The 47,814-nt window shown below is 70.9% G+C and carries 41 protein-coding genes; 29 read left to right on the top strand and 12 right to left on the bottom strand.

Annotated features, from left to right (window positions below; translation table 11 throughout):
* The 22 genes from JGS22_RS15025 to JGS22_RS27395 form a co-directional block, all read left to right on the top strand.
* Positions 1-1,392: putative type IV secretion/conjugal transfer ATPase (locus tag JGS22_RS15025; RefSeq protein ID WP_236073155.1), on the top strand; the 1,392-nt coding region annotated here is incomplete at its 5' end.
* Between the two features lie 109 nt (positions 1,393-1,501).
* Positions 1,502-1,921, top strand: a complete 420-nt coding sequence (locus JGS22_RS15020; RefSeq protein ID WP_211041556.1) for a hypothetical protein — start codon at positions 1,502-1,504, stop codon at positions 1,919-1,921.
* Positions 1,890-2,456: a hypothetical protein gene (locus JGS22_RS15015; RefSeq protein WP_211041557.1), complete on the top strand. Its 567-nt coding sequence runs from the start codon at positions 1,890-1,892 to the stop codon at positions 2,454-2,456. The genes JGS22_RS15020 and JGS22_RS15015 overlap by 32 nt, the downstream gene beginning before the upstream one ends.
* Positions 2,457-2,644: 188 nt before the next feature.
* Positions 2,645-2,854 (top strand): hypothetical protein, encoded by a 210-nt coding sequence (locus JGS22_RS15010; protein WP_211041558.1) that lies wholly within the window; start codon positions 2,645-2,647, stop codon positions 2,852-2,854.
* A gap of 205 nt (positions 2,855-3,059) precedes the next feature.
* Positions 3,060-3,434, top strand: a complete 375-nt coding sequence (locus tag JGS22_RS15005) for a hypothetical protein (protein WP_211041559.1) — start codon at positions 3,060-3,062, stop codon at positions 3,432-3,434.
* Positions 3,435-3,545: 111 nt separating this feature from the next.
* Positions 3,546-4,811, top strand: coding sequence for an MFS transporter (locus JGS22_RS15000; protein WP_211041560.1), 1,266 nt, complete (start codon positions 3,546-3,548; stop codon positions 4,809-4,811).
* Between the two features lie 37 nt (positions 4,812-4,848).
* Positions 4,849-5,067 (top strand): hypothetical protein, encoded by a 219-nt coding sequence (locus JGS22_RS14995; protein WP_211041571.1) that lies wholly within the window; start codon positions 4,849-4,851, stop codon positions 5,065-5,067.
* A gap of 190 nt (positions 5,068-5,257) precedes the next feature.
* Positions 5,258-6,391 (top strand): AAA family ATPase, encoded by a 1,134-nt coding sequence (locus tag JGS22_RS14990; protein ID WP_211041572.1) that lies wholly within the window; start codon positions 5,258-5,260, stop codon positions 6,389-6,391.
* Positions 6,388-8,181 (top strand): vWA domain-containing protein, encoded by a 1,794-nt coding sequence (locus JGS22_RS14985; RefSeq protein ID WP_211041561.1) that lies wholly within the window; start codon positions 6,388-6,390, stop codon positions 8,179-8,181. The genes JGS22_RS14990 and JGS22_RS14985 overlap by 4 nt, the downstream gene beginning before the upstream one ends.
* A 30-nt stretch (positions 8,182-8,211) precedes the next feature.
* A complete protein-coding gene (locus JGS22_RS14980) occupies positions 8,212-8,709 on the top strand; it encodes a hypothetical protein (protein WP_211041562.1) in 498 nt (165 codons plus the stop codon).
* Positions 8,710-8,800: 91 nt separating this feature from the next.
* Complete coding sequence (locus tag JGS22_RS14975) at positions 8,801-9,235, top strand: hypothetical protein (RefSeq protein ID WP_211041563.1); 435 nt, start codon at positions 8,801-8,803, stop codon at positions 9,233-9,235.
* Between the two features lie 448 nt (positions 9,236-9,683).
* Positions 9,684-10,073, top strand: coding sequence for a hypothetical protein (locus JGS22_RS14970; RefSeq protein ID WP_216814999.1), 390 nt, complete (start codon positions 9,684-9,686; stop codon positions 10,071-10,073).
* Positions 10,074-10,433: 360 nt separating this feature from the next.
* Positions 10,434-10,817 carry a hypothetical protein gene (locus tag JGS22_RS14965; RefSeq protein ID WP_211041565.1) on the top strand — a complete coding sequence of 128 codons (384 nt, stop codon included), beginning with the start codon at positions 10,434-10,436 and terminating at the stop codon, positions 10,815-10,817.
* Positions 10,814-11,590, top strand: a complete 777-nt coding sequence (locus JGS22_RS14960; RefSeq protein WP_211041566.1) for an SPDY domain-containing protein — start codon at positions 10,814-10,816, stop codon at positions 11,588-11,590. Before JGS22_RS14965 ends, JGS22_RS14960 begins: the two co-directional genes overlap by 4 nt.
* The gene (locus JGS22_RS14955) at positions 11,587-12,399 is read left to right on the top strand and encodes a DUF317 domain-containing protein (RefSeq protein WP_211041567.1); all 813 of its coding nucleotides are present in this window, start codon (positions 11,587-11,589) and stop codon (positions 12,397-12,399) included. Before JGS22_RS14960 ends, JGS22_RS14955 begins: the two co-directional genes overlap by 4 nt.
* A 270-nt stretch (positions 12,400-12,669) precedes the next feature.
* Positions 12,670-14,463: a type IV secretory system conjugative DNA transfer family protein gene (locus JGS22_RS14950; protein WP_211041568.1), complete on the top strand. Its 1,794-nt coding sequence runs from the start codon at positions 12,670-12,672 to the stop codon at positions 14,461-14,463.
* A 2-nt stretch (positions 14,464-14,465) separates the two neighbouring features.
* Positions 14,466-15,335, top strand: coding sequence for a hypothetical protein (locus JGS22_RS14945; RefSeq protein ID WP_211041569.1), 870 nt, complete (start codon positions 14,466-14,468; stop codon positions 15,333-15,335).
* A 334-nt stretch (positions 15,336-15,669) separates the two neighbouring features.
* The gene (locus JGS22_RS14940; RefSeq protein WP_216814998.1) at positions 15,670-16,224 is read left to right on the top strand and encodes a hypothetical protein; all 555 of its coding nucleotides are present in this window, start codon (positions 15,670-15,672) and stop codon (positions 16,222-16,224) included.
* A 234-nt stretch (positions 16,225-16,458) separates the two neighbouring features.
* Positions 16,459-17,319, top strand: a complete 861-nt coding sequence (locus JGS22_RS14935; protein WP_211042477.1) for an adenine nucleotide alpha hydrolase family protein — start codon at positions 16,459-16,461, stop codon at positions 17,317-17,319.
* Positions 17,316-18,515, top strand: coding sequence for a DNA cytosine methyltransferase (locus tag JGS22_RS14930; RefSeq protein WP_211042476.1), 1,200 nt, complete (start codon positions 17,316-17,318; stop codon positions 18,513-18,515). The genes JGS22_RS14935 and JGS22_RS14930 overlap by 4 nt, the downstream gene beginning before the upstream one ends.
* Entirely contained in the window at positions 18,515-19,699 is a 1,185-nt protein-coding gene (locus tag JGS22_RS14925; RefSeq protein WP_211042475.1) for a DnaB-like helicase N-terminal domain-containing protein, read from the top strand. The genes JGS22_RS14930 and JGS22_RS14925 overlap by 1 nt, the downstream gene beginning before the upstream one ends.
* Before the next feature lie 31 nt (positions 19,700-19,730).
* Positions 19,731-20,270: an NUDIX domain-containing protein gene (locus JGS22_RS27395; RefSeq protein WP_211042474.1), complete on the top strand. Its 540-nt coding sequence runs from the start codon at positions 19,731-19,733 to the stop codon at positions 20,268-20,270.
* A 731-nt stretch (positions 20,271-21,001) separates the two neighbouring features.
* Here JGS22_RS27395 and JGS22_RS14915 read toward each other — a convergent pair.
* Entirely contained in the window at positions 21,002-21,499 is a 498-nt protein-coding gene (locus JGS22_RS14915) for a hypothetical protein (RefSeq protein WP_505011420.1), read from the bottom strand.
* Positions 21,500-21,517: 18 nt separating this feature from the next.
* Here JGS22_RS14915 and JGS22_RS27600 point away from each other — a divergent pair, with 18 nt between their 5' ends.
* Positions 21,518-21,907: a hypothetical protein gene (locus tag JGS22_RS27600; protein ID WP_505011419.1), complete on the top strand. Its 390-nt coding sequence runs from the start codon at positions 21,518-21,520 to the stop codon at positions 21,905-21,907.
* A 281-nt stretch (positions 21,908-22,188) separates the two neighbouring features.
* Here the strand turns inward: JGS22_RS27600 and JGS22_RS14910 are convergent, their stop codons facing one another.
* The 5 genes from JGS22_RS14910 to JGS22_RS14890 form a co-directional block, all read right to left on the bottom strand.
* On the bottom strand, positions 22,189-22,581 hold the full coding sequence (locus tag JGS22_RS14910; RefSeq protein ID WP_211042472.1) for a COG3415 family protein: 393 nt from the start codon (positions 22,579-22,581) through the stop codon (positions 22,189-22,191).
* A 597-nt stretch (positions 22,582-23,178) separates the two neighbouring features.
* Positions 23,179-24,063: a transporter gene (locus JGS22_RS14905; protein ID WP_211042471.1), complete on the bottom strand. Its 885-nt coding sequence runs from the start codon at positions 24,061-24,063 to the stop codon at positions 23,179-23,181.
* Between the two features lie 200 nt (positions 24,064-24,263).
* A complete protein-coding gene (locus JGS22_RS14900) occupies positions 24,264-25,352 on the bottom strand; it encodes an IS630 family transposase (RefSeq protein WP_211043833.1) in 1,089 nt (362 codons plus the stop codon).
* 633 nt (positions 25,353-25,985) lie between these two features.
* Entirely contained in the window at positions 25,986-27,353 is a 1,368-nt protein-coding gene (gene mgtE, locus JGS22_RS14895; protein ID WP_211041334.1) for a magnesium transporter, read from the bottom strand.
* Positions 27,354-27,767: 414 nt separating this feature from the next.
* A complete protein-coding gene (locus JGS22_RS14890) occupies positions 27,768-29,492 on the bottom strand; it encodes a vWA domain-containing protein (protein WP_211041335.1) in 1,725 nt (574 codons plus the stop codon).
* A gap of 264 nt (positions 29,493-29,756) precedes the next feature.
* On the opposite strand from JGS22_RS14890, the gene JGS22_RS14885 reads away from it, so the two are divergent.
* The 3 genes from JGS22_RS14885 (at position 29,757) to JGS22_RS14875 (ending at position 33,796) form a co-directional block, all read left to right on the top strand.
* A complete protein-coding gene (locus JGS22_RS14885; protein WP_211041336.1) occupies positions 29,757-30,497 on the top strand; it encodes a hypothetical protein in 741 nt (246 codons plus the stop codon).
* Positions 30,494-31,360 (top strand): class I SAM-dependent methyltransferase, encoded by an 867-nt coding sequence (locus JGS22_RS14880; RefSeq protein ID WP_372454249.1) that lies wholly within the window; start codon positions 30,494-30,496, stop codon positions 31,358-31,360. Before JGS22_RS14885 ends, JGS22_RS14880 begins: the two co-directional genes overlap by 4 nt.
* Before the next feature lie 93 nt (positions 31,361-31,453).
* Entirely contained in the window at positions 31,454-33,796 is a 2,343-nt protein-coding gene (locus JGS22_RS14875; protein ID WP_308405678.1) for a TIR domain-containing protein, read from the top strand.
* A 70-nt stretch (positions 33,797-33,866) separates the two neighbouring features.
* On the opposite strand, the gene JGS22_RS14870 is transcribed toward JGS22_RS14875, so the two are convergent.
* A complete protein-coding gene (locus JGS22_RS14870) occupies positions 33,867-35,048 on the bottom strand; it encodes a winged helix DNA-binding domain-containing protein (RefSeq protein ID WP_211041337.1) in 1,182 nt (393 codons plus the stop codon).
* Between the two features lie 179 nt (positions 35,049-35,227).
* Positions 35,228-37,999 (bottom strand): serine/threonine-protein kinase, encoded by a 2,772-nt coding sequence (locus JGS22_RS14865; RefSeq protein WP_216814996.1) that lies wholly within the window; start codon positions 37,997-37,999, stop codon positions 35,228-35,230.
* A gap of 412 nt (positions 38,000-38,411) precedes the next feature.
* Here JGS22_RS14865 and JGS22_RS14860 point away from each other — a divergent pair, with 412 nt between their 5' ends.
* Entirely contained in the window at positions 38,412-39,071 is a 660-nt protein-coding gene (locus tag JGS22_RS14860; protein ID WP_211041339.1) for a hypothetical protein, read from the top strand.
* A gap of 587 nt (positions 39,072-39,658) precedes the next feature.
* On the opposite strand, the gene JGS22_RS14855 is transcribed toward JGS22_RS14860, so the two are convergent.
* Entirely contained in the window at positions 39,659-41,386 is a 1,728-nt protein-coding gene (locus JGS22_RS14855; RefSeq protein WP_211041340.1) for a bifunctional 3'-5' exonuclease/DNA polymerase, read from the bottom strand.
* Positions 41,387-41,774: 388 nt separating this feature from the next.
* Positions 41,775-42,113, bottom strand: a complete 339-nt coding sequence (locus tag JGS22_RS14850; protein ID WP_211041341.1) for a YciI family protein — start codon at positions 42,111-42,113, stop codon at positions 41,775-41,777.
* A 220-nt stretch (positions 42,114-42,333) separates the two neighbouring features.
* On the opposite strand from JGS22_RS14850, the gene JGS22_RS14845 reads away from it, so the two are divergent.
* Together JGS22_RS14845 and JGS22_RS14840 are read left to right on the top strand one after the other, a co-directional pair.
* The gene (locus JGS22_RS14845) at positions 42,334-42,957 is read left to right on the top strand and encodes a DUF4291 domain-containing protein (RefSeq protein ID WP_308405677.1); all 624 of its coding nucleotides are present in this window, start codon (positions 42,334-42,336) and stop codon (positions 42,955-42,957) included.
* A gap of 859 nt (positions 42,958-43,816) precedes the next feature.
* Positions 43,817-44,302 (top strand): SMP-30/gluconolactonase/LRE family protein, encoded by a 486-nt coding sequence (locus JGS22_RS14840; RefSeq protein WP_211043382.1) that lies wholly within the window; start codon positions 43,817-43,819, stop codon positions 44,300-44,302.
* Positions 44,303-44,460: 158 nt separating this feature from the next.
* On the opposite strand, the gene JGS22_RS14835 is transcribed toward JGS22_RS14840, so the two are convergent.
* Both JGS22_RS14835 and JGS22_RS14830 read right to left on the bottom strand, forming a co-directional pair.
* The gene (locus JGS22_RS14835) at positions 44,461-44,688 is read right to left on the bottom strand and encodes a DUF2087 domain-containing protein (RefSeq protein WP_236073960.1); all 228 of its coding nucleotides are present in this window, start codon (positions 44,686-44,688) and stop codon (positions 44,461-44,463) included.
* Positions 44,689-45,095: 407 nt separating this feature from the next.
* Positions 45,096-47,814 (bottom strand): protein kinase domain-containing protein (locus JGS22_RS14830; RefSeq protein ID WP_216814995.1); only part of this gene is annotated, 2,719 nt, incomplete at its 5' end.

Here is a 47,814-nt window from a genome sequence, read left to right as displayed (position 1 = left end):
GCAGGACGCCCCGGCCCTGCCTCCGGCCGCGGCTGCCGTCTCACCCTTCCCGCCCACCGCATGACCACCGCCGTCGCAAGCGGCGCCTTCCCCTTCCTCGCCGAAGGCGGACTCGGTGCCGAGGGCCTCTACATCGGCCGCGACGTCCACGCCGAAGCCAGCTTCTGCTTCGACCCGTTCGCTCTCTACGGCCGTATCGAGGGCTTCACCAACCCGAACATCCTGCTCGCCGGAGTGATCGGACAGGGCAAGAGCGCGCTGGCCAAATCCTTCGCTCTGCGCTCGATCGCCTTCGGCTACCGCGTCTACGTGCCGTGCGACCCGAAAGCCGAATGGACACCGGTAGCAGAAGCTCTCGGCGGCAAGTCCATAGCTCTCGGCCCCGGTCTGCCGGGCCGCCTCAACCCCCTGGACGCAGCCCCGCGCCCGGCGAGCGTGCCCGAAGCCGACTGGGCGGGTGAGATCCGCAAACGCCGCCTGCTCCTGCTGAGCTCCCTTGCCCGCACCGTACTGGGCCGAGACCTGGTCCCCATGGAGCACACCGCGCTGGACGTCGCACTCGACGCCGTTGTCGCCCGCACCGCGGACAGCCGCACCCCGCTCCTCGGCGAGGTTGCTGCCGCACTCGCCAGCCCGCACACGCTCGACGAAGGGACAACGTCGGGCCACCTCGGCGACGCCGCCCGCGACTTGGCCCACGCCATGCGCCGCCTAGTCCACGGCGACCTCGCCGGTCTCTTCGACGCCCCCTCCACCGTGAGGTTCGACCCGACCGCCCCGATCCTCACCATCGACCTCTCCCGCCTCAGCAGCAGCGGCGACGACACCGCCCTCGTCCTCGCCATGACCTGCGCAAGCGCTTGGATGGAATCAGCCCTCTCCGACCCGGACGGCGGCCGACGCTGGGTTGTGTATGACGAGGCATGGCGCCTAATGACCCACATCGGGCTGCTGCAGCGGATGCAGGCCCAGTGGAAGCTGTCCCGGGGGCTCGGCATCGCCAACCTCGTGGTGCTCCACCGCCTATCCGACCTGCTCACCGCCGGAGACGCCGGATCGCAGGGCCGGGCCCTGGCCGAAGGGCTCCTCGCCGACTGCAGCACCCGCATCATCTACCGCCAGGAGACCGACCAACTCGCCGCCGCAGCAGCCCTGCTCGGCCTGACCTCCATCGAGATGGACGCCGTCGCGCACCTCAACCGTGGCCGCGGCCTGTGGAAGGTGGCCGGCAGGAGCTTCGTCGTCCAGCACCTCCTCCACCGTGACGAGCTAACCCTGTTCGACACCGACGCCCGCATGCACAAGACCGACAACATTGCTGCGGCCACCGGTGAAGACCCGACCAACCCGTCCTTCACACCCCAAAGCCGGGAACCAGCCGGAGGCACATGACCTTCGCCCCTCCAACCAACTGCGAGATGACGTGCCCTCAAGCCCGCCCGACTCTAGGCGCACCCCGACTCCGCCGGACGCGGCCCATCCAGCGACCCTTCAATCCGCAGTGCTGCACCTGAACGACCGGATGTCCGGTGCCGGCACCTACGCCGAGGCTGCCGAAGCCGCCGAGGAAGTCCTCCACAGCGAGCACGGCCTGCTGGAGCGCCTGCGTTGCTTCTTCGAAGCCGCAGCCGAACAAGCCACCGCAGACGAGGACGTCGAAGGATGGCACCTGGCTGACCGCTTCACCGAGGCGGCCTCCTCGCTCGGCGACCTTGCCGCGGACCTAACCGACGCCGCCGAGGAACTGCGCGCGCTCGGCCCGCCGACGTCCCGGCCCAGCCGAGCACACACGGCCAGCCGACAGCACCTCCACCAGCGTCGCCACGAGCCTCCCTGCCCGGGGCCACCGCAACAGGACCCCACACCGTCGCTAGCGAACCAGGAGAGCCGTGTCCACGCGCCCCACACGCACCACCCATGACAAGTCGTCCCCCGAGCACGTACGACTACGGTTGGAGACGCTTTCCCTCAAGCTACGCGAGACCTCTGCCAACCTCGACCTTGCCAAAAGCGACGGCAGCAGGTTGCCCTCCCGCATTCCCGGCCAGCGACTGCTCTCACACACACTGACCGCCCAGGCCCTCTCCCTGCGCACGACGCGGCTGGCCGCCGAAGTCCGCACGCTCGTAGGCGAGAACCCGTCAGCACTGGAGTCCGCTGCGCTGTCTTCGATGCTGTCATCCACGACCGAGACGGCTCAAGCAGTGGTCGCCTTCGCCCAGGCCGCAGGCGTGGCAGTGAGCACGCCCGGCACGATCGAGCTCGAGTCGGCAGAGCATCGCCAGATGCTCACCAAGCACGCAACTGGCCGGCGCGACCTCTGGCGCGCCGCGGTGGACATCGCCGCAGCGAGTCGATGCCTCGTGGAGCACCCCGACGCTCAACGGTTCCCCGCCTCCATGCCAGTCCTGGCACCTCCCAACTCCGCGCAGCACAGCAGGAAGCCGCGGCCGTAGTGCCACCGGCGCCGAGCCCCCTCAACTGCCCAGATTTCTCAGGCACGTTCTGGCGTCACACCGCTAACAGCCCCACGCCGCGCGCCCGTCTCTGCAGCGATTTCGGCAACTGCAGGCCCCCTACCTGCCCGGGCCATCCTCACCAGCCCGGGCACGCTGAACTGTTCGCCCCACGAAAGGAATTCACCTTGACCCATTCCAACGACCCTGACTACCGGCAGCAAGAAGAGAACCACGACCGCCTGATGGCCGAGATCGCCCGGCACGAGGCGATCGAACAGGAACGACTCGCCTCCTACGAGAACGACACGCTGGATCAAGACGGTCCGGCGGTCGCCCCTCAACGCCCCACGCTGCCTCGTCCTTCACACCCGTACCGCTCTCCGCGTCGCCGCTGACAGCGCCGTTCCCGCCGACACCCAGTGGGGGCTCGGGTTCGACTACTTCTGCCACCTGCGCTGGCTGGCAGAACGACTTCTCACGGTCGCCGAAGACCTCTCTCCTGCCGATCCTCGGCTCGCACACCAACGATTTCCCGACCTGGTCGAGCGCCTGGCCGACCTGAGCCGGCTGACCGCCCACGCAACAGCCACCACGGTCCACGTGAGCACTGCCGAGGCCACCGTCACCGACCAGACGCGCCACCCCACCCGCGTCATGGTCGCCGCGACGTCCTACGCCGTCGCGGCGCTTACCCAGGCCACCGCATGCCTCGGCGAAGCCGTCGCCGTGGCAGGCCCGCTCCACCAGCAAACCGAGTCCCAATCTTCCCCGAGCTTGGGCCACGATCATCCTGTTTCCGACGGCCTCGCCACCATCGAGCGCACCGTCGCCACAGCGCGTCAGACGCTCCAGCACGCCTCGCAGGTGGTGCTGCACCGCTACGCCCAGCAGCTCATCGCCGCCCCTCCCCCCACCCTCAGCAGGTCTACGGCGCTGCAACCTCCGCGCCACGCACCTGAGCGCCGCACGCGCTGACTCCACCCTCTAACCCTGGAGTTCTCCCTGTCCTCGACCACCGCACCACGGCACCGCTTCCGGTAGCCCGGGCCCAACGGCACCGCTGACCTCTTCCGCTCCAGAAAGGCCGTGTTTTCCCTGACCGCCCCCGCGCCGAGCCCGCGCATCACCTTCCGCGCGGTGCTGAGCAGCCCGCACGTGACCCGGTGCCTCGGCGGCACCCTCGTCGGTAGGCTCCCCAACGGCATGGCGCCCGTCGCGATCGTGCTGTGGACCGTCTCGGCCGACGGCGATCTGGCCTTCGCCGGTCTGCTCGCAGCGCTCTACGGGCTCTGCTCCAGCCTCTCCCAGCCGGCCAAGGGCATGCTCTTGGACCGGCTGGGACAGCGCGCCGTGCATGTGCCGGCTGGGCTGCTCAACTCCAGCCTTTTGGTAGCCCTTCCGGCCGGCGGCCTGCACAACGGAACGACCGCGGTCCTACTTGTCATCGCCGCCGGGCTCTGCACTCCGCCGCTGGAGGCCGGGCTCCGCGCGCTGTGGCCCACACTTCTAGCTGATCCCCGGATGCGACATGCCGCCCTCGCGCTGGACACCGGCAGCCAAGGGCTGCTGTACATCGTCGGCCCTCTCCTGGCCGCTGCGCTTGCCTCTGTCCATAGCCCGCAGGCCGCACTCGGCGCGACCGCCGTTCTGGGGTCGGTCGGCACTCTCATCGTGGCGAGCGCCACGCCGTCCCGCCGCTGGAAAGCTACTCCGGTGGCCGTTGCCGCAGGATTTCGGCGGCGGCTGGCCAGCGTGCACCTGGTGGGGCTCTTCGTCGCCCTTGCCGGTGTCGGCTTCGCCATCGGCGCGCTCAACGTCCTGGCGGTGGCGCTGGCCGAACAGCACCAGATGAGCCTGCTGTCCGGCATCGTCCCCGCCGCCTACTCCAGCGGCAGCATCGTCGGCGGACTCCTGTACGGGCGCAGGGTCTGGCCAGGACGCCCCAGCCGCCACCTCTGTCTCGGCGCCGCCACGTTTCTCCTCGGTTGGCTGCCGCTCGTCGCCGCCCCCGGCCCCCACACCACGATCGTCGCCGTCATCGTTCCCGGCGCGTGCCTGACCGTCGTCGTCGCCTGTTCCTACGTCGTCGCCGCTGACCTCGCCCCCGCAGGACGCACAAGCGAGGCGTACGCCTGGCTGATCCTCTCGATCGGCGTCGGGCAGTCGGCCGGCGCCGCGATCACCGGCCATCTCGCCGACCACCCCCAGGCCACCGCTCTTCCCGCTGCCGGTGCCGCCCTGGCCTTCACCGTCCTGGCGACCGTCCGCCCCGGGCGACAAGCACCACGGCGAGGCCGCCATCGGCGAACCCGACGCAGCCGGGGCTGTTGTTCCCGCCCCACCGACCGATAGGAGATTCGCCTTGCCCGAAGCACCAGCAGAGCCGTTCGTGACGATCCGGCACACCATCACCGGCGAGGTCACCACCACCGGCTACAACGCCGCCGCCCGACGGGTCCTGCTCCAGTCCGGCTTCGAAGAGACGCCAGGCTGCACCTGCGGAGCGACGGAACCCGGTACGGAGCGAACACACGGGCCTGCTCGGCAGGCGGCGAGCTGCTCGCCGCCTGCCACCCCCACCTGGGCCACGACCTCGGTCGGCCAGTGAGCGCCGACAGCGCGACCCGGTTGGCCCGGTCGCCAATGTCGACACAATCCGCGATCCGCTCGAGAGCGGCCAGCCTCTCCACCGCATCGCCAACCCCGCCCGCACCGGCAGCTGTTGAAGGACCCTCACTTTGACCACCCCCGGAACGCCTACCAACGCGCGCACCAAGGGCGGCGAGCTACGGGCGAAGGTGGCCCGATTGCTGGCCGACCGGCCAGCGGACACCCTCACCATCGGGGACATGGCCAGGCAACTGGGCCACTCCCACGGCGCGGTCCGCAACGCCGCCCTCACCCTGGTGCGCCGTGGCGAGGCCGCCCAAGGCGGGACCGGACAACCAGAGTTCGGCGCGAACTCGCGAACCGCCGACGCTGCGCAGACCGCCGTGATCAGCCCCCCGGGCACCCACTCTCCCCGCGCCCAGACGGCCACGACCCGCACAACCACTCCCGCAGCGGCAACACCCGGCCCGATCCGCCGTGCGGGGGGCCAGATCTACCACCCCCGGGAGCTGGCCGATCTACCCGACGTCGAGGCTCTGAATCGCCTGCGCGACGCCGACGTGCCAGTGCTCCTCTACGGCCCTCCGGGCACCGGCAAGACGTCGCTGGTGGAGGCGGCGTTCCCAGACCTGCTCACCGTCGCCGGTGACGGCGACACCACGGTCGGCGACCTGATCGGCGAGTACACACAGGCCGACAGCGGAGGCTACGTCTTCCAGTACGGCCCGCTGGTCACCGCGATGACCGAGGGCCGCGCCCTGCTGGTCGACGATGCCACCTTGATCTCGCCGAAGGTCCTCGCCGCGCTGTATCCCGCCATGGACGGGCGCCGGCAGATCCAGGTCAAGGCCCACAACGGCGAGACCATCAAAGCCGAGCCGGGCTTCTACGTAGTGGCGGGCCACAACCCCGGCGTCCACGGGGCGGTATTGACGGAGGCGCTGGCAAGCCGGTTCAGCGTGCAGATCCAGATCGGTACGGACTATGACCTCGCCCTCGCTCTGAAGATCGATGCCCGCGTGGTCCGCGTCGCCCGCAACCTCGCCCACCAAGTCGACCTCGGCGAGCTGGGCTGGGCCCCCCAACTGCGTGAACTGCTCAGTTACCAAAAGACCGAGGCCGTCCTCGGCACCAGAGCCGCGCTCGCGAACCTCGTCGGCATCGCTCCGGAGGAGGATCGCGGCGCCGTCGCCGACGCCGTCATCAAGGCTGTCGGCGTCAAGAAGATCGCGCCGCTCACTCTCGGCAAGCAACTCCCCGCCTCAGCCGCCCGGAAGCCCCCGGGCAGCACCGGCTCCGCACACCGGGGCCGCTCGCGATGAGCGCCCACCACCACGTCCAGTCCTCGGCCACGCCGGACGACGCTGACCTCGCGCGTTGGGACGACGACGGCGCCCCGCCCGCGCAACCCCGTTCCTCCCCGGCTGCGTGGCTGCGCGTGGGAGCCGAACTCGGAGATCGGCTGGTCGCCCTCTCCGGCCGCCAGGATCTGCTCGTCACCTGCCGCCCCGGCACGCGTAACGGCGCACCAGCCGCGTTCATCCCCACTCTGGGTGAGGTCGAGTTCGACGCCGGCCTGTTCGCCCCGCTCCAGCCCGACGAGATCCATCCGCGGATCGTGGGCGACGAGGACCGGTATCCCGCCGCCTGGGGAGTGTTCGTCCACGAGGCCGCGCACGCGGCCCACTCCGTCTGGACGGAGCCTGCCGGAGCCAACCCTCGTGTCGTCGAGGCCGCACTCCTGCTGGAGGAGAGCCGCGTCGAAGGCGCGCATCTGATCACGCGGCCCACAGACCGCAAGTACCTGCGCACCAGTGCCCGCACTCTGGTCATGCCCGACATCGCCCACCCCACTCTCCAGGGCATCGAACACGCCGCCGCCACGGCGGCCTTGATCCTCGGCCGCCGTGACGTCGGCATCCTGGACGCCGGCGAGACCCGGGCCGTCGCCGATCTGTGCGAACAGGTGCTGGGCGAGAACTTGCTGGCCACCCTCACCCACATCTGGACAGCAGCCCACCAGTGCGCCGACCACGACGCCACGACCATGCTCACTCACGCTCAAAACTGGTGCGACGCCCTGGACACGGCGGCCCCCACCCAGCCCGTGCCGGACAACCTCACCGATCTGCTGTCCGACGCCGTGGGAATGGTCATGGACAGCACCGCAGCCACCGACGCCGCCGATCTCGCCGCCCAGGCCGCAGCGACCGACGCCGCAGCCGCGAAATCCAAGGCGCAGACTCAGGACCGCGCCCAGCGCGCCGACCAGCGACGCAAAGCCGCCGCCACCGCCAAGTCGGTCTTCAACCCCCGTGGCACCACCGTCAATCGCGACGGCACACCGGCCCCCTACGGCAACCCGATCACCGGCACCCGCAGACCCACCACCGCCGAGAAGAGCGCCGCCGCGCGCCTGAGCCGCGCCCTGCGTGCCGCCGCCTACCGCGAGCGGATCGAGGAACGGAGCACCAGCCCCACCCCGCCCGGACGCCTCAACATGCGCGCGGCCCTCGCCCGCGACGCGCAGCGCGCGGCCGGGTCGATCCCCACCGCACAGCCGTTCACCCACACCCGCCGCCGGAGCTCCCCCACCCCACCGCTGCGTGTGGGCATCGCCGTCGACGTCTCAGCCTCCATGCGCGCCGCTTGCGAACCCGTCGCGTCCGCGGCCTGGATCGTGGCGCGCGCAGCAGCCCTGACCGACCCCGACTCCCGTACCGCCGCCATCGCCTACGACATGCAACTGACCGCATTGACCCGACCCACCCACCGAGCACCAGAGCGCGTGACCACGTTCGATGCCCTCGGCGGCGACCACAACCTCGGCGACGCCATCGACGCGCTCGACCACGGCCTCGAACTCAGCAGGCCCGGCGCCGGACGCCTCCTCGTGATCGTCACCGACGCCCACTACCGACCCGACGAAACCGCTCAAGCGATTACCCGCATCAAGCAGCTCACGACCGCCGGCTGCGCCGTACTCCAGCTCACCCTCACCGCGAAGTCCCAGCATTTGCCGGGGACCACCTTGCTGCACCTGCCCCAGCCCTCCACCGCTCCCGTCGCCATCGCCAAGGCAGCCACGGACGCGATCCGCAGAACACTCTGAGACGACGCAGAAGACAGAAAGCAGGAACACATGGCAATCTCCACCCACTGGACCGTGACCCACGACTGCGGTCACGAAGCCGAGCACGACTTGTCCGCCCGGCCCGCCGACCGCCGTTCCGGGTACGCCCGATGGCTCGCCGCCCGCGATTGCACCGACTGCTGGAAGGCCAGCCGCGACACGGACACCCAATCCACCAAGGAGTGGCTCGCCACCCGCCGCGCCGAAGAGCGGCAGGCGGCCGACGAGTGGGCGCAGCAGTTCGCCATGCCACCGCTGGAAGGTCCGGACACGATTCTCGACTGGGGCGAGCGGTGCCGTCACCAGCTGATGACGGCCGCCCACTCCGACCTCGTGCTCGAAGGCACCTGCGACGACACAACATGGGCAGAACTGGAGGCCAAGGCCCGCACCGTCACCCGAGCGGGCTGGTGGCTGGACCAACGCACCGCTGACGGCACTGACCTTCCCGAACTTCTCGATGCCGCCTCCGAGCAGGACCGCAGCACCGAGAACCCCTACCTCTAGGGCAGAACGTAGCCATACGCCGCCGGTGAGCCAAACAGGCGCTCGTGAAGATCCTTGGTATCGCCGCACCTCCCCGTTCCGAAGGACTTTCATGATCCCGCCCTCCAACTCGACCGGGTCACCGCCAGGACGCACACCGACCGACCACCTCACGCCCGAACGGGACATGACGCACCGCCATTTCGAGGCCGGAGACCACGTCGTTGTCATCAAGGGGGTGGCGGGCGGTGAGCTGTGGGGCGACGCGATGCGGATTGTCGCCCCGTCCTGGCACACGCCCACCAACGAGAACGGGTGGCGGCTGCGTGACGCAACCGGCGGCGACCAGTCCTACGTCACCGCACACCCTCGCTATCTCGTACACCTCACACGGCGCTGTCCCGACTGCGTGATCTACCTGCGCGCAATGGAGGACCACCTCTTGCCCAAGACCCACGAGCGCAGCTCGTTGATCGACTTCGGCTGGTACACCGTCACATCGCTCGGCCAGCTCGTCCACGTGGCCGACGCCCGGAGCGGCAGATGACGCTTCCCGTCCGGCGCCCGGGTCTGGCCCTCGCTCGACTACTCGCGCAGCACGGGCGCCCCGCCGAAGCCCGTGCGATCATCACAGCCGCGCTTGGTCGCGTGCCTTCGGAGCAGACCACTCTCCGCTCCTGCCTGATGCGCGAGCACCAGCTCCTTACCGAGCAGGAGGTGCCCCACCCACCCGTGCCAACCGGTTCAGCCCAGCTCGCACAGGCGCTCGCCTCCCTCGCGGATGAGCGCGGGGGCCCAATGGCCGCCGCTCGCACGGTGGTTGAGCACACCGCGCGCCACGCTGCACGGCAGTCCTCAGCGGTCGAAACCGAGCTCGCCCACCGCCTGGAGCTTCTCGCTCGCCGCATCTACGGCGTCCAGCAGGACCTGACCTGCGCAGCCGACACACTCGCCGCCGCACCTCACCCGGCAGCGGGCCCCGAGCCCGGCCCTCGATGAGGGCCGGCCGCACTCGCTGCCCGCACGACTTCAAGGACTTCATGCCCTCCTACTCCCCCGAGGACCCGAGCCACCACACGGCAACCGACCACGGCCAGGTCGTCCTGACCTGGCAGCAGGACAGCAGCCTGGTCACGTCACCGGTCGGCGAGACCGCCGCCACGGTCCTGGCCGAGCACGGCTTCGTCCACCAGGGCGACGGCATCTACCGCCTCGACGGTGACGACACCGCCGCACAGGCCCGCGCGGTGCGCGCGATCGGACCGCGGCTGGGCACCCGCGGCATCCACACCCGCCTCCAGCACCCCCCACGCGCCGGCACGCCGACCGCCACACCAAAGCGCACACAGCCCGCCCCCACCCGAGCGCCGTCACGCACCCGCTGAGGTCGTGCACTGGCCGCGACACAAGAACGACAGCTCAGTGGGCGCCCGTGGCTGCCAAGTCGCATCGCGCCACGGCGAGTTGCACGGCCAGCCGTTGCTCCGCACTCCTGCTGCCCGCCAGCGGCACTCGACGTTCCCCCATTGCGACGAAGGAGACACCATCACGTCACCGAAGCCGCCGTCCGCTCGTCGCGACGGACACTGCGCAACCGCCCGGCTCCACGGCAGCACCCACTCCTGCACCCCGTGCCCCGGCGATAGAACTTCGCACCGCGCAACGGCAGCCGAGGACGCACGTGGACAGGCGTGGCGGATCAGCCGGAGTCACCACCACTGAATCCCCACTTCCCCAGGAGCAGCATGACCAGGTCTTCCTCTGACACGACGGCGTTGGTGGACGAGATCAACCACCGCCTCGCGGACCTCACTTCCCTCCTCTCCCAGCTTCCACCCCAACAGGTAGTCCGTCTCCTCCCGAGTGTCCTGAACTCCAGTACCGGCGCCCTCGCCGGGTTCACCCGTCTCACCGCTGCCGGCGCTCTCATCTCCACGACGGAGGCCGAGCAGGGCGCTGTGCCCGTGAAGGTGTGCCTCGCACTGCACCGTGCTGCTACCGGACTGAGTTCCGTCGGGCAGGATCTGGCACCGCACCTGGCGGCCGTCGCCCACCTTCCCGCGCCGCACGGGGCCGAAGGGCTGAGGCGTCCCGCCCCCGCTCCTCTCGTGGTCCGGCGGGGCCGATGACCCGACAGCAGTGGCAAGGCTGGGGGCCGGGAGAGCAGCCCGAGCAGCACTACCTGATCTCGCCACGCAGCCTCGCCGGCGGCGGCGACATCCGGCACGTCCGCGACTATCTGCTCGCCTCCGGCTGGGCAGACAGAACCCGGCGGGCCGGCCCGCTCCACCTGGTGAGCCCCGACCGCACCCTTCAGGTTGGCTACGACGCCCACGTGCTGCCGGGAGGATGGACCGTCCACTCCGCCGCACACGGGCACCAACCCGAATGGGTTGCGGTCTTCGGACGCCAGACGCCGGTCGAGATCGTCGCAGGGCTGACCGACGCCCTGGCCCTGCCCCGCTCCGCACTCGCCCCGGACGTCTGGGTGCCGCTGATGAAGCAGGGCTGGCAGCTGAGCACCACCGTCGGCAGCACCACGGCGACCAGCAGGTCGGGAGCGCGGGTGCAGTTCCTCCACCGCGCAGGCGAGGAGGCGATGTGGTGGGCTGATGCCAGGGGCTGGAGGGCTTCCTTCACCTCGGCCACCCCGTTGCATCTGATCGCTGGCTTCGCCACCGCCATGGCTGATCCGGAACCGGTTCTGCGCCCCCTCGGACACGCCCCGCACGGCCCTTCGATCACTGCCACCCCCGTCTCGGTGCTCCCCTCCCAGCTCGGAGCTTGGCGGCAGACCCGGATCGCCGCTGCCCGGGCAAACGCCTGGGCACGTAACTCACCAACACCCAAAACCAGTTCACCGGCCCCCGCCCAGAACAAGCCGCAGCGGACCGGCAGATGAAGCTCCCCCACATAGCCAGCAAGGCCGACGACCCCTGGCACCGCATCTGGTACGAGACCACGCCCCGCCACCTCGCCGGGGCCGGCGACGCGCGCCACGTTACCCAGGCACTGCGGGCCGCCGGCTGGAAGAACCACGGCGACCCCGACTTCCCCCACGTCGTCCTGGCCAGCCCCGACTACCAGCACGCCCTCGTACTTGAACCCGCCCCGGACTCGGACGGATCCTGGTGGCGCATCTCCTCCAAGGACTGGCACGCGTCCTTCGACGGCAACACGCCAGCCGAGATCATCGCCGGTTTCACCGACGCGCTCCTACAACTCCCGCCCGAGGCCGAGCCGGACATCAGGCCGGCACTGCAGTCGGCCGGCTGGACCTGCGAACGCGACAACCGAGGAAACGAGTACGCGCGCCATCCAGACGGAATCACCACCTTGGAGCGGCGGGCAACTTCGACCAGCGACAGCTTCGTCTGGACGGCCGCTGTCGCACTGCCCACCGGTCTCGGTAGCCACGAACGGCTGTGGCGCGCGTACTTCGACGACAGCACCCCGCGGTATCTGCTCGCCGCCTTCGCCGCGACTCTCACCGCCCCGGCTCCCGTCTTCCGCGGTCGTCACGACGTCCCCCACCCCTCTCTGGTCGTTCAGATCGGCCGCGGGGCGGTCGGCGATCACCTGGCCACCGCGCACGAGGCGCGGCTGAAGGCCATACGGGCCGCCGCCCGCAAGGCCCGCCGCGCTTCCGCGCCCACCACGCCTTCAGCCCTGGGCACCGAGGCGGCCGTGTCCCCCAGGCGAAGTCGCTGAACAGCTGCGCAGGCAGCCGCTTCGACGGCCTACGACATCCCGCTCGCCGTCAGAACTGCGCCCTACCGGCAGGTGGCCAGCCCACGCTCAGGCCACCTCCGACGTCAACGTGCTGGCCAGCAGCCGAAAGGCCGGGGCGCCTGGCGGAGGCCAGAAGCCCGCGCCGGCTCCCCGCCGGCTGGCACCGCTGGTCACCGTTCCCCTCCTCCCGAGGTCGCCGTAAGCACGGCGCACTCGTTGTCCTCACCTCACCGGAAAAGCACGTAGCCCTTGCCACCTTCCTCCCCCAGCAGCTCCCCCGACGGATACGACCTCGTTCTACGTCTCCTGCTCGGCGTCCTCGCTGTCGTCGTTCCTCTCGCCAACCTGGCCTGGCTGTCCGGGAACATCACCGCCTACCTAACCGGCACCAGCTGGGCCCCGTACCAGCCGACCGATGCTCTGCTCCGTCCCGACCAGGTGTGGCCTGCAGCAGGAGCAACATCCCTGCTGATCGGAGCCCGAGCGGTCCCCGCCGTCGTGGTCCTGGCCCTCGGTACGGGTGCGGCCCTCCTGTGGGCCCGGCACAGGAACCAAAGCGGCCGGCGAAAGAAGGTCACCGACATGGCCAGCGCCCGGGACATCGAGCCCCTGATGGCCAAGGCGACCACCGCTAAGGCCCGCTCCCTGCGGCCCAGCCTGAAGGGCACCAAGCACATCGAGGCGAAGGACGCGGGCATCCTTCTCGGCAACCTGCAGGGCAGCCGACGCCACGAGGTACGCATGGGCTTCGAGGACGTCGCCGTCGCGATCATGGCCCCGAGGTCCGGCAAGACCACCTCACTCGCCATTCCTTCGATGCTCAGCGCACCCGGCCCGGTGCTGCTGACGTCGAACAAGGCTGGCGGCGATGCCTTCACCACCGCCTACGAGGCCAGAGCCCGGGCGGGGACGGTGTGGACGATGGACCCTCAGCAGATCGCGCACGCCGAACGCCAGATGTGGTGGAACCCCCTGGCCTCCGCGAAAACCCTGGACGGCGCTAACCGGCTCGCCGGGCACTTCCTCGCCGCCTCGGTGGACGCCTCTCAGCAGGGCGACTTCTGGTCGAAGGCCGGCAGCAACATCCTGTCCCAACTGCTGCTGGCCGCCGCGCTCGACGAACGTCCGATCACGGACATCATGCAGTGGCTCGCCTTCCCTGCCGACCGCACCCCGCTCGACATCCTGCGCGACCACGGTTTCGCCGCCGTCGCCGCTCAACTCAAAGGCACCGTGGAAGGCCCCCCGGAGACCAGGGACGGCATCTACGAGACCGCCCGGCAGTACGCCGCCGCCCTTCTCAACGCGGATATCGCCGCGTGGGTCACCCCGCAGAAGAACGCGGCGGAGTTCCGGCCCGCACAGTTCGTCACGTCCCGCGACACGCTGTTCCTACTCAGCAAGGACGGCGGAGGCGGAGCCTCGGCGCTGATCGCCGCGTGCGCCGACTCGGTGATGCGGGCCGCAACCGCGCAGGCCGAACGCGCCGGCGGTCGCCTCGACCCACCCATGGTGGCGATCCTCGACGAGGCCGCCAACGTCTGCAAGATCAGCGACCTGCCCGACCTGTACTCCCACCTCGGCAGCCGCGGCATCATCCCGATCACCATTCTCCAGTCCTACCGCCAGGGTCAGAAAGTGTGGGGGGACGCCGGCATGGATGCTCTGTGGAGCGCTGCCACCATCAAGGTCATCGGCTCAGGAATCGACGATCCCGACTTCGCCGACAAGCTCAGCCGCCTCATCGGCGACCACGACGTACACACCACCTCCATTTCTCATTCGGAGTCCGGCAAGAGCACCTCGGTATCGATGCGGCAGGAACGGATCCTGCCGCCAGACGCAATTCGCGCCCTGCCCAAGGGAACGGCTCTCTGCTTCGCCACCGGCATGCGCGCAGCCATGCTCGACCTCCGACCCTGGTACCTCGACCCCAACGCGGAGGAGCTGTCCGCCGCCTCCGCCCGCGCGTCGCGAGCGATCACCGAGCGGGCCATCGCCAAGGCAACACCGACACAGAGCGACTTCGGTCCAGCCGCGTAGCCGTGGGCACACCACGCCTCGCTGGCCTCACCGCCCCGACCGACACCACCGAGCCACTCGACCTGGAGTCACCCCTGCCCAAGAACTACTTTGCCCCCGCCGAGCACCTGCTCCGGCTGGCGAGCGACTTCACCCGGGCTCAAGACACCTACGCCCAGCAGGTGTTCCTCGAGCCCGACATCGCCAGCCGGATGGTAACGCAGGCCGACACCGCCAGCTCTCTGGCCCAAGACACGTACAACGTCATGGCCAGCCTCAACGACCAGCCAGTGCTCTACAGCCCCGAAATCGAGGCCGTGTACGCACGTGTAACGCAGTTCACCCAGCTCACGATTTCTGCGGCCTCTCGCCTCAATGACGCCGCAGAAATGATGGACCACGCGTACCAAAAGCTCGCCCCGGGCCGCGGAGAAGCCCTCACCGAGCTGGAGGAATATCACGAAGCAGTCCACAATTTCACTGTCGCCCGCAACCTCACCGCATTTGTCGCCCCAGACGCGCTGGAAACCGCCGATCTCTTCGTAAGAGAACGCCGACGTCGGGGGATCGTGCCCGAGTACCGCCCCCCTGCTCTGTCTGCTTCGCAGCTCACCACGCTGCGCGCAGTGGCCGGAGGCGAGGTGGCAATGTACCGAGACAAGCCCCGCACACGCCGCACGGACGTTCGCGTCGGCACCAGCACAGTCCGCGCGCTAGAAAGCCGCGGCCTGGTCACGCGCGAAGAGTGCCCGGCCTGGGCCGCAGACGAGCGTCTGCACCTCACCAGATCCGGTCGACGCGATCTCGCGGCCTCGTTCGGAAGGTCACGCCCCGCGGCCACAGCACGCACCGCAGCTCCTGCGCCGAAACCCGCGAACGGCCACAGCCGCTGAACTCCCCGCAAGGGCCCACAACGCTCGCAAGAATCGCCCCCGGGCGGCGGCACCCGGCCCCACTCCGCCCGGATACACCCTCGTCCCCGTGACCGCAGCCCCCTTCATGCAACCCCGGTCGCCGCGCTGACGAGAGCCGGCCTGTTCCGCCTGACAGAACCCAGGATTCGCGACTCGACCCAAGACCTCCACCTCACCCCCGCCGGCACTGTCCCGGAACGTCCGGACGGAGCCCGGGCCGCAGGTACAGCTTCAGCCCAGCAGCACAACTCGCCAACGGTGAAAGGGCTTTGCCTCGCCCTGCCGCCACCTCCATCCCAATTCCGGAGCCACCGTGCCTTCCGACCCAACCACCCATGAGATTGCCCTCGCGCTCGCCGCCTTGGTCCACGAGGACGCTGAGCCGCGCGACGTGATCTACAACCTCAGCACTACCCGCCGAGCCGCCGCACGGCTGCAGCACAGATCCAGCGGCGGGTCCGTACTCGGGCTCGCCCATACCCTTCACTCCGGCCTCTACGGGCTCCCCACCCTCCCGAGCCCTCTGCCCAGCGCCCCCGATGCGCTCCTTCAGGCGACGCTCGTCGCCCAGAGCGGCGACCAGCGCGAGGCCATCTTGCGGCAGCTCGGCAATCAGCTGCGCAACGCGGCCGACATCATCGAGGTCTACCGCAGCACCGCCCACCTCGAACGGCTCCCTCCGACCGTTGAAAACCAGCTGCTGCGCGCGCACCGCGAAACCGAACAGGCCGCCGACACGCTCCACTCCCTCGCGAGTCACTTCTCGAAACGCTCCAGCTCCCCGAGCCCCAGCACAGCCCCCGCCCAAGACCAGGGCCTCCCCCTGCCGCAACCAACCGCGACACCGCCGGGCGGCCACCGGCGCTGACTCCAGCCGCCCGCTGGCCGTCAGAACCCCGCACATCGCAGGGCGGGCTCAGTATCGGCGGCCCCCGACGACTTCGCCCTGGCCGCCTGATGCCTCTCACCCACGCCCGGTGCCACGCCGCAACCCGCAGCCAACCGGAACCTGACTCCTTCCCTCCTAAACCCAGGACAGCATATTTCTGATCAGCCCCGATTTCGCGCACTCTCTCTAGGCGCCGGTATTCAGTCCAGCGCCCTGCTCGCCCTTTCCGCCGAGGGCAGACTCCCCAAAGTCGACTACGCTATATTCGCCGACACAGGCTGGGAACCTAAAGCAGTTTATGCCCACCTCGACCGGCTGGAACGCGAAATAGCCACCCCGGCCGGCATTCCCGTCCTACGCGTGTCCGCAGGCAACATTCGCGAGGACGCCCTCAACCCCCAGAAGCGATTCGCGTCCATGCCGCTTCACATCCTCAACCTCGATGGCAAACCCGGAATGACTCGACGGCAATGCACCGGAGAATACAAGGTCAAACCAATAAAGAAACAGATCAGGTCCCTTCTCGGCTATCCCTACCCTGCTCGGATCCCGCGGGAGGTATTCGTCGAGCAATGGATCGGGATCTCGACCGACGAGTTCCACCGAGCCAAGGACGCGGACGTGCGATACATGCGCAACCAGCACCCACTCATCGACATGGGATGGTCGCGTGGAGACTGCGTCCGCTACCTCACATCCCTCAACCTCGCCAACACCCCCAAGTCAGCCTGCCTCGGGTGCCCCTTCCACGGCAACGCACAGTGGCGGGAGATACGCGCCAACCCCGAAGAATGGGCGGACGTCGTCGCGTTCGACGCCGCCATTCGCCAGGGCAACGCCCGAGCCACCGCGAACAACAGCCCCTTGCTCGGCGCGGCGTTCCTCCACCGCTCTCGAGTACCTCTGGGCGAAGCGCCCATCGATCACGTCACCGCCGCCGAACGAGCAGCCCAGGACTCTCCGGTTGACACAGACGCAGAAGAACTGGAGCACGGCGTCACCGACGGCTGCTCACCCTGGACCTGCCGCGGAGACTCGGAAGCGACTCAAGCCCGGTTCGGACTGGCGGCGTGATACTCGACCTCTTCGCAGGGCCGGGTGGCTGGAGCCGAGCACTGGCCGTCCTCGGTGCACAGGACATCGGCCTGGAATGGGACAGATGGGCGTGCAGGACGCGCGCTGCAGCTGGGCAGGCGACCATCCGCACTGACGTGTCCTCATATCCGACCTGGCCATGGGTCGGCCGCACAAAAGGGCTCATCGCTTCCCCTCCGTGCCAGGCGTGGAGCAGAGCCGGCCACCGACTCGGGCTGGTGGACCAGCCACTGGTCCACGAAGCAGTCGACGCACTCGCCTCCGGCCGCGACCCGCGCGAGGGCCTCCTCGCAGAGTGCCGCGACGACCGCTCCATGCTCGCGGCGGAGCCCATGCGCTACCTCCACGCGCTGTCCGCCGCCGGGCAGCCGGACTGGGTCGCCCTGGAAGAAGTACCCGATGTCCTCCCCCTGTGGAAGCAGTACGCCGCGACCCTCCGCACCTGGGGTTTCTCCACGTGGACCGGCATCCTCAACGCAGCCGACTACGGCGTCCCTCAGACACGAAGACGAGCGATCCTCCTCGCCTCCCGAGTCCGGACCGCCTCCCCGCCGCCGCCCACCCACTCGCAAGTCCCCGAGCCGGCGACCCTGTTCGGCCCGAGCCGAAACCGTTGGGTGAGCATGGCCGAAGCCCTTGGATGGGGAGCCGCAGACCAACCCGTGCCCACGGTCTGCGCCGGCGGCGGCCCTGGCGGCGGCCCAGAACCCTTTCCCTCCGGCTCACGCAGAACGCTCTCCCGCGCTCGGGACCGCCAGACTTGGGTCCCCCACCCCGACGACCGACCGTTTCAAGGGCCCGCTACGGCGAACGGACCGGGTGCCAGCCCGCATCGGTGGGCCTGGTCTCTACGCAGCAACAACCAGGCCCACGCGACCGTACGCCCGTTGGAAGAGCCCGCCGGCACGCTCTTCTTCGGACATCGCTCGAACGAGTGCACCTGGATCGCCACAGCCGAAACTGCCGAAGCACAGAGCGCTCCACCACCGATCCGCATCACCGCCGCGGAAGCCGGCGTGCTGCAGACCTTCCCCACCACCTACCCCTGGGCCGGCACCAAGAGCCAGCAGTTCTCCCAAATCGGCAATGCCGTCCCGCCGCTCCTCGCCGGCCACCTCCTCGCCCCGCACCTCGAAGTGCCCCTCAACCCCGACGACTTCACCCTGGCCGCCTGATGCCTCCCACCCACCCGACCGGCAGCAAGTCGGCACCGTCTCCAGTGGACTACGCCGAACAGGCGCTGCTCGGTGCCCTGCTCCTCGAACCACACCGCACAGACGACGTCACCGGCATCACCGCCGACTCCTTCTCGACCACCGAGCACACCGCCCTGTACACCGCACTCGCCACCCGAAGACGGCCCACCCCCACCGAGCATGCGACAAGCACCAAGTGGCTGGAGGAGGTACTCGCCGCGGCACGCCAGCAGGCACGAGGACTCACCACCTCCTACCTGCACACCCTCACCCAGGTCTGTCCTCGCCCAGCACACGCACCGGCCTATGCACGCATGATCGAGTCCGCCCACGCCCGGCGCCGCCTGCAGTCGGCCGCCGAGCGCCTCGTCCACACCGTGCACGACGTCTCTCTTCCGCACCCCGCCCGGACAGTCCTCGCCACCGCAGACGAACTCGCGGCGGTGGTGGACGACATCGCTACCCGCTTCCCGCCCCGAACGGGCGCTCGCCACCGTGCACCCGCGCTACCGCTGCCCGCCGCCCGCGACTCTCCGCAAGCCGTCGCGGAGGAACAGATCCTGCTCGCCACCGCCACGGCCTACCCCGACAGCATCGAAGACGTTCCATGGCTACTCCCAGACGACCTCACCCTTCCACTCCATGCCGGCCTCTGGCGGTGCTTGACGACCCTGACACGCCACCACGAACCCATCGACCGACTGACGGTTCTGTGGGAAGCGGCGCAACGCGGCCTACTGGACAGCAGCCATGACGAGGCTGAAATCCTGCACGTGCTGGCTACCCCTGCCGGTTCCGTCGAGCACTGGGCCACCCGCGCCCTGCATCGCGCCCTGCTGGCCACAGCCGAACACACCGGACGACGCATCAACGCGTACGCGACCGACCTGGCGATCACACCGTTCCAACTGGTCGCTGTCGCCCGCCGCGCCATCGCCGAAATCTCCGCAGTCCGCGCCCGCTGGCAACATGCCTCCCCCGCTCCACGGCAGAGCCCTCACAGCGCTCGTGTCTGCCCACCTACGACAACCGCCCCGGCCACACGCGCACCTCACCCCCCAGCAACACACCCGCAGAGCCGCTCACGACCGTTATCGGAAGGAAAGCTCGGACGGCAACAGCGGCGCAGAGAGCTGAGACCGTCTATGATTCCCCGCTCTTGAGCCGGACGTCCCCGAAGACCTAGGAGGCAACGTGGGGTGGCTGCGGAAGTCGCGCACACTGTTACACGAAGGACCAGTCGTCCGACTGTATCAAGATGATGTTGTTCGACCGGATGGCAAGCGGGGCCTGTACAGCCATGTCGCGGTGACCGACGGGGTGAGGGTCGTCGCCCTTGACGAGCAGGGCCGTGTAGCACTGGTTGAGGACGATTTCTATCTGCAGGGACGCCGCATGGTGCACCTGCCCGGTGGCGGCTGCGAGGGGCAGGCTCCACTGGACGCTGCAACGCGGGAGCTGGCGGAGGAGACCGGACTTGCGTCCGCGAACCTCCAGATGCTGGGCATCATCGACCCTCTACCTGCTATCACGAGCGCCCGCACCAGTCTCGTCTTGGCTACGGACCTGAGGCACGGGCAAGTTCGTCGAGATGCCACCGAGGTGGGGATGACGATGCAGTGGCTACCGTTGTGCGATGCAGTAGAGGCCGTGGTCACGGGCGAGATCTCGGAATCTGGGAGCGTAGCTGGCCTTCTGCTAGCCGAGAGGCGGCTGGGACAACGTCGCCGCTAGGGTGACCTGCTCGTTCACGGCATGCCCCAACCACAGAGTGTGAAGAGGCAGCATGAACTGCAGGGCTGAGCACGTGACGGCCTGACGTTTGGTTCTCGTGACGGCAGCCCTGCCCACCGGCTCTCCCACAGGCAGACTCCGGGCAGGCAGAACGCCCGACCGAGCGACAGTCGGTGGTGTCCGGTTGACGACCGACATTCGCAGGCGGAGCGCCGCCGGTCAGTTCACCGGTGACACCCCGCCGGGTATGCCGCTCACTCCAGCTCTCGCCACCAAGCGATCACCTAGAGTGCCGCAGACGACACGACCGTGAGCCAACCCGGGACCGACCGAACTCGCAGCCGATTCCGCAGGATTCGGAAATCGCACGACGGTTCCCGGGTATGGTGCACAAAGCTCGGGGCGCCTCCAGGCCCTCCGGCTCGGACAGCCGTTCCGAGGGATGTAGAAGACCCCTCGGAACGGCCGTTTCATTGAAGTCGACCTTCAGGCGGCCGGCTTTGCGAAGTGGGGGCAGTATCTGCTTTCTGACAGCCCAAGTTTGACTTCCGTTTCGTTGGGTGGGCCGCCGACGGTGAGCCACGTACTGCTTTTCAGCATCTACAAGGAATTCCTCTTCCGGGGCGGGGACGTTTTCTCGGACCGGTGATAACCGTCCGCGGTCCGCTCGCCGTACCTCACCGGTCCGAGCCATGGCTGCCACCGTGGTGCCGCCTCGTACCCGACGCGTTTCAGGCTGGACTGCCCCCTGCCTGCCAAGCAGGCCAACGATGGACGTTCGCGAGGTCCGGCTGCGCGAGCGAGACCCAGCGGGCGAGCCCACGCACGGCTAGGGACGCCACGACGCGGCCGTTGACCGTGTGCTCCAGTTGCTCGGTCTCCTCCGGAAGCAAACCATTGGCCATGAACTGGTGGAGATGACTGCTCCCTCGGTTGAAGCCGTTGAGACCGTTGAGATAGTTCCAGTCCAGTATCTGCCCGGGCATGACGAAGGGGCACCGGTTGAGGTCGACCAGTGACTCGCGCAAGGGACTGTCTTCGACGTCCAGGTCGTCTGGGATGTCCTCCCCCCGCTCCCACGACCGGGGCTCCGCGGCAAGCGCGGAGGAGATCAGCCGCGTGACGCCGCCGACACCAGACGCAAGATAGATGGGGTGACGACTGCTCAGCGCGCGAGAGACGTCCTCGACGACGCTGCTGTCCTGGTGCGACAGTCCGCCGTCGACCACGAGGAGGGCGCGACTGTAATGATCTACGTACTGACGGGTCAGGCACCGCTCCGACTCGCTGGGGGGCGACTGGTCGTGGGAGGGTTCCTCACCGCGCTCCTCGCCCGGGTCCCACAAAATGTTGTACCTCCGATGCAGGAAAACCGCGTGCGCGTCACCGACGGCGGCCTGAAGACCCCGCACCGCAGACAGAGGCATGGCTCGGTGGACGCTCCAGGGCACAACTATGCGGTGGTCACCAGGGAAGTGCAGGGCGCACATCTCGAGATCTTTCCGCAAACTCTGACTGTGCGGGTATCGCATCACAATGCTCCCGCCCAGAGCAGTCACCGCCTGAAAAACGTCGGTCAGGACCCTGCGCAGGCCTGGGACGGCCCGCCCTGGAAGTTCATCGAGCACAACACCTAGTCGCACCCCGCGCAACGTGTCGGCCGGAATCGGTTCACACCACACTGTGCACTCCCAGAATATGGCTGCGATATGGAACCCTCATGAGGTAGACGGCTGCGGTCTTGCCATAGCGAGTGACCCAGGCCGCGCCACTACTTGAGTTTTTGATGGAGCGTTTGCCCAAGTTACGGCGATTGCATGCCCCGCGGTCGAAGGCCGGTGCTCTTCAGTCGGATGGGCCGGAGCGGCTCCGATCTGTTTCGGTATGAGCGGGTCGTGGACAGTGTGAACGTCCGGGACTAGTGCGGCACAAGCGCGAAATCTGGCCAGATCCTTGATCTGTCGGCGGCTACGTCCCCGTGGCCGCCCCCATTGGCCTGATCGACCAGCGCCTCGTTCTCCAGCGTCTCCTGCTGAGCGATCACGACCGCTCTCTCGACATCCGCATCAGTGATCTTGCGAGGGACACCAAGCCGCGGATCGTCGCACAACTCCCAGGCCCCGCCCAGAAAGCGGCGCCACCAGGTGTGACCTGTGTCCGGAGCAACCTCGAGCCGACGCGACACTTCCATGATCGAGCGCCCCTCAGCGCCCTCCAGTACGATCCCCGACCGCTGGGCCAGGGCCTGAGCCGCCGTCCGCCGACGCACCCAACTCTCCAACACAGCCCGTTGGGCATCGGTCACCGACAACGACGGAGTCTTCGGGCGACACCACTAGGCGCTGGGCCGTGACCGGCGCGAGAGATCCCTGCCACTGACTTCCGCGAGCAGTTCTTGCAGTTCGGCGAGCAGGCCGGCGAGCACGCCAGTGAGCTGTCGAGCTGACTCGTAGAAGGGCCACGATTGGACGGTGTCCTCGGTAGGCCACTCTCGGCTCATGAGTCGACTGTCGCTGCTAGCACCCCTCGAAGCCGTCCTGTCGCAGTGACTGCGCCAGGACGGTTGGAGGTATTCGAGCCTGCGGGCAATAGTCAAGGCGTCTCCCGCCAAGACGAGAGCCCCGGCGTCCAGGGCCGGACCGTGGTCGAGCAACCGACCCAGCGCGCCAGAAACGCGGTCGCTAGCTTCAACCGACGCCGCAGTCACAGCTTCGTTCGAAAACGTCGGTTCATAGCGGTGTGAGGTCATGGAAAAAGGGGGATATGCGGCGATGCTCACCTGCGCCTGCAAGGCGGCTGTCGCAATACGCCGCTTCCGTAGTCGCTTGATCATCGTCGCATTCTCCCCACTAGTCGAGCGCTCGAATCGTGCCACAAAAACTGCATAGACAACAGGCTCCCGATCCGATTACGCCTTCGCATAGCTCGCCCGGAAATACTGCTTTGCGCGGTCAAGGTCCGCCTGATCTCGCAGCTGGACCTCAAGGTCCCCCGTACCGTGGTGGCCGAGTCTTGAGACGTCCCGAAGGAAGCCCGGAACGAGATCTACGTCCTTCGGATCGAGACTCAGGTAGACGAGTAGTTTGCTCCGCCTCGGCGGGCACAGGCAAGCGAAGTTACTCAGCCGCTGGTACGCCCGATAGGTCTTGTGGTCCACGCGGTTCACCCTGCCAAGCCCGAGCAGCGTCTCGTCTACGGCGCGCGCCAACTGCACCATCGCCGCACTTCCAGGGCCGGGCTTCGACGGGGCAACTGCCCCACGTCGGTGCTGGCGCGTGGACTGCAACCCACTGCCGGATGAGGCCACCCTCTCCAGCCCGAGTAGATCGGCACCGAACAGTCGGTAGCGGACCAACTCGATCGAGCGCCTGTGTTCACGCACCGCATGCACGTCATACCGGGTGAAATCGTTGGCGATGCAGATCAGGCGGGGGTTGCCCCACAGAACTTGTGCCACAGCCTTCTCTCCGACACGGGACCGGACCAGCTGCTCGAACTCGACACGATGGTCCATCAGCCAAGACAGATAGAAAATTCCCTGGTTGATGACGCCGGGGTCCCTGTCGCGCTTGTACTCGACGACAACCGGCGATCCGTTCCCGTCCAGCCCGAGCGAGTCGATACGCCCGCCGTGGGCCGGCCCGGTGCGGTACTCACTCGCCAGAAAACGCACGCCCAGGACCGTCTGCATGTTCTGCTCGACCAGTCGCTGCACATCGGACTCAGCCTCGGCACGACGTGACACAACCTCCACCATGCCATTGCCCGCGGCGCCGCGCCGATACAACCTCATACCAACTCCCCCTGAACAGGAAAGTGACAATATACAGTCCCCGGCCGACCGTCCTTCCGAAGTTCCCCGGCAACCTGAAGTTGAACTCGCTACACACTTTGGAACGCCGACAGGTCGTCAGTTCCCCGCGACGGAAACATTCACCTCTTTCCCGTATGTATCCCACAGCTTCCTCATTGCAGGAACAGAGAGATAACGAACTAGTGTCCTGAGTCGGTAGTTCGTGTGCAGTATGCGGCGAGGGTTTTGAGGATCTCGTCTGCGGTCTTGGTCCACACGAACGGTTTGGGGTTCTTGTTCCACTCGTTGATCCAGCCGCGGATGTCTCGTTCGAGTTCGATGACGCTGCGGTGGGCCGAGCGGCGGAGTTTGCGGCAGGTCAGCTCGGCGAACCAGCGCTCGACGAGGTTGAGCCAGGAGGCGGAGGTGGGGGTGAAGTGCAGATGGAAGCGGGGGTGTCGCAGCAGCCACTTCTTGACCGCTTCGGTCTTGTGGGTGGCGTAGTTGTCCAAGACCAGGTGAAGGTCCAGGTCCTTGGGTACGGCGGCGTCGATGGTCTTCAGGAAGCGGAGGAACTCCTGTTGGCGATGGCGCCGGTAGTGCTGGGCTATGACCGAGCCGGAGGCGATGTCCAGGGCGGCGAACAGGCTGGTGGTGCCGTGCCGGACGTAGTCGTGCGTCATCCGCGCCGGCGTACCCGGTGTCAGCGGCAGCACGGGCTGAGTTCGGTCCAGGGCCTGGATCTGTGACTTCTCGTCCACGGCCAGGACCAGGGCGTTCGCCGGCGGGGACAGGTAGATGCCGACCACGTCACGGACCTTGGTCACGAACTGCGGGTCGGTGGACAGCTTCCAGGTCTGCACAATGTGCGGCTTGAGGCCGAACGCCCGCCAGATCCGGGACACGGCCGACTGCGACATACCCGCAGCCTGGGCCATCGACCGCGTCGACCAGTGCGAATCTCCCGAAGGCGGTGCCTGGTCAAGAGTCCGGGCGACCAGAGACTCGACCTGCTCGTCCGTGATCTGGCGCGGGGCACCGGAACGCGGAGCGTCGATTAGCCCCTCAAGCCGGTCGGCAGCGAACCTGGACCGCCACTTGCGCACCGTCTCCCGCGAGATACCGAGCTCCTGCGCGACCCGCGCGTTCGGGCGACCCTCGGCGCACGCCAGCACGATCCTCGCGCGCAGCACCAAGGCCTGCCCCGCGGTCCGCTTGCGCAACCAGCCCCGCAGTACACGGCGTTCACGCTCGGACAACTCCAATGACAACGGCTTCGGGCCCGGCATGCCCCAACCCTACAACCGCCAAAGAACTACCGACTCAGAACACTAGCTGGTGAAAGCCTTCTACACCACGGATAGAGCAGGCGCCTTCTAAGCGCTTGGCCGCAGGTTCGAGTCCTGCCGGGGGCACACCGCAGGGTCCCTCCACGGAGGGGCCTTTTGGCTGTCCGCGGACAGTGCGCACCGGGGCCGCTCAGCAGCGATCGGCCACCGGCGGCCCCGCGACACAGGACGCGCGCGGACAGTCGGTTCCGATCACTCCCGCGCACGGTCCGCCCGAACCGACCGGCCATCGGGACCGGCCGCCCCGGGTGGAGCCGTACGTCAGGACGAGCGGACGCGGCCCGGCTTCCACAGCCAGGAGCCCCGCGACGACGGTCCACCTACGCATCGGGGAGCACCACCGGCTACCACGCCTGCGTGAACTGCCCTCCCCCGAACGGGAAGCAGGGACCCTGCACAGCGCAGGAGCAGCCGAACGGGGCAGCCCGGGCAGCAGAGCCTCGGAGGCCGCCACCACCACGCCCGGTGGCCGGCCGGCGCGACCGCAGCCTCCGTCGGATCGCGAACGTGGTGGGCCCGGACGGACGCCGGGCGCCGGGCCTGCGCCGAAGCCCGCGCCGGCCGTGCGGCGGCTCAGACGCCGAGGACGGCCTTGGCGGTCATGAAGTAGATGATCAGACCCGTGGCGTCGACCAGAGTGGTGACCATCGGCGCGGAGACCACGGCGGGGTCGATCTTCAGCCTCTTGGCGAGCAGTGGCATGGTGCCGCCGATGGTGGCCGCCCAGCCGCAGATCAGCACCAGCGTGATGCCCACCACGATCGCGATCTTGACGCTGACGAAGACCGCTCCGACGAACACGCCCAGCACCGCGAGCAGGCCGCCGAGCAGCAGACCGACGCGACATTCGCGCCATATGACCTGCAGCAGGTCCGAGCCGCGAACCTCGCCGACCGCCATGGCACGTACGCAGGCGGTCGCCGCCTGGGCCCCGGCGTTGCCGCCCGCGCCGATCAACATCGGGATGAACATGGCCAGTTGGGCCACCTGCTCCAGCGTCCCCTCGAACGCCTGGGTGACGCTGACGGTCAGGGTCGCGGCAACCAGCAGCAACGAGAGCCAGAGCGCGCGGTAGCGGGCCAGCTGCCACACACCGGCCGCCATGTAGTGGCCGGCCCAGGGCGCGGCGCCGGACTGGCGCGCGACGTCCTCGGTGTCGGCTGCCTCGATCACCTCGACGGCGTCGTCGAAGGTGAGCAGGCCGACGAGGCGGTTCTCGCTGTCGACGACCGGGAGGTTCATGTCGTTCGTCTCGCGCATCAGGCGCGCGGCGTTCTCGGCGGTGTCGGTGGCGTACGCGTACGACGGTTCGGAGACCACGAGCGCGGAGACCATCGTCTCCGGCGGGCTCAGCACCAGCTCGCGCAGCTCCACGATCCCGGTCAGCCGCCGGCCGTGGTCGACCACCGGGAGGGTGTAGACGGTCTCCGCCTCACCGCCCTTGGCCCGTACGGTGCGCAGTGCCTGCTCGACCGTGAGGTCCTGCGGCAGAGCCACCACCTCGGGCGTCATGTACCGGCCGACCGAGCCCTCCGGGTAGCCCAGCAGCGCGGACGTCATCCGGCGCTCGTACGCGCTCAGGCCCGCCAGTACGCGCTTGGCAACCTTCGCCGGCGCCTCGCGGAGCATCCGGGCGCGGTCGTCGGGGTCCATTCCCTCGACGAGCTCCAGGAAGGTGTGGTCGCGCATCCCTTCGAGGATCTCCTGCTGGTCGACCGGCTCCAGCTCCTCGAAGACGGCGAGCGCACGATCCTTGTCCAGCAGGCGGAACGCAACGCCCGCCGTGACGTTGTCCATGCGCGCCAGCTCGTCGGCGATGACGTGCGGCGGATGGGTCTCCAGCCACTCCAGGGCCGTGTGCAGGCGCTGGTTCTCGATTATCTCCTCGAGGGACTCGGGGAGTTCGGGGTGAAGGTCCTCGGACGCGTTGGTCGGCGGCATGGGAAAGTCCTCAGCACAGCGGTGAGTTCAGCAGTGGGCACGGGTGCATACCGCGGGCACCGCCACCCTCGCACTGTCAGCGGAGAGGGAGGGCGTTGCCGCGCGGGGCAGGACTGGGAGGCTCGCTACGCATCGCAGCACCACCTCCGTCGCTCGTCGCCGCATCGTCACCGCATCGGTGTCCGCCGCCCGTCCGGGGTCCGTGGCGGCCTCGGCGGGAGCCACTCGCTCACCGTCCCGACGCGCGACCCAGGATACCCCGCGCGACCAGCCGCTCGGCGCCGGGCAGATCGCGACCTGCGCCTCGCCACCACCGCCCGCGCCCGGGGCGACCCGCACCGCCCGGCTGCGGTACGGGCGGCGCGGGCGGCACCGGCGCGGGCGGCAGGTATCGCCCGGGAAGCGCGTCCGGTGTCAGCCGGCGAGGTCCCGGGAGGTGCCGATCAGGCGGGCCAGCTCCTGGACGTCCTTGTCCTCGGTGTCCCGGGCGGCCCGTACCGCCTCCTTGTGCAGGGCGCTCAGTCCGGGGTCGCCGGGCAACGGCCGGGAGCCGCCGAGCGGCGTGCCCGGGCCGCGGGTGGAAGCGCCCGGCGCCCGGGTGGCGTTGCCCGGGTCGTCGCGCCGGGTGCCCGGCGGGTGGACGCTCGGCGCCTCGTCCGGGGCGCCGTCGCGGTGGTGCGCGGCGCCGACGCGCAGGGCGTCGGCGAAGTACGTGGCGACGGCCGCGGTACGGAGTCGGGGCGAGCCGTCCTTCCACAGCTCGCCGTCCAGCTCGGCGGCGGAGATCCGGCCGCTGCGCTCGTCGGGCCTGCGGCTCTTCGGGTCCAACCACCGTACGGTCGTGGTCGCGACGCGCCCGGCCGCGCCGTCGCGCAGTTTGACGGCGTACAGCGCGGTCACCGTGTGCCCGGGGCCCACCTCGCCGCCGTCGACGCGGTCGTCGCGGAAGTCCTCGTTCGCGACACGGCGGTTGTCGTAACCGATCAGGCGGTACTGCTCGACGTTGCCGCGGTCGAAGGCGACCTGTGCCTTGGCGTCCCTGGCGCGGACCTCGATGTTGCGGGCCAGGTCCCGGGAGAAGACGCGCGCGGCCTCCTCCCGGTCGGCGACGTAGACCGTGTTGCCGTCGCCCCTGTTGGTCAACGACTCCATCAGGGTGTCGCCGTAGTGGCTGCCGACTCCGACACCGAAGAGAGTGACGCCGTGCTCGCGCCGGGCCCGGCCGATGTCCTCCAGGATCGAATCGGCGTCGGTGGCGCCGGTGTTGGCCAGCGCGTCGGAGAGCAGCACGACACGGTTGGTGGCACCGGCGCGCCTGCCGTCGACCGCCTGCCGGTAGCCGGCGCCCAGGCCCGCCTGCAGGTTCGTACTGCTCCGCGTCTCCAGCCCGGCGATGGCGGTCCTGGCGCGGTCCCGCTGCCGCTCGCCGCCGAGCTTCGTCATCGGCAGCACGGTCTCGGCCTCGTCGCTGAAGGCGACGATCGACAGGGCGTCGTCTGACCGGAGCCGTCCGACCATCGTGCGCATCGCGTGCTTCACCAGGTCCAGTCGCCCCGGTTCGGACATCGAGCCCGAGACGTCGACGACGAAGGTGAGCGAGGCCGGCCCGCGACTGCGCTCCTCCTCCGTCTCCGGCCGGGTGGCCAGGCCCACCCGGAGCAGCGTCCACTCCTCGTCGGTGGTGCGGGCACCGTCCATGGAGACGGCGAACCCGTTGCCGCCGGGCCTGCGGTGCTCCTGGCGGAAGCTGTTCACGAACTCCTCCGGCCGCACCGAGCCGGGCATCGGCAGCGTCCCTTCGCGCAGTTGGCGCCGGGCGTAGGAGTAGGAGGCGGTGTCCACGTCGAGGGCGAAGGTGGAGCGCATGGCGGTGTCGGGTGCGTACGGGTCCGCGGACCGCTCGCCCCTCTGTGCGCTCTCGTGTTCGCCGCCGAGGGTGGCGTCGCCGTCCCCCGGCGTCCGCGGACCGGGCCCGGGTGCACGGCGGTCCCCGCTTCCCTCGGCGGCGTCGACGGTGGTGTCGGTGCCGCCGTCCTCCGACCCGCTCCGGGCCACCAGTACGCCGCCGCCCACCAGTACCGTCCCTGCCAGCACCGCCGCCGCCGTACGTCGGCCGATGCCGCCGCGCGTCACCCTCATAGGACTCTCCCCCTCGGTTCTCCCGCCTCCCGGCGGGCGCCTACCGCTGTGACGCGGCATCGCGCGCGACGGACCCGTACGGGCGGTTGCGTTTCGGTCTCGACCTCGGAACGGTGTTGCTCCGGTGCGGAGTTGACGCACAACCAGCCGGCGGCCCCGATTGTCGGTGGCGGCCGGTACGTTCGTGACGAGGCGGAAGACTCGCGGGTAGCGGGCTCGGGCATGCGGCCCCGGCGCGGCCGGCGGGCGGAGAGGGGAAGAGGTATGGCGATTCGGCCCGAGCGGTCGGCCGGAGGGCCGGCACGGCTGGTGGCGCGCGGAGTCCTGGCGGCACTCGTCGGCGGGATCGTCGGAGTGACGGCTTACTCGATCAGCCGCACCGGCGGCCAGTGGCTGTCGATCGCCGTGGGCTGCGCGGTCGGCGTCGCGATCGTTCTCGGAGTCGATCTCTACCGCAGATCGGCGCAGTTGGCGGAGGTCAAGGTCACGATCCTGGGCAGCGAGATGACGTTCCGCGCGAGCGTGGACATCCGCCAGGCCGCCCAGCGGATGTTCTTCCAGGCGGCCTCGCGCATCGCCACGCGTCCACTGGACGACGAGACGGGCAATCTCCGCGAGGCGCTCAACTCGCTGAAGGTGCTCTTCGACCAGTACCGGGAGCCGTTGGAGTCGGGCACCACTCCGCTGCCGCCGGCCGACAGCGACTCCGTCCACGAGATCGCGCTGCACATCCTCAACTTCGAGCTGGCGCCGTTCCTGTCCCGGTGGCATCCGCGCCTCGCCGAGTTCGAGACTGCCCACGAGGGCCGCGCGGAGTCGCAGTGGGAGCACAACGCGGCGTTCCGCCGGGAGTTGCGCGAGCTCCAGTGCCGGCTGCGCCCGTGTGTGATCGAGCTGGGCGAGATCGCCGGGTTGCGCGATCCCGAGCGCCATCTGCGCCCGTCCGCGCGTCTGAGCGTGCCCACCGCCGTGCCGGGGCAGCCGGCGAGCCCGGGGGCGCGGTGAGCGGCGCGGGCGAGGCGGTGACCGGGCCCGGCGGCGCGGCGGCTCCGACACCGGCGGGCGGTCCGCGACCCCCGTCCCCCGCGGCGGTCCAGCGCTCCACCGCTGCCGCCTACGACGAATTCGCCGTGCGCTACAGCGAGTTCGCTCGCGATGCGCTCGACGCGCTCCCGATGGACCGCGCGCTGCTCGGCGCCTTCACGGAGAGCGTCCGCTCCTCCCCCGCCGCGGGCCCGGTGGTGGACGCGGGCTGCGGGCCCGGCTGGACGACGGCGTATCTGCACGCTCTGGGCGCCGACGTCCTCGGCGTCGACCTCTCGCCGGCGATGATCGGGCTGGCCCGCCGCCACCATCCAGAGCTGAGCTTCGAGGTCGGTTCGATGGACGCCCTGGACCTGGCGGACGGCGGGTCGGCCGGGGTGCTGTCCTGGTACTCGGTCATCCATCTGCCGCCGCCGCTCGTTCCGTCCGCCCTCGCGGAGTTCAGACGGGTGCTCGCCGACGGCGGTGTGTTGCTGCTCGCCTTCTTCGAATCCGAGGGCGGGCCGGTCACCGACTTCGACCACGCGGTGACCAGGGCGTACCGCTGGCCGATCGACGAGCTGGCCGCGCTCGCGAGCGATGCCGGGTTCACGGAGGTCGCCCGGTTGTTGCGTGAACCGGTCGAGGGCGAGCGGTTCCGGCGCGGCCATCTGCTGATGCGCGCTGAGCGCCCCGGAAGCGGGTCCGCGGGCCTGTCCGTCCGTGCCGCGCCCCACCGCCGCGGCACGGTCCCGACCGGGGCGGGAAAGGCGCAGGACCAGGCCGGTCGTGCGGCCGGGCCGCTGCACGAGCCGGAGGCCGGGTCCGGTGCCGATGCCTCATGATGGGAGCGTGAGGACCACCCCTGCCCGGCAGCCCGTCGCGGCTGCGCGCCGCACTCCACCCGCTTCGGCAGCACCCCCCCCCCGCTGCTCTGAGTGGCTGAGCAGCGCTGCACGTTGCGGTACCGCTCGAATCGGTCCGAGGGCGAGCCGGTGAGCCTCTGCGCGGCATCCGCCTCGGGAGCCGGCCCGGAGCTGTGGGACGTCTTCGTGAGCTACAGCCGCACCGACGCCCCGCGCGCCGGTGTGGTGGTCTCCGCGCTCAGGGCGCAGGGCCTGCGGGTGTTCGTCGACGACTCGGACGTGGACGACTTCGCATCCATCTCCACCGCCATCACCCGGGCACTGTCCCGGTCGAAGGCGCTGCTCGCCCTCTACTCGGTGGACTACCCGGCTCGGCGCGCCTGCCAGTGGGAGTTGACCTTCGCCTATCTGACCGGTCAGCGCGAGGGCGATCCGCGGCGGCGGGTGCTGGTGGTCAATCCCGAGCCGACGAACGAGCACATCCACCCGGTGGAGCTGCGCGACGCCCGCCACTGGCCGTGGCCCGGTACGCCCGAGGCCGCCGATCGGCTCGCGGCCAGGGCGGGCGCGTACCTCGCGCAGCTCGCCGAGCCGATGGGCGAGACCGCGGACGCCGGGTTCGTACCGTGGCTGCCGGCGCCGGCCCGTACGGGGTCGGCGCGCTTCGTCGGACGGCTGGCCGAGCAGTGGCAGGTCCACTCCGCACTGCACCGCCACCGGGCGCCGCTCATCGGCCAGTCCGGCGCCGACCGCGCGGCGCAGCTGCGCGGGATGCCGGGTGTCGGGAAGTCCCTGCTCGCGCAGGAGTACGCGCTGCGTTTCCGGCCCGCGTTCCCCGGCGGCGTGTTCTGGTTCGATCTGCACGCAGAGCCGGGCGGGCGGAGCGCCGAGCGCACGACGGAGCGGTACCGGGAGCAGGTCTCCACAGTCGCGGCGGCGTTGGGCGTCGAGGTGCCCGACGGTCCGCTGCCCAGGCTGCTCAGTGCGCTCGCCGTCGTCCTGGGCGAGCGCAACGAGCCCTGTCTGTGGGTGGTGGACGGCCTGCCGGACGGTCTCTCCGCGGAGCAGCTGCATCTGCTGCGCGGTCCGCATCTGCTCGCCGCCACCCTCGTCACCACGCGTTCCCTGCGCCACACCTCCTTCGCGGAGCCGGTGGACCTCGCTCCGCTGCCGGCCGGCGACGGCTACCGGCTGCTCGCGAGTCGGCGCGCTCCCCGCACGGAGGCCGACCGCCACGCCGCGGTGGCGCTCGTCCACGACGTCGGCGGGCATCCCCAGGCGCTCGGCCTGCTCGCCGAACTGGCGACGCGCGCGGGCTTCACCTCACTGCGCAGCCGGCTGCACTCCCCGGGCACGGACGTCCTCGCCGCAGTGTCGGGCGGCTCGCTTCCGGCCCTCCCGAGGCCGGAGAGTGGTGCGTCCGGGGCTGCGGAGGACGCCCACGGGCCCGGAGCCGACTCGGGTGCGGAGGGCGCCGGTTCGGCGGGAGCGGGCCCGCGTCCCCTCGGCAGTGAGCGGCCGGTCGACGATGTGCTCCGGCTCTTCGCCCTCGCCAGTCCTGCGCCGCTCAGCCCGGCCGTCCTGGAACAGGTGCTGTCGACGGTGCACCCGTACGCCCCGTGGGAGGCGGCCGGAATCGTCGATCGTGCCGTCGACGCGCTGCTCGGCGACGGCGCGCTCCAGCCGGATGCGCACGACGGCTCCTGGACGGTCCACGCGCTGCTCGCCCGCGCGGTGCGGCGCCACGACGGCGACACCGCACGGCAGGAGGACCTGCGACGGGCGCTGCTGCACGCCCTGGCCCCTCCGCCGCGTACTGCCGGCGAGAACGGGCAGCGGCCCGCGCCGCGTTCGGACGCCTCTTCCGTGACGGACACCGACGGTTGGACGGCGGCCGGGCGGCGGGTGTCCGATCGTCGCAAGGCGAGCCGGGGCGCGGGGCCGGTGGAGCGAGCCGCGGCGTTCGACCTTCAGGTGGAGCTGGTCACCAGGGTCGGCGTCCAACCGCTCGCCGACCGGGAGGGCTCGCTGCGCGAGGCGCTGGCCTCGCTCCACTCGCTCTTCGTCACCGCGCGCGAGGTGCTGCACCGCATCAACGGCGAGGTCGGCGGCGGGCCGCACGGGGACGGCATACGGTACGAGGGCTTGGGCGGACCTGCTCCACTGCTCCTGCCCGCGATCGCCACCGGTCTGCTGGCACGGCTGCGGCCGTTCCTCTCGCACTGGCACCCCGCCTTGGAGGAGCACGAGGCGGCCCGGCCCGAGGGGGTCAGCCGTCCGGCGCACGAACGCGCCTGGGACCGGGAGCGGGAGATGCGCACGGCCCTCGCCGAACTCCGCGAGCCGCTCGCCGCGTTGGCGGGGCGCCTCGGCCGGCTGTCCGGTGTCGATCTCCGCGATCCGGTCGACGACTGAGCTGCCGCCACGACCGGACCCGACCCGAGCGAACAGCACCCGTACGCGCGCCCGGGCGGGGCCGGGCCGCTCAGCCGGTCAGTTCGCGGGTGAGCGGGGCTGGGAAGCTGGAGACCAGACCTCGTTCGGCGAGCCAGCCCTCCAGGCGCTCCGCCTCTTCGGCGACTGCGGTACGGGCCTGCGCGCCGCGGTCGGCGAGCAGCCGCCAGACGATGCGGCCGTCGCCGCGCTGCGCCCACGCGCCGACCATCTCGCCGTTCCACCACACGGTGGGGCCACCGTTTCCGGCGGAGTCGAAGAGTAGATCGCGATGGGCGGGGTCGAGGCAGAAGTCCCGCTGCTTCCACCCCATGGTCGCCGGGTCGAGGGTGGGCAGAAAGGCGGCCCAGGGCTCCGGATGCGCCGCGTCGGCGCCGGTGTCGTCCGCTGCCGACCAGCCCGTGCCGTCGTCCAGGCGGACCTCCACCACGTCGAGTCGTCCCAGCGCACGGTGCACCTCGGTCCGGGTCAGCCCGGTCCACCAGCGCAGGTCGTCCGAGGTGCCCGGCCCGTACGTCGCGAGCCAGCGACGCACCAACTCCGCCTGCGCCGCGCCGCCTTCCAGGTGTTGCGGCTCGGGTGCGGGGACGAACCTGAACTGGCTGGAGGCCCAGCCGCCGATCTGACGCGCCCTGCGCACCCGGCCGTCCATCGCCAGCAGCCGCAGTACCGACCCGCCGACCCGCAGCGTCGCTTCGTACCTTTTGCCCGGCGACAGTGTGATCGTCTCGCGGAGCCTGGGAACCCGGTCGCTCAACTGGGCGCTGCTCGCGCCCTCTTCACCGAAGTCGGCCAACGCCTCCCACGCCTCGCGCTCGGCTTCCGCAAGCCACTCGGCGTCCCGGACACCGCCGCCGGTGCCACTGTCGCTGCTCGCCAACTGGCGGAGCAGCATGGTCCGTTCACGCGCTGCGACCTTGGCTGCGGTCGCCGCGTGGAACATCGGCACCAGAGCGGTCGGCACCGCGAAGAGGGTGCGCCGCATCGCGTGCATCCGCACCACGGTGCGGTCCTCGTACAGCGCCCGGTCCAGCTCCGCGAGCATCGGCTCCGCCAACCTCGCCCGCGCCGAGAGCACCACGCTCGTGGCGTCCGTCGCGTGCAGACCGACCAGCCGCTCCGCGACCTCCTCCACCGTCTCGGCCCGGTTCGGGGCCGCCAGCATCTGCCGCGCCCCGAGCCGCGCCCGGCGCTCCTGCGCACTGATCCGCATGACGCCAGGCTACGGGCGCATTTCGTGCCGGAAGTGCCCGCGCCGGCGCGGCCGTCGGCACCGGCTTGCGGTCGAGCAGCGCGGTCGGCGTTCGGCAGGCTCTCGGCGCGACCCCGTCCGGGCCCGCACCGCGGTCGCCGCACGTGCGAGGGCCTCAGGGCCGTTGGCCTCAGGCGCGTTCACACGGCGGGGAGGCAGTACAGAGTCGTGCCGTGGCGGGCGAGGAGGCGCGGGCCGGACAGTGCGACATGCCAGGAGTCCGCGGAGGAACCGTCGTCGCGGAAGGTCCAGCGGGGCGTTCCGTCCCGGAGGGAGAAGGCGGTGACGCCCTTGCCCTCCGCGGAGGCGACATAGAGGGTCCCGTCCTTCTGCACCATCTCGTCGCCCGCCGGAGAGCCGCCCGTCGCGGGTTTGACCCACTGCGGGCGGCCGGAGCGCGCGTCCAGGCGCCAGAGCGTCCCGTCGTCCTCGAAGACGTGGCCGAAGCCGCTCTTGAACGCGGCCGGCGTGCGGAAACCGGAGGAGTGGCGCGGCCGGTGCCGCCACAACTCCTTGCCGGTGCCCAGTTGGTGGGCCCGCAGCTCGGGTCCGCCCAGCAGCAGAACGTCCTCGTGGATGACGGGGACGGGACTCGCCCGCCCCGTCGCGGCCCGGGTCTGCCAGAGCTGCCGCCCGGTCTCCGCCTCCCGGACGGTGACGGTGTCGTCCTCGGCTCCGTGCGCGAGGAAGCCCGAAGCGGTCGCCACCGCGTGCGAACTGCCGTTGCCGGCCCTGAGGTCCAGGGGCTTGTGCCACAGCGCCCCGCGCGAACCGTCCAGCGGCAGCGCGCACAGGGCCGTGCTGCCTCCGTTCACGCTGGCGCCCTCGATGTCGGCGACGGCGTAGAGGTGCTGGTCGTCGGCGGCGAGCGGCGCCCTGGCCGACAGGCCGTGTCCCGGATGCGCAGTCCACACCTCCTTGCCGGACCGCGCGTGGACGGCGACGAGGGTGCCGTCCCGTTCCGGGCCGGCGAAGAAGAGCATGCTTCTGGCCGTGACGTACCCGGCCCGCCCGTAGGCGGCGGAGAGATCCCGGGAGTTCCAGGCCGGCTTGCTGCTGCGGACGTCGATCACCCGCATCGGGGTGCCGGGCAGGAAGACGAGGTCTTGCTGCGCGAACATGCCGCGCGAGCGCGCGAGTTCACGCCCGTCGAGCCGGGTGGACCACAGCGGTTCGGGCGCGGTGCCGGGCGGCGGAGTGGGGTAGCTCTCGGCGGAGGGGTCCGCGGGGGGCGCCTCGTCCGGGGCAGGCGGCGCGGCAGCCGACTCGTTCGAGGCCTCGCCGTCCCCGGGAAGGAAGGCTGCGGCACCCGCGGCAAGAGCACCGACACCGATGACCCCGGCGGCGATCCCGAACACCCGGCGGCGGGAGACTCCGCCGCGTGCACCGGAGTGGGGCGGCTGGGCACCGCCCCCGGCGGCAGGGGCCGGGACCGCAGCGGAGACCGGAACGCCGTGTGCGGGCGTCCCCGCGGGTACGGGCACAACCGGCGTGGTCGCGCCAAGGGCGGCAGGAGATGCCGAAGCAGAGCCGGGCGGTGGCTCGACGGACTGGCGGCGGGTACCGAGCGGCAGGGTCGGCGGCTCGGTGCCGCCGGGGCGGGGCCGGCCCTCCGGGCCCGCCGGTTCAACCCGCCGCGACGGTACGGGAGTCGGCCCGCTCTCCGGCACCGCCCCGGCCCCCGGTACGGCGTCCGGTGCCGGGGCGACGTCCGCCGCGGGCGCCGAAGGGGCGTCCGGCACGCCGGCGGTCTCGGCGGTGAACGGGACGGAGGCGGAAGTCTCGGCTTCGGCTCCGGAAGTCGGCGCATCGGAGACGGGTGCATCGCAGACGGGTGCACCGGAAGTCGGCGTATCGGAAGTCGGTGCATCGGCGACCGGCGCAGCCGGCACGGGCGCCGACAGGGCTCCCGGGGCCAGCGCAACCGTGACCGCCTCGCCCGCACCGGGCGCACCGCCCGCACCGGGCCCACCGGGCGCACCGGCGGCTCCGCGGGTACCCGTTCCGGCAGCGGCGCCCCGGCCGGTCGCAGCCGACACCTCGCCCGTCAGCACGTTCAGGTCCTCGGCCACCTCGGCGGGCAGCCAGTCCCGGAACGCCCCGTCCGCGCCCCCCGGTTGGAGCCGCTCGGCCAGCCCGTCCGGGGTCGGGCGGGGGCCCGGCTTGCGGCTGAGGCAGTCCCTCAGCACCTCGCGCAGAGCTTCCGGCGTCCCGGCGAGATCCGGTTTGCCGTGTGCGACGTGGTAGAGCAGCGCCGCCGTCGTACTCCCGCCGAAGGGCGGGCGTGCGGTGGCGGCGTAGGCCAGCACCGCACCCAGTGAGAACACCTCGCCCGCGGGGCCCGACTCCTTGCCGCGCGCCAACTCCGGTGAGAGGTAACCGGGCGAGCCGACGATCAGGGCTGCCTTGTCGATCTGCTCGCCGTCGACGGCACGCGCCAGCCCGTGGTCGATCAGGCGCGGACCCTCGGGAGTGACCAGTACGTTCGAGGGCTTGAGGTCGCGGTGCAGCGAACCGGCGTGGTGGAGGTCGGCGAGCGCCGCGGCCAGCCCCGCGCCCAGTGCCCGTACCGTCCGCTCGGGCAGCGGACCGTGCCGTTCGACGAGCGCCTGCAAAGTGGGCGCCGCGACGAACTCGGAGGATATCCAGGGGAGTTCGGCATCCGCATCGGCGTCGACGACGGGCTGCGCGCACCGGACGGGGGCGAGGCGGGTGGCGGCTGCGAACTCGGCGCGCAGTCCGGTCCGTACGTCCGCGTCCTCGGCGACCCGGGGGTGGGCGACCTTGAGCGCGACGGTACGGCCCTCGGCCGAGCGGGCGAGGTACACCGGACCGAAACCACCCGAGCCCAAGCGACCCAGCAGTTGGTGGGAACCGACCTCGGTCGGCTCCCCCGCCTGAAGCGGCTCCATGAATGTCCCCCTTTGTCACCCCGCCGCGAAGACCCTCTACCCGCTCGCGGTCGCCACACCTTAACTACCCGGCCGCGACGCACGTCACAGCAGGTGAGAGCGGACAGCCGCCACTTTCGACGGGACGGCCGCGCACCCCGGTCGCACCCGCCCCCTCACATCCGGCAGCACGTGACAGCTTCCTGCCGCTCGCGCACCACACGGGCCGGAGGAGCACCCAGAGGAACAACGAACCCGCACGTCCCTCACCGTGCTGCCGTCGTCGCGCGATCACGAGGATGCGTACAGAACAGTGACAGGGCTGTGTCCGAGCGACCGAAGACCGTCACCTAAGCTCAACCGCGGCGTACCGACGGAGAATTCACAACGGACGCAACGCTCGAAGTCACCAAAACGGGGAGGAACCCACACCATGACACACCGCAGGAAGACGCTGCTCCGCGCCATCGCTCCGGTCGCGGCACTGACCCTCGCGCTCACCGCGTGCGGCTCCGACGACGGTGACGACTCCGGCGACAAGAAGAACGACAAGTCCAGCAGCGAGAGCAGCGACACCTCGGGCTCGGACGACGGCGACGACGCCACCGACGAGCCGACCGAGGAGGCGCCCGCCAACACCGGCGACCTGCCCCTCGGCCAGGCAGCTTCGGAGGAGAAGGAGATCAAGCGGGGCGACGGCACCCTCAAGGCCAAGATCACCGCGGACAAGGTCGACACCGGCGAGAACGCCGACCTGACCGCGGCCGGCTTCAGCGCCGACAAGGTCAAGGGCAAGTACCCGGTGTACGCGTACTTCACGTACGAGATCACCGAGCAGACCGGCGAGATCAGCCCCGGCACGGACCTCAACAGCACCACCGCCGTGCTCGACGCCGAGGGCAAGCCCGGCAGCCGCTTCATCGCCATCGGCGGCCAGCCGCTCAAGGGTGGCTGCCCGGAGAAGGACCGGGAGCTGGAGTGGAAGAAGGGCACCAAGGCGACCCTGTGCACCACGTTCCTGATGGACGAGGGCAAGGAGCCGACGAAGCTCGCCTACGGCATGGTCAACCCGCTGCTCTGGGCCGTGAAGTAACCACCCGGGCCCGCTGAAGCAACACCGCGGCACGCCCCGCGGCCGAACCGGCCGCGACCGTCCCGCGCCACGCCCTGCGCTGACCGCCGGGCACTTCCTCCCCGGCCTCGTGGCTGTCCGCGCACCCCGCGGACAGCCACGACGCATGTCCGGGCCGGTCAGCCCCGCACCGCGGTGGGCCGGACCGGCCGTCAACGACGCCCTGCCGACCGTGCACGACGACCATGCGGCGCTCGGTCACCCACTCGCGGAGAGCGGGCTGCCGGAGCGCACGCGGGACGGTTCGAGCCGCTGCCGCGCCACGGACGAGGCCGCGGCTGCCCCCGGACGGCGCCGGGACAACCGCGCGGGCCCGGCCGGAGGCGTCGAGCCGCACACGTCGACGAGCCCGGCAATGGGGTACGGCGGTGGGGTACGTCAACGGGGTACGGCGGCGGGGCGCCGACGACCGCCCCCACCGGCCGACGACCGTGGCGATGGTCCGGCGGCCGGTCGTGGACGCGCGGCCGTCGCGCACGCGGGGGCTGCGAACGCGGCCCGTCGTGCGCACGCGGGCCCGGGCGAACGGCCGTACCGTCGCCGGAGATTCAGCGCGCTTCGGAGTAGTGGCGGACCGTGGCGACGGTGAAGGGGAACCGGACCGGTGTCGGGCCGAACATCGCCTCCGCGGCGGACACCCCCGCGGCGTCGACGGCCTCGGCGACCTCGCCCGCCTCCTCCCGGGGGCAGTGCACGATGACCTCGTCGTGCTGGAAGAAGACGATCTCCGCACGCATCCCGCGCAGACTCCGCCGAAGCGCGGCGAGCATCATCACGGCCCACTCCGACGCGCTGGCCTGCACCACGAAGTTGCGAGTGAAGCGGCCTCGGGCGCGCGGATTCATGGAGGCGTACCCAGGAGTGAACTCCCCGTCGGCGTCAGCCGGTCGGCCGACGTCCGCGTACGCGTCCTGTGCACTCCCGACGTCGTCCGGGGCCTCACCCGCCGGCTCCCCAAGGCCCCGGCCGCGGGCCGCAGGCGGGCTGGTACGGCCGAGCCGGCTGCGTACGAGCCTGCCCTCCTCCCCCGCGCGCGCGGCCTCGTCGACACAGCCGACGGCCAGAGGGAAACGGCGGCGCAACGCGGCGAGGTTCTTCAGCCCGTCGCCCGAGGTCTGGCCGTACACGGCACCCAGCAGCGCCAACTTGGCCCGGTCGCGGTCGCCGAGGGCTGTGCGGTCGGACAGGGCGGTGTAGAGATCGCCGGTGTCGGCCGCGACCTCCATCAGCGCGCGGTCGCCGGACATCGCGGCCAGCACCCGCGGCTCCAGCTGCGCGGCGTCCGCCACGACCAGCGACCAGCCCTCGTCGGCGACGACGGCGCGGCGGATCACCCGGGGGATCTGCAGCGCGCCCCCGCCGTTGGTGGTCCAGCGGCCGGTGACGGTGCCGCCGGGCTGGAAGCCGGGGCGGAACCGGCCGTCGCGCACCCAGTCCTGGATCCAGCTCCAACCGTGCGCCACGTACACGCGGTACAGCTTCTTGTACGCGATCAGCGGCGCCACCGCGGGGTGGTCGATCTCGGCCAACTCCCAGCGCCGGGTGGACTTCAGCCTGATCCCGGCCTCGGCGAACGCCTTCAGCACATCGGCGGGCAGATCCGGTCGCACCCGGCGTCCGAAGGCCGCGGAGACCTCGTCCGCCAGCTCCGCCAGTCGACGGGGCTCGCCACCGCCCGCGTACCGCTCGCCCAGCAGCTCGTGCAGCACCTCGCGGTGCACGTCCGCACGCCAGGGCAGCCCCGCCGCGTTCATCTCCGCGGCCACCAGCATCCCGGCCGACTCGGCGGCCAGCAGCAGCCTCATCCGCCCGGGGTGCTCGGCGGCCTCCGATCTTCGGCGCTGCTCGGCGAAGACCTCCAGCAGACGGGAGAACGGCAGCTCACTGCCGCCGCGCGGATCGAACAGCGAGGACTGCGCGCCGGGCGCGACCGCACGGGGCGGCGGATCGTCCGGCACCGGACCGCCGCGCAACCGCGCCCAGGCCGCTGCCGCCGAACGCGGCTCGCCCAACCGCCCCTCGTGCCCGAGGAGCAACTGCTCGGCGACCTCCACGTCGTAACACCGCTCCACCCGCACTCCCGCGGCCAGCAGCGGCGGATAGGCCTCCTCCGTCGAACGCCAGACCCAGCGCACCTCCGGCCGGGCGCGCACCGCGGCGACGAGGTCCGACTCGCGCAGCACTGCGACGTCGGCGGGCGCACGACCACCGGGCCCCAGCGGCGCGAGCCACGCACCCCCGGCCCCGTCCGGCGCCAACGCCCACCACTCGGCCATACCGCGGATTCTGGCACCGCGCACTGACAACACCGCTCCACAGGCACGCGCCCCGCCCGATCCGGCGCACGCCCCGGACCGCCGATGTGGCGGCGGGGCGCGGGCAGTGGCGACGAGGCGTCGCGGCGGGAGTGGTGAAGTCGGAGAACCGGACAGGCGCAAGTCGGGTCGGAGCGGCCCTCAAGGGCGGCGACGGCGTCGAGGTGCCGGTGGAGGGGTGGCGGTGTCGGCGGACGGGGTCCGCACAGGCGGCTCCAGGAACGCGGCCCGGGCCAACCTCCGGCCCCCTCCCGCACTTTGCGCGCTCCTCGGCTTCGCCTCCCACCGGGGCCCGCCGCATCCGGCTGCGCCCCTGGCGACCGCCCTCCCGACGTCCGTGTCCGCCGGTTCAGGCCCCCGGTTCGGGCATGAACTCGCGGACCTCCTGAGTGCAGCGACAGGCGGCGGCGAGCCTGGCGGCCCACACCAACGCCTCTTCGCGCGAGGGCAGTTCGAGCACCGCGAAGCCGCCGAGCACCGCTTTGGTCTCCGGGTACGGACCGTCGGTGACCGCGCCGTCGACGGAGACCAGACTCGCGCGCTGGCTCTCCAGCCCACCGCCGAAGACCCATGCACCTGTGTCCCGTGCCTGTCGCACCACCTCGGTCGCCGCCTCGGCCACTTCGGGGAGGTCTTCCGCCGGAATGTCCATTGCGCCGTCGTCGAACGAGATCAGATACCGCGTCATGGGTCCTCCCCGACTGTCCGCGGACCGGTGGCCCGCCGTGGTTCCCGCCCCACGCTACGGCGGGGCGCCGCAGCATGGCGGGCGACCTCCCGGTCTGCGTGCGCCTGCTTGTCAGCCGCACCCGTACGGACGGGACAACTCGCCCCGCGGGCAGCTCTCCGCCGGCCCGCCGGGTGGTAATTCAGTGGCAGCCGCAGGGGTCGCGGGGGATCGTGGCGGGGTGCAGGAGATCCCCGAACACCGGATACGAGCGGTGAGTTCGCCGCGGACCATCACCGTGTACCAGGCGTACGCGCCGCACATCGGCCTGCCGACGGCGAGGGACGGACGGTTCCCCGACGCCTGGAAGCGCGAGCGGATGACATGGATCAAACCATCGTTCCTGTGGATGATGTACCGCTCCGGCTGGGGCGCCAAGCGGGACCAGGAGACCGTACTGGCCCTGGAGATCAGCCGCGACGGCTTCGACTGGGCCCTGCGCAACGCCTGCCTGTCGCACTGTCGGGCGGACGTGCACCACAGCCCCGAAGAGTGGCGGCGCCTGTTGAACAGCCGGCCCGCCCGTGTGCAGTGGGACCCCGAACGGGACCTGTATCTGCGGGCGTTGCCGCACCGCTCGCTGCAACTCGGACTCGGAGGCGAGGCCGCCGAGCGGTTCGCGGACGAGTGGATCGTCGCGGTGAACGACGTGACGGCGCTCGCGCACGAGGTGCGTGCCCATCTGCGCGCGGGCGAGTCGGAGGACGCCGCCGCGCTGCTGCCCGAGGAGCGCCCGTACCCGGCCGGGGACGACCTGCTCGCGGGTCTGGTGCCGCAGAAGCAGCTGCCGGCGGTGCCGTGTTGACGGACCCTGCGTCCGGCTGCCGTCCCCGTACCCGCTCCCACCCGCTCCCACCCGCTCACCACCCGCTCACCACCCGCAGGCGCAACGGTTTCGTCCGTGAGGGCCCGGCCTGCTCCTCCGCGGGGGCACTCGGCGCCTTCCACGACCCGGTGCTCTTCGGGCTCCTCGCCGGCGACCGGGCCGCACACGGACCAGCCACGCCAACCACACCCGACGCACCCCGCACACCCGACACAGAAGCCAGAGCTGCAGGGTCGTGAGCTCGGCACGGGCTTCGCCGGCCGAGACGCTTCCCCTCCGGCCCTCTCGTGCTCACCGCGGCAGACGCGCGCGAAGATGATGAACAGCACTGTCTTCTTTGTGAGGCGACTGAGTGGCGGGCATCCGGAACACGGCACAGTCATGTGGCCATGCGAATACGTTCAGTGGTGGTGGCGGCAACTGTGCTGGTGACAGGGGCGGTTGGAGCACCGGCCAACGCGAGTGCGAGAGACGGCGCTACCGGCACGCACGCGGCGCGGGGCGCGTGCGCCGAGCCGGTGAAGGTGGAGGTCTTCCACAAGGGCGGGGCACCGGTGCTGGACTGGAGGGAGAACCTCGACTTCGACCGACGCGGGCTGACGCGGGTCTCGCACACGACCAGAGGCGTGGTCGAGGGGTACGCACCCGACGGCACGGTGCGCAAGAGCGTGAAGGTCGCGTCGCCGGGCGGCATCCGCGTCGGCCCGGACGGTCTGATGTACGTCAACTCCGGCCTGCTGCGACCGGGTTCGGGCCGGATCATGCGCTTCGATCCGAGTGACGAGGCGCCGAGGGCGCGGACCTTCACCGACGCCTCACGGACGTCAACGGGCTGGCCGTGGACGCGGAGGGCAACCTCTACGTCGGCCGCCACTTCTCCGCGAGCATCCTCAAGGTCCGCGCGGACGGGACCGTGGACGAGCAGTGGACGGAGGCCGCCGACGTCTTCGGCACCAACGGCGTCGAGATCGTCGGCGACCAGCTCTACGCGAGCGTGATCATCGATCTGCGGGCGAGCGTAGTACGGGTGCCGCTCGACGACCCGTCGTCACACGAGAAGGTCGCCGAACTCGGCCCGGGGCCCCTGGACCTGAAGGTCCTCGACGATCTGGTCGGCTTCGACGGCGGGCTCGCGGTCACCGCGTTCCTCAGCGGCGAGTTGATCAGGCTCGCCCCCTCGACCGGCGAGAGCTGCACCCTCACCGACAGAGTCCTGATGCCGACCAGCGTCCGTACGCCCGAGGGCTTCGGGGACCACGATCCCGCGCGGCAGCTCTTCGTCACCGAAGCGTCCGGGCGCATTCTCAAGGTGACCGTGGGCTGACTGGACGCCGCGGGCCCGGCCGACAGCGACGCCGCCGCACGCCGTCGCTCGTCCCCGCACGGGGCGCGCGCCGCCCGCCGCCGTCCGCGGACCGGGCCGGCCTCGCACGGCACTCGGGTGTCGCGCCGGCAGGGAAGGGCGCGGCTCCGAGTCCGCGGTCAGCCCGTGGGCCCGCCCGTCGCACGGCGGTAGCTCGAACCGTCCCGCGTACGCACCAGAAACCCGCCTTCCACGAGATGGCGACGCAGCGCCGCGTGGTCCTCGTGCACGGTCGACAGGGCGTCGTTGACGGCCTGTTCGGCGTAGTCCCGGTCCTGGGCGAAGAGCGTCCGCGCGAGATGGTCCAGGAGAGCGGCCCGACGGGCCTGCTTGCGCGGGATGCTCATCAGCCGGCCGTCGCGGAAGTGGTGCGCGAGCGGACCGGCGGGCGAGTCGGGGAGCGGGCCGGGGGACGGGGAGGCGGGCGTCGGCGTGGTGGACATGCGGGCAGCGTCCGCCCGCGGCGCGCCCGCGCGCAACCGGTTATCCACGAACCGCCGTGGAGCGCCGACCGCCTGATCCGCGTGATCCATGTGCCGCGCGGTGCCGTGAGGCGCGTGCCGCCTACCGACCCCGGGCCGGTCGCCGCGCACCCCGTACCGCCCACACCCCGTACCGCCCACGACCCGGCCCGCACCACGACCCGGCCCGCACCACGACCCGGCTGCCCGCATCGCCCGCACCTCCGCCGAAACCGCGCCGCCCCTGGCGGCCGAGGGCCGCGGGGCGGGTGGCAGGTGGGGTGGTGTGCGGCTCAGACTGCCGGCAGGGCGACCAGGCGCTCGTTGTGCAGCACGATGAGTCGGCGCCCCGCCGCGGCCATGTACCAAGGACCGCTGCGCTCACCGTCGTTGTAGGTCCAGCGGCGTTCCAGCGTGCGGACGTCGACCGCCGTGATGCCGGTGCCGAGCGCCGAGGAGGCGACGTAGAGGCTGTTTCCGACCTTGACCATCGTGTCGCCGCGCGCCCGTCCGCCCAGGCTCTCCTGCATCGCGAGCCGTTTGCCGGTCGCGGGGTCGACCTTCCAGAGCCCCTGGTCGAAGTCGAAGAGGTAGAGGGCGTCGTCGAACAGCGTGGGGACGCCGAATCCGCGCCGCCCGTTGGGCGAGAGTGTCCACAGCTTCTCGCCGGAGCGCAGCCGGTGGGCCACCAGCTCGTCGCCGTGCAGGAGCAGTCGGTCCCCCGCGACCACCGGTTGGACCGGCCCCTCGATCCTGCGGCTCCACAACTCGCGGCCGTCCTCGGCGCTGCGGACGGTGAGGACGCGCTCGTCCTCGCAGACGACCAGGCAGCCGCCCGCCGCGAGCGTGACCATACCGACCTCGGAGCGCGAGATGTCGCGGGAGACGCTCCACACCGGCTTGCCCGACTCGATGTCCACCGCGCCCCAGTCCTGCTTCTGGTCGCGGTTCCCGAGGTCGCCGTCGAACTGCCTGCTGTAGAAGTACAGCTGCCGACGGTCGGCCGCCACGACCCGGGGCGAGCGGAACTGCTCCGGCAGCTGGGTGCGCCAGGACTCCTTGCCGGTACGGAGGTCGACGCCGGTCAAGGCATACCCGTCGGAGCCGAAGAGCCCCTGGTACGCCACCTCTCCGACCAGGTGGAACCGGCTGAGCTGGGAGTCCTCCGAACGGCCGCGGCGCCAGGTCTCCCGGCCGGTACGGGCGTGCACACCGCGGACCGGCATCCCGCCGACCGCCACCACGTCGCCGGCAACGACCGGGTTGGCGGGGGCGAGGCTGCCCTCCTCCAGCCGCGCGAGCCACAGCGGTGCGGGAGCGACGCCTGCCGGCGGGGTGGCGAACTCCTCGGTGCCGGAGGGCTTCCGCCCGTCGCCGGGCTCGCCGCCGCCGCCACCGCTCCGGCCTTCGGCCGACCCGTCACCGCTCAGCAGCCACGCCCCGCCGACGGCGCTCGACGCGACACCTGCGAGCCCTGCCGCCGCGAGCAGGAAGCGGCGCCGCGAGGCACTTTTGCTCTGCGGTGTCTCGGTGTCGGGTCCGGTGTCGGGCGCTGCACCGGTGACAGGCGCGGGGACGGGCGCTGCGTCCGTGGCAGGTCCGGTTCCGGTTGTGGGCCCGGTGGGGCTGCCGCCGGAGGAAGAGGCGTTCGGGGCCGAACTCCGGGAAGACGGCCCGGGGTTCGGCGGCTGCGCCGCGCCCGGCGGGACGGCGCCCGGCCTGCCGGGGTACGGGGCGGGGGCGCTGAGCTCCTCGGGTCCGGTGTCCGGTTCGGTTTCGGCCCCCGGTTCCGGCGTTGGTTCGGGTTCCGGGGCCGGGGCGTCGGGCAGTCCGGAGAGCGGGGCGAACGAGCGTACGGCGATGCTCCGCCTCCCGCCCCGGGCCCGGAACCCGAACCAACGCCGGAACCGGGGGCCGAAACCGAACCGGACACCGGACCCGAGGAGCTCAGCGCCCCCGCCCCGCCGCCCCGGACGCCCGGCAACGGCGCTTCGGGAGGCGCTTCCAGATCGAGGATGCGGGAGGCGGAGCATCGCCGTACGCTCGTTCGCCCCGCTCTCCGGACTGCCCGACGCCCCGGCCCCGGAACCCGAACCAACGCCGGAACCGGGGGCCGAAACCGAACCGGACACCGGACCCGAGGAGCTCAGCGCCCCCGCCCCGCCGCCCCGGACGCCCGGCAACGGCGCTTCGGGAGGCGCTTCCAGATCGAGGATGCGGGAGGCGAGGGTGGCGATGGTGGAGGAGACGGCGCCCGGCAGCCAGTCGCCGAACTCCCGCTCGCCGCGGGCCGGTAGGCAGTGCTCGGCGATCTGCTCGGCACTCGGTCGGGCGGCCGGGTCCTTGGCCAGGCAGGCGGAGAGCAGGGTACGCAGCGAGTCGGGCACCCGCTCCAGATCCGGTTCGGCGTGGGCGATCTGGTAGAGGAGCGCCGCGGGCGAGCTGTCGCCGAAGGCGTTCTGCCCGGTCGCGGCGTAGCAGAGCACGGTGCCCAGGGAGAAGATGTCCGCCGGTGGCCCGACCGGCTGGCCCTCGGCCTGCTCCGGCGACATGAAGCCGGGCGAGCCGACGAGCGAACCGGTGCGGGTCAGCCGGTCGCCGTCCACCGCCCGCGCGATGCCGAAGTCGATGACCCGCGGGGCGTCCGCCGCCAACAGCACGTTGGAGGGCTTCAGATCGCGGTGCACCAGCCCGGCCGCGTGGATCTCGTGCAGCGCCTCGGCCAGTCCTGCCCCCAGCGCGCGTACGGTGCGCTCCGGCAGCGCCCCGTGCCGGCGGATGACCTCGCTGAGAGAGGGCCCGGTCACGTACTGGGTGGCCAGCCACGGGAGTTGGGGCGAAGCGGCGTCCGGATCGGCGTCCACCACCGGGGCGGTGCGGCGCCCCGAAACCGCTCTGGCGACCTCCACCTCCCGGCGGAAGCGCTCCCGGAACCCCGGGTCATCGGCCAGCTCGGGACGCACGACCTTCACCGCGACCGTACGGCCGCCCGCGGAACGCGCCAGGTAGACC

This window comes from Streptomyces tardus (assembly GCF_018101125.2).
GTDB lineage: Bacteria > Actinomycetota > Actinomycetes > Streptomycetales > Streptomycetaceae > Streptomyces > Streptomyces tardus.
The sequence above is the reverse complement of the archived record's forward strand: the minus strand, read 5'-3'. Positions and strand labels throughout refer to the sequence as shown.

What these genes read in the sequence shown, in the direction of transcription:
- JGS22_RS14955 (WP_211041567.1), top strand. Translation starts at nt 11,587, where the DNA reads ATGAAGCTCCCCCACATAGCCAGCAAGGCCGACGACCCCTGGCACCGC.
- JGS22_RS14850 (WP_211041341.1), bottom strand. Translation starts at nt 42,113, where the DNA reads ATGACGCGGTATCTGATCTCGTTCGACGACGGCGCAATGGACATTCCG.
- JGS22_RS14985 (WP_211041561.1), top strand. Translation starts at nt 6,388, where the DNA reads ATGAGCGCCCACCACCACGTCCAGTCCTCGGCCACGCCGGACGACGCT.
- JGS22_RS14855 (WP_211041340.1), bottom strand. Translation starts at nt 41,386, where the DNA reads ATGGCCGAGTGGTGGGCGTTGGCGCCGGACGGGGCCGGGGGTGCGTGG.
- JGS22_RS14925 (WP_211042475.1), top strand. Translation starts at nt 18,515, where the DNA reads ATGCCTCCCACCCACCCGACCGGCAGCAAGTCGGCACCGTCTCCAGTG.
- JGS22_RS14965 (WP_211041565.1), top strand. Translation starts at nt 10,434, where the DNA reads ATGACCAGGTCTTCCTCTGACACGACGGCGTTGGTGGACGAGATCAAC.
- JGS22_RS14885 (WP_211041336.1), top strand. Translation starts at nt 29,757, where the DNA reads ATGGCGATTCGGCCCGAGCGGTCGGCCGGAGGGCCGGCACGGCTGGTG.
- JGS22_RS14835 (WP_236073960.1), bottom strand. Translation starts at nt 44,688, where the DNA reads ATGAGCATCCCGCGCAAGCAGGCCCGTCGGGCCGCTCTCCTGGACCAT.
- JGS22_RS14865 (WP_216814996.1), bottom strand. Translation starts at nt 37,999, where the DNA reads ATGGAGCCGCTTCAGGCGGGGGAGCCGACCGAGGTCGGTTCCCACCAA.
- JGS22_RS14890 (WP_211041335.1), bottom strand. Translation starts at nt 29,492, where the DNA reads ATGAGGGTGACGCGCGGCGGCATCGGCCGACGTACGGCGGCGGCGGTG.
- JGS22_RS14975 (WP_211041563.1), top strand. Translation starts at nt 8,801, where the DNA reads ATGATCCCGCCCTCCAACTCGACCGGGTCACCGCCAGGACGCACACCG.
- JGS22_RS14960 (WP_211041566.1), top strand. Translation starts at nt 10,814, where the DNA reads ATGACCCGACAGCAGTGGCAAGGCTGGGGGCCGGGAGAGCAGCCCGAG.
- mgtE (WP_211041334.1), bottom strand. Translation starts at nt 27,353, where the DNA reads ATGCCGCCGACCAACGCGTCCGAGGACCTTCACCCCGAACTCCCCGAG.
- JGS22_RS14860 (WP_211041339.1), top strand. Translation starts at nt 38,412, where the DNA reads ATGACACACCGCAGGAAGACGCTGCTCCGCGCCATCGCTCCGGTCGCG.
- JGS22_RS14870 (WP_211041337.1), bottom strand. Translation starts at nt 35,048, where the DNA reads ATGCGGATCAGTGCGCAGGAGCGCCGGGCGCGGCTCGGGGCGCGGCAG.
- JGS22_RS14980 (WP_211041562.1), top strand. Translation starts at nt 8,212, where the DNA reads ATGGCAATCTCCACCCACTGGACCGTGACCCACGACTGCGGTCACGAA.
- JGS22_RS14900 (WP_211043833.1), bottom strand. Translation starts at nt 25,352, where the DNA reads ATGCCGGGCCCGAAGCCGTTGTCATTGGAGTTGTCCGAGCGTGAACGC.
- JGS22_RS14905 (WP_211042471.1), bottom strand. Translation starts at nt 24,063, where the DNA reads ATGAGGTTGTATCGGCGCGGCGCCGCGGGCAATGGCATGGTGGAGGTT.
- JGS22_RS27600 (WP_505011419.1), top strand. Translation starts at nt 21,518, where the DNA reads ATGATCTACGTACTGACGGGTCAGGCACCGCTCCGACTCGCTGGGGGG.
- JGS22_RS14970 (WP_216814999.1), top strand. Translation starts at nt 9,684, where the DNA reads ATGAGGGCCGGCCGCACTCGCTGCCCGCACGACTTCAAGGACTTCATG.